We start from the raw sequence: 47654 nt of genomic DNA, 5'->3' as shown, positions 1-47654 counted from the left end.
CGCTAATCACGGAGGCGTTCGTGTTTCCAAAACGGACAAAAACACAGTGTCGCGGGGTGGAGCAGCCCGGTAGCTCGTCAGGCTCATAACCTGAAGGTCACAGGTTCAAATCCTGTCCCCGCAACCAAACACACACACGCCGCCCTTCAGGGCGGCGTTGTCGTTTGTAGGGCCTGGCCAAGGAACTGGAACGCACCAGCTCCGGCGCGGCAACCATCCTCGCTCAGCCGGCTTAGGGCCCTGTAGGCGTTCGGCGCACATGGCTAGCGTTAGGACTCGTTGATCACGGTGAGAATACAACCTTGGCCGCGACGGCAACGGCGGAAAAGAAGGCGCTCGGCCAGCGATCGTAGCGGGTCGCGACGCGGCGCCAGTCTTTGAGGCGACCGAACATGATCTCGATCCGGTTACGTCGCCGATAGCGGCGCTTATCGTATCTGACCGGGTCGTTGCGCGATCGCCGGCACGGGATGCAAGGCTGTATGCCCACCGTGCGGTGCGCCCGCAGCCAGCGCCTCCATCATTCGCGTGAACACGCCGCGCTCGCCCCATCGCTTCCAGCGGTTGAAGAGCGTGTTGTGCGAGCCTAGCGCTCGGCGCATCTCGCCAGCGCAGCTCATTCCGGTCTCGTTGCGGACCCTGAATCAGACCGCGACACTCACATCACTGGATCCTGACCCGAGGATCACTTCACTGCCGCGACTGCCGGCGGCTCTAAAAGCGACATCTATATGCGAACACTATGTGAATTGCGGGAATCGCTCTCGAATTCATACGCAACGTGCGCCTAATCGCACGTCCCTGAAGGCGCCGTCATCCGACGGAAGGCCGCTCGAAGGGGTGCATGATGAAGGTCCATTTCGTTGCCGCAACCGCCTGCCTATTGGCGCTGCCGGTGGAGGCGCAGGCGCAGTCCACGGCCAATGACAAGGCAGGGGCCGCAGCCGACACCGCTCCACCGCCCGCGATCACCGTCAGCGGCTCGGTGTCGGTCACGTCCGACTACCGCTTCCGCGGTGTATCGCAATCCGATCAGGAAATGGCCGTCCAGGGCGGCATCACCGTCGCGCACGACAGCGGTTTCTATATCGGGACCTGGGCGTCGAACCTGGCTGGCTGGGGCACGTTCGGCGGCGCCAACATGGAACTCGACCTGATCGGGGGGTACAAGGCGACGCTTGCCGACAACGTTACCCTCGACGTCGGACTGACCTGGTACATGTACCCAAGCGGCGCGGACAAGACCGACTTTGCCGAGCCCTACATCAAGCTGACCGGTACCGCCGGTGCCGCCACGCTGACGGCGGGCGTCGCCTATGCGCCAAAGCAACAGGCGCTCGGCAAATGGTACAATACGGGCACTGATGCTGCGGACGGGGTCTACAACAATCCCGGTGCAAAGGACGACAACTTCTATCTGTGGGGTGACGGTGCGCTGCCGCTGGCTGGCACGCCGATCACCGCCAAGGCGCATATCGGGCGCAGCTGGGGTCAGAGCGGCCTGGGTCCGAATGCGACGGCGGTGTCGCCTACCGGGCGGTACTGGGACTGGTCGCTGGGCGCCGATGCCACGTGGCAGAGCCTGACCTTCAACGTCAGTTACGTCGACACCGACATCTCCAACCGCGAGGCTGCCTACCTCCGCCCCAGCTTCAGCAAGGGCCAGGACGGCACCGGCAACATCGCCGACGGCACGGTCGTGGTGTCGCTGACGGCAGCCTTCTGATCATTGGAGGAAACCGATGCAGGACCTGCTCTGGATCGCGATCATCGTCGGGCTGTTCGCGCTGACCCTCGCCTACGCCCGCCTGTGCGACAACGGTTGAGGGAGTTCACGCGATGACGCTCGATCTCTGGCTGGCGGCGCTGACCGCCATTGGCCTTCTTTTCTATCTCGTGGCGGTGCTGATCCGCCCCGAGCGCTTCTGAAAGGAGCGGCTCCATGACATTCCAGGGCTGGTTCCTGATCCTCCTGTTCGTCGGCATCCTGCTGGCGCTCACCAAGCCCGTGGGGCTGTGGCTCCACGCGCTCTATGAAGGGCGGCGCACGCCGCTCCATGCCGTGCTCGGCCCGGTCGAGCGCGGCTTCTACAGACTGTCGGGCATCGATCCGAACCAGGAGCAGGGCTGGCGACGCTACGCCGTCCACATGCTGCTGTTCAACGTCGCGCTGCTGGTCCTGACCTATGCGGTGCTGCGGCTGCAGGGCGTGCTGCCGGGCAATCCGCAAGGTCTGGCCGGGCTGTCGCCGGATCTCGCGTTCAACACCGCTATCAGCTTCACCGCCAACACCAACTGGCAAAGCTATGGCGGCGAGAGCACCATGTCGAACCTCAGCCAGATGCTGGGGCTGACAATCCACAATTTCCTGTCGGCCGCGACAGGCATCTCTCTGGCCTTTGCATTGTTCCGCGGCTTCGCGCGGCGCGAGGCCAGGGCGATCGGCAACTTCTGGGCCGACGTCACGCGCATCACGCTCTACCTGCTGCTGCCGATCTGCGTCGTTTACGCGATCTTCCTGATCGCCTCGGGTGTGCCGCAGACGATGGGGGGCGCGGTCGACGTGAACACCCTGGAAGGTGTCCGCCAATCGATCCTGCTCGGTCCGGTCGCGTCACAGGAGGCGATCAAGATGCTCGGCACCAATGGTGGCGGCTTCTTCAACGCCAATTCGGCGCATCCGTTCGAAAATCCGACCGCGCTGACCAACCTCGTCCAGATGCTGTCGATCTTCCTGATCGGCTTCGGCCTCACCTGGACGTTCGGCAAGGCGGTCGGCAACACGCGCCAGGGCTGGGCGATCCTGTCGGCGATGGTGATCCTGTTCCTCGCCGGCGTCACCGTCACCTACTGGCAGGAGGCTGCCGGCAACCCGATCCTGCGCCAACTGGGTGTCGCTGGCGGCAACATGGAGGGCAAGGAGGTTCGCTTCGGCATCGCCGCCAGCGCGCTCTTCTCGGTCGTCACGACCGCCGCCTCGTGCGGTGCGGTAAACGCGATGCACGACAGCTTTACCGCGCTCGGCGGCATGATCCCGCTGTTCAACATGCAGCTTGGCGAGGTCGTGATCGGCGGCGTGGGTGCGGGCATCTACGGCTTCCTGCTCTTCGCCATCCTCGCGGTCTTTGTCGCCGGGCTGATGGTGGGCCGTACGCCGGAATATGTCGGCAAGAAGATCGAGGCGCGGGAGGTGAAGCTCGCTGTGCTGGCGATCGCGGTGCTGCCGCTCGTCATCCTTGGTCTCACCTCGCTGTCGTCGGTTCTCCCGCAAGGGCTGGCCGGTCCGCTCAACAAGGGGCCGCACGGCTTTTCGGAGATCCTCTATGCCTTCACCAGCGCCGTGGGCAACAATGGCTCCGCCTTCGCCGGTCTGACGGCCAACACGCCCTATTACAACGGGCTGCTTGGGCTCGCGATGTGGTTCGGCCGCTTCTTCGTCATCGTGCCGATGCTGGCGATCGCCGGTGGTCTCGCGGCCAAGAAGCACACGCCGGAAAGCGCGGGCTCGTTCCCGACCACCGGTGGTCTGTGGATCGGCCTGCTGGTCGGCATCGTGCTGATCCTGGGCGGTCTCACCTTCCTGCCGAGCCTCGCGCTCGGTCCCATCGCCGATCATCTCGCGATGATCCGCGGCCAGCTGTTCTGATCGGGGGCCCCATGGCAAAAGCCCAATCTCAAAAAACCTTGTCCAGGAGCCTGTTCACGGCCGATTTGGTCGTGCCGGCGATCAAGGCTTCGTTCCTGAAGCTCAATCCCAGGGAACTCGTCCGTAACCCGGTGATGTTCGTCACCGCGGTCGTCGCGCTGCTGATGACGATCCTGCTTGTCGTCGGACACGACGATCTCAGCGTCGCCTTCAAGGCGCAGCTCGCCGTCTGGCTGTGGCTGACGGTGCTGTTCGGCACCTTTGCCGAGACGCTGGCCGAAGGGCGCGGGAAGGCGCAGGCTGCCAGCTTGCGCGCGACCAAGGCGGAACTGACCGCCAAGCGGCTGAAGGGCGACGGCCGTCAATATGACGATGTCCCCGCGAGCCAGCTGAAGGTCGGCGATATCGTGCTGGTCGAGACCAATGACCTGATCCCCTCCGATGGCGAAGTCGTCGCGGGCGTCGCCAGCGTCAACGAGGCCGCGATCACGGGCGAAAGCGCGCCGGTGATCCGCGAGGCGGGCGGTGATCGGTCAGCCGTCACCGCGGGTACGCGCGTCATCTCGGACAAGATCCGCGTGAAGGTGACGGTGGAGCCCGGCAAGGGTTTCCTCGATCGGATGATCGCGCTGGTCGAGGGGGCCGAACGGCAGAAGACGCCGAACGAGATCGCGCTGACGATCCTGCTCGTCGGGCTGACGATCATCTTCCTCATCGCGGTGGCCACAATTCCCGGCTTTGCCTCATATGCCGGCGGCGGGATCCCGGTGGCGATGCTCGCCGCATTGCTCATCACGCTGATCCCGACGACGATCGCCGCGCTGCTCTCGGCGATCGGCATCGCTGGCATGGACCGGCTAGTGCGGTTCAACGTGCTCGCCAAATCGGGCCGCGCGGTGGAGGCGGCGGGGGACATTGACGTGCTGCTGCTCGACAAGACGGGCACGATCACCGTCGGCGACCGGGCGGCGAGCGAGTTTCGCGCGATCAGCGGCACCAGCGTGCAGGCGCTTGCCGAAGCCGCGCTGCTGGCGAGCCTGGCGGACGAGACGCCGGAGGGCCGCTCGATCGTGATGCTGGCGCGCGAGGCGTTCGGCGTCACCATCACGACGTTGCCCGAGGGGGCGGAGGTGATCCCGTTTAGCGCCCAGACGCGGCTTTCCGGCGTTAGGGCCGGAGCCTCGTTGATCCAGAAGGGGGCGGTTGATTCGGTGTTGCGCGCCAATTCGGGCGTGAGCGAGACGGCGGCGGCGACCGAGCTTCGCCGCATCACTGACGAGATCGCCCGGGGGGGCGGCACGCCGCTGGCGGTGGTGCAGGACGGACGCCTGCTTGGTGCGATCTTCCTCAAGGACGTGGTGAAGGCTGGCATCCGCGAACGGTTCGGGGAGCTGCGCCAGACGGGGATCCGCACGGTGATGATCACCGGCGACAATCCGCTGACCGCCGCCGCGATTGCCGCCGAGGCCGGTGTGGACGACTTCCTTGCCCAGGCAACGCCCGAGGACAAGCTGGCACTGATCCGAAAGGAGCAGACCGGCGGGCGATTGGTGGCGATGTGCGGCGACGGCACCAATGACGCGCCCGCGCTGGCGCAGGCCGATGTCGGCGTGGCGATGAACACCGGCACGCAGGCGGCGCGCGAGGCGGGCAATATGGTCGATCTCGACAGCGATCCGACCAAGCTGATCGAGGTCGTGGGGCTGGGGAAGCAATTGCTGATGACCCGCGGCGCGCTGACGACCTTCTCGGTCGCGAACGACGTGGCGAAATATTTCGCGATCATCCCCGCGATGTTCGTCGCGCTCTACCCGGAGCTGGGCGTGCTGAATGTGATGGGGCTGGAAACGCCGCAGTCCGCGATCCTCTCGGCGATCATCTTCAACGCCGTCATCATTCCGCTGCTGGTGCCGCTGGCGCTGCGCGGCGTCACGTACCGACCGATGGGCGCAGGGCCACTGCTGGCCCGAAACCTCGCCATCTACGGCCTCGGCGGCCTCGTTGCCCCGTTCGTCGGCATCAAGATCATCGATCTTGTCGTCGGCGGCCTCGGCCTCGCGTAAGGGAGCTTTCACATGGGCAAGGACTTTACCTCGGCGCTTCGCCCCGCAGTCGTCATGACGATCCTGTTTGCGGGCTTGCTGGGGCTGGCGTATCCGTTGGCGATGACGGGGATCGGGCAGCTGCTGTTCCCACACCAATCCAATGGCAGCCTGGTGCGCGATCCGGCCGGCCGGGTGATCGGGTCGACTGTGGTCGGCCAGGCGTTCGTCACGGATCGCTATTTCCAGACACGCCCGTCGGCGGCCGGCAAAGGCTATGACGGGCTGGCATCCTCGGGATCGAACCTCGGCCCCGCCGCGCAGGCGCTGGTCGATCGGGTGACGCCTGACGTCGCCAGGCGCCGTGCCGAAGGCATCGACGGGCCGCTGCCGGCGGATCTAGTGACCGCCAGCGGCTCGGGGCTCGACCCGGATCTGTCGCCGGCCGCCGCACTGGCACAGGTACCGCGCATTGCCCGGATCCGGCGTCTGCCGGAGGCGGAGGTCCGCGCGCTGGTGACCGCGCACGTCCAGGGCTCGATCCTCGGTGAGCCGCACGTCAACGTCCTCGCCCTTAACCGGGCGCTGGACGGCATGGGGCGCTGATGGCGGGATCCGGTGACGGCAGACCTGATCCGGATGCTCTGCTGCGTCAGGCGGCGCAGGAGGGACGGGGGCGGCTGAAGATATTCCTCGGTGCGGCCCCCGGCGTCGGCAAGACATATGAGATGCTGTCCGAGGGCGCGGCGCGGGAGCGCGACGGCGTCGACGTCGTGATCGGCGTGGTCGAGACGCATGGCCGGATCGAAACCGAGGCGCTGACCCGCGGCCGCGACATCATCCCCCGCCGCCGCGTCCTCTATGAGGGGCGAACGCTGCTTGAGATGGATCTCGACGCCATCCTGGCGCGTCGTCCGCGGCTGGTGCTGGTCGATGAGCTCGCACACACCAACGCGCCGGGCAGCCGCCATCCCAAGCGCTATCAGGATGTGGAGGAACTGCTCGCCGCGGGCATCGACGTCTATTCGACGGTGAATATCCAGCACGTCGAAAGCCTGAACGATATCGTCGCGAGCTTCACCCGCGTCCGCGTGCGCGAGACGGTGCCCGATCGTATCCTGGAGCAGGCGGAGGTCGAGGTCGTCGACATTCCGCCTGACGAGCTGATCGAGCGGCTGAAGGCGGGCAAGGTCTATCTGCCTGCCGAGGCGACGCGCGCACTCGGCCACTTCTTCTCCAAGTCCAACCTGTCCGCGCTGCGCGAACTGGCGTTGCGCCGCGCCGCCCAAGTGGTCGACGCGCGCATGCTCGACGATGTGCGCGCGCTCGGGCTTGGCGGAACCTGGGCGGGCAGTGAGCGGATAGTGGTGGCGATCAGCGAGCTGCCGGGCTGCGATGCGCTGGTCCGCGCCGCAAAGCGCGTCGCCGATGGTTTGCGCGGGCCGTGGACGGCGGTGTTCATCGAAACGCCGCGCGCGGCCCATTTCACTGATGAGCAGCATGCCCGCGTCGCCGCGACGATGACGCTTGCGACGCAGCTTGGCGGAGCGGTGGCGACCGTACCGGCCGAAAATGTGGTCAGCGGCATTCAGTCGGTCCTCCTCGACCTGCGCGCGACCCAGCTGGTGCTGGGCAAATCGCATCGGTCGCGCTGGTTCGAGCTGCGCCATGGATCGATCGTGGACAAGCTGGTCCGGGATACGCCGGATGTCACCGTACACGTCCTGCCGATGCCGGTATCACCGCCCTCCAACCCGCGCATCCTGAAGTGTCCGGGCCATTCGGGAACGCGATCTGGCTATGCGATCACGACGGCGATGGTGGCGGGTGTCACGGCGCTCGCCAGCGCCCTGTTCCAGATCCTCGATCTCGGCAACGTTGCGCTGCTCTACCTGTTGCCCGTCATGGCCGCCGCCAGCCTCTTCGGGTTGCGTACCGGGCTGTATGCCGGGATCGCGTCGAGCCTTGCCTATAATTTCTTCTTCCTCCCGCCCACCGGCACGCTGACGATCAGCAATCCGGAGAACCTGATCTCCGCCATCGTCCTGCTCGGCATCGCGATCGCGACCAGTCAGTTGACCGCGCGCGTGCGGGCACAGGCGGACTTGGCCACCGCCAGTTCACGCACCAACGCCATCCTGGCCGGCTTCGTGCGCCAGATCGCGGCGGTCAATGATCCCGATGTCGCCGCGCAAATGATCTGCGACGATGTCCATCGCCTGCTCGACGTGCAAGTCGTGCTGCTCGGTCGCACGACCGGCTCTGAACTCGAGATTCTGGCGGCCAGCGACCCGGCCTACCGCCTCGACATCATGGACAATGCGGCGGCCAGCTGGGCGTTCGATACTGGCAGCCCGGCGGGCAAGGGTTCGGGCACGCTCGCCGCATCGGAATGGCTGTTTCAGCCAATGAAGGCAGGCGACCGGGTGCTGGGCGTGCTGGGCGTCGCCAGCGACAGGGCAGGGAGCCCCATTCGCGCCGATCAATTGCCCTTGCTCAGCAGCCTGATCGATCAATCGGCGCTCGTGCTTGAGCGCCTGCGGCTCCAATCCGAGATGCGCGACCTCGACGTCGTTCGCACGCGCGATCGGCTGCGCGCGGCGTTGCTGTCATCGGTCAGCCACGACCTGCGCACGCCGCTCACCGCAGTCATCGCCGCTGCGGCCGAGCTGCATCATGGCGTGACGCCCGAGCTGATCGGCACGATCGAGGGCGAGGCGCAGCGGCTCAACCGCTTCGTCGCCAACCTGCTGGACATGGCGCGGGTCGAGGCCGGCGCGCTGAAACTGAACGTCGAGGCGATCGACCTCAGCGATGCCGTCACCGGCGCCGCGCATGATGCCAGGCGCGCGCTGGAGGGGCATGAGGTGCGGCTGGAGGTGCCGCCCGATCTGCCGCTTGTCCGGGCCGATCCGCAACTGCTCCATCATTGCCTGCTCAACCTGCTCGACAATGCGGGGCGCTACGGCGAACCGGGCACCGAGATCGTCATCGAAGGGCGCAACCGTTTCGGCGACTTGCGGCTGGCGGTGCTCGATCATGGCCCCGGCCTGCCGCCGGGACGCGAAGGCGAGGTGTTCGAGACCTTCACCCGTTTCGAAGGGTCCGATCGTGCGATCGGCGGAACGGGGCTGGGCCTTGCCATCGTCAAGGCGTTTGCCGACGCGATGGGCATGAGCGTGGAGGCGGCGAACCGGACGGACGGCAAAGGCGCCGTGTTCACCCTGATCTTTCCATCCAAGCTGGTCGTCCGCGATCTATCGACCGAAGGTGCTTCCTGACATGCCAGCCAAAGTGCTTGTGGTGGATGATGACGCGGCGATCCGCCGCCTGCTGCGCAACACATTGCTTCGGGCGGACTATGAAATTGTCGAGGCGGAGAATGCCAAGGTCGCGCTGCGTCAGGTCGCGGCCGAGCATCCGGCTGCGATCCTGCTCGACCTGGGCCTGCCCGATCGCGACGGCCTCAGCATCATTCCCCAGCTGCGTGCGCATGGCGACCTCGTCATCCTTGTGGTGTCCGCGCGCGATGCCGTCGACGAGAAGGTGGCCGCCCTCGATCTTGGCGCAGACGATTTCGTGACGAAGCCGTTCGACACCGAGGAACTGCTCGCCCGCCTCAGGGTCGCGCTGCGTCATCAGCAATCCTCCGGGACGATCCAGAAGATCGTCAGCCGGGGCGATCTCAGCATCGACCTCGACCGGCGGATCGTGTGCCGCCACGGCAAGGAGGTTCACCTGACCCGCAAGGAGTACGAGGTTCTGGGCGTGTTGGCGGAGCACATCGGACGGGGTCGTGACCAGGGGCCGTGTGGCCGGCGTGGGGTGGGTGGCGGGGGGGGCGCCGGGGGGCGATTCCCTCGGGATCGTCGTACGGACTCTCGGCCAGAAGCTGGGGGCGCCAGGGCCGGTCGGCGGCGTCATCGCGAATGAACTCGGCGTGGGCTATCGGCTCCGTGCCGACCCGTGAGCCGCGGTTCAGTAGGACGAAGACTCCCTCCGGCTCCTCGCATCATCACTCGGGGCCGGCACTCTCAGCGCGCTGCTATGCTCTGACGTACTCGTCCAAAGCCGCCGGCGTTCGCATCCCGGCGAGCACTTCTTCCGAGGATGTCTGGCGGTTCTTCACCGAACTGGTCCACTGGCCCCAGCCACTCGGGTCGACCGCATCGCCGTTGCGGCCAAGGGACTTGAGGCGGCGCTGATCCTCCTCGGTAAGAACCTGCTTGGGAAGCGGCTCCAGCCCGGAAACATCAGCGAGGCTCATTCCCAGCTTGTCGGCGACCCGTGCGCCGTAATCGTCATGAACCAGGAAGAAGTGCCACAGCATCCGCTCCTTCACGTCGCGTTCGCACTGCGACAGGAGGACGCCCATGTTGGTGATCAGATCGTCGCGTTCCCAATCCATCATCGTGTTGTAGCGTGCGCGCGCCTGCACATAATCATTGCGCCGTTCGATGACGCTGCGGGTGAGGCGCCCGTGGATCTCGGGCGGGTTGTTGGGCTCATCGCGGTCCGCCTCCGAAAGACCGTTGTGGATCGACGGCTCGAAATTGACGTGGGGGTTTTGGCCCTCGGCCAGATCGCGGCGATAGGACATCTGGCCACCGTTCAGGTTGGTGGCGACGGCGGCGTTCTTCGCCTGGTTGACCGGGATCTGCAGATAGTTCGTGCCGACGCGATAGCGCTGCGTATCCGAATAGGAGAAGGTGCGCCCGACCAGCATCTTGTCGTCGGAGAAGTCGAGGCCGTCGACCAGCACGCCGGTGCCCATCGCGATCTGCTCGCTTTCAGTATGCTGGTCCTCGACGTTCCGGTTCAGCGTCATCACGCCGATGTGCCGCAGCGGAAATTGATCTTCCGGCCAGGTCTTCGTGTCGTCGAGCGGATCCCAGTCGAGCTCGGGATGATCGTGATCGTCCATGATCTGAACGAACATGTCCCATTGCGGGTAATCGCCGCGCTCGATCGCTTCGAACAGGTCCTTGGAGGCCGATCCGAGATCCTGCCCCTGCACCTTGGCGGCTTCTTCCGCCGTCAGGCAGGCGACCCCGCAGCGCGGATGGAAATGATATTTGACCAGCACCGTGTCGCCGGCCGCGTTGACCATCTTGTAGGTGTTGACCCCGAAACCTTCCATGTGCCGGTAATTGGCTGGAATGCCACGCGGGCTGAACAGATGTGTCAGCATGTGCATCGACTCAGGCGTCTGGCTCATGAAGTCGAAGATGCGGTTCGGCTCCTGGCGGAACGTCACCGGATCGGGCTTCAACGAGTGGATGACGTCGGGAAACTTGATCGCATCACGGATGAAGAAGACCGCCAGATTGTTGCCGACGATGTCCCAGTTACCGTCCTCGGTATAGAGCTTGACCGCAAAGCCGCGCGGGTCGCGCGCAACCTCTGATGAGTCGCGCCCGCCGATCACCGTCGAGAAGCGTATTGCGAGCGGCGTCTCCTTGCCGGCCGACTGGAACAGCTTCGCGCGGGTGTATTTGGAGGCCGGTTCGTCGCCGATTTTGCCGGTCGCCTCGAACGTTCCGTAGCAGACGAAGCCCCGGGCATGGACCACGCGCTCCGGGATGCGCTCGCGATCGAAGTGCGTGATTTTCTCGAGGAACTGGTAATTCTCGAGCGTCGCCGGGCCGCGTGCACCGACCGTTCGCTGCGACTGGTTGTTGACGATCGGGTGACCCTGACGATTGGTCAGCACGCGCTCGCCGCTTTTGTCTTGTTCGTGATCCACGTCTCGGTCTCCATCTGGACTGCAACGGATCGAGAGCGACCCGCGCACGCCACACTGCAGAGACATGCTCTGGAGCTCGGGCAGACAACGACGTGTGATATAGGTGGGGAGGGATGGCGCAGATCTACGTAGATACCTCCATGCTGCGCGATTGGCCCGCACACGGCGGCGGCAGCTGTAGTCGATTCTAGAGGCGAAAGCCGGCTCACGATCCTAATTCGCCGCACGTCCGTGGTCACCTGTACGTCGCCATTTCCCAGTCTGCCGCCCACAAGCTTCCCATCCGCAAGCGGCCCACACATTGTCATACGGAGAGCTGAAGTCGCTCTCTGCTAAGTTGCTCGGCACGCTTCAGCGTGACCCTTCGTAAGGGCGCGTGGGGAGCCAAGGAATTGACAGCACGGCCGGTTTGGGACAATATCTCCCTACGGCCCGGGCCCCTCTGGCGAGACTGTTCTCGTGATGTCGACCGTATCGGAAAATCCGATGTGGTCAGGCCCGTTGCTGGTTCCTTGCGCCCCGGATTCTCCGATGACCCTGTTGGTCATGTGGAGGAATGTTGCGTTGAAACCCCGACGATCGCTGCCCATCGCTGCGCAGCGCCCTGAAGATGTGATCCATCCGATCCATCTGGCCCGCCCGATCGCGCGTCTCAGGCTCCGCCCGGCCCGATCCGGCGGCGTACCCCGCGCCCGCCGATCCTGTCTGCGTCACTGATACGCGGACGACGCTGACCGCGGCATGATGACCCGGCCGCGGCGGTTCGATGGATCGTGACCACCTCTGATCGAGAGATGTGATGGACTTCTTTCTCGCTGACTGGCTGGGGACGCCGGCCTGGTTCTGGCTGGCCTTCCTCGGGCTGGTCATCGCCCTTACTGCCTTCGACCTTGGCGTTCTGCACAAGGAAGACCGGGAGATGGGCATTGCCGAAAGCCTCCGGCTCTCGGCGTTCTACATTGGCGTTGCGTTGCTGTTCGGCGGCTGGATCTGGTATGCCCGCGGTGCGGAAGCCGGCATCCGATATTACACCGGTTTCTTCATCGAAAAGGCGCTGTCGATCGACAACGTCTTCGTCATCAGCCTGATCTTCTCCTATTTCGCGATCCCCGCGAAATATCAGTATCGCGCGCTGTTGTGGGGCATCATCGCCGTCATTGTCCTGCGCGGACTGATGATCGCGGGCGGCGCAGCCTTGCTGTCAGAGGCCTATTGGGTGCTCTACATCTTTGCCGCTTTCCTGGTGTTCACCGGCATCAAGATGTTCTTCAGCAACGACGATTCAATCGACGTCGGCAACAACCCGCTGGTGCGGTTCATTTCGCGCCACATCCCGGTGACGCCGCAGCTCCACGGCCAGCATTTCTTCGTCAAGGTGCCGGACACCAGGACGGGCAAGCTGGCGACCGCGGCGACGCCGCTGTTCCTGGCGCTGGTGGTCATCAACCTTGCCGACCTGGTGTTCGCGCTGGACAGCGTGCCGGCGATCTTCGCTATCACCACCGACACGTTCATCGTCTATACGTCGAACATCATGGCGATCCTGGGCCTGCGCGCGCTGTATTTCGCGCTGGCGGCCCTTGTGCATCGCTTCCACTATCTCAAATATGCGCTGGCCGCGATCCTGGTGTTCATCGGGTCGAAGATCTTCGTGGCCGACTTCCTCCTGGGAGGGGCGAAATTCCCGCCGGTCATCAGCCTTGGCGTGACGTTCGCGCTGATCGCGGCTGGGGTGGCCTATTCGCTTTGGAAGACGCGCGGCGAGACGGTGCCGGACACCGGACCCGCCGCTGTCCCACCGACGCGGGCCGACATTTCCAACCCGTCGCACTGACAACAAGAAACAGGTTCTACAGGCAAATACATAATGAGTGAGTTCAACACCCCGGCAGCCTCGCCCCGATTGAAGCCGCTGCCGTTCCTGATCTTCAGTTCGCGCTGGCTGCAGCTGCCGCTGTATGTCGGGCTGATCGTGGCGCAATGCGTCTATGTGTTCCTGTTCCTGAAGGAACTGACGCACCTGGTGCTGCACAGCTGGGAGTTCACCGAGCAGCAGATCATGCTGATGGTGCTTGGGCTGATCGACGTGGTGATGATCTCCAACCTGCTCGTGATGGTGATCGTCGGCGGGTATGAGACGTTCGTGTCGCGGCTGGGGCTCAATGGCCACCCGGATCAGCCGGAGTGGCTGAGTCACGTCAATGCCGGCGTCTTGAAGGTGAAGCTGGCGATGGCGATCATCGGCATCTCCTCGATCCACCTGCTGCGCACCTTTATCGAGGCTGGCGCGATCGGCACGCCGACGGGGCGGGTGACCGAGACCGCGGTGCTGTGGCAGACGATCATCCACATGGTGTTCATCGTCTCGGCGATCGGCATCGCCTGGGTCGACAAGCTGGCACAGCAGAAGCACTGAGCGGCTCCCCTTCCTGGAGCGGGGGGGCGCTTCTCTCCACTTATTGCCGGAACAGGATGCCCACCCGGCCGACGATCCCGTCATGTCGGCGGGTGGGCACGTTGGAATTGTTGCGCAAAGCCCACCTCTCCGAACAGGCCCAGCAGCGAGGCATTGATCCGCGTCGGTCCGCGACGTTGCTGCCCCGCGCGGCTACGCAATACTACGCATGGTGACGTGACCGGGCATAGCGCATCGGAAGATGGCGCCTGCCGGTCAGCACCTTCGCGCAGGCCCGCGGGCGAGGGGGAAAGATCCTGCTTCTACCGCGCTATGACCGGGAGCGTTGATCAGGAGCCGGCGGGTCCGTGCCCGGCGCCATTCGCCCCGAATGGCTTCCCTCACGGCGACGTGGACGAAGAGGCTGCACAGAATGTCTGATCACCATCGGCGGCCCCATCCCTTTCAGTCCGACGCCGATCTTATCAGGCATTCCGACGACCCGATCATCGTGTGGAACATCTCCAAGGGCGTGGAGACGTGGAGTGACGGCGCGACGCAGCTTTACGGCTATTCGGAGGAGGAGGCGCTGCATCGCTCGCCCGCCGAACTGCTGGGTACCGATTATCCCGTCCCGTGGGACGAGATACTGAGCGCGCTGCGCACCACGGGAAGCTGGGAAGGCGAGCTTCGCAAGCATGGCAAGGACCGGCGGGAGGTAGTGCTGTGGTCCCGGCTGCGGCTGCTGGTCGACCCCGACGGCACCGAACGCGTGCTGGAGGTCAGCCGCGATATCACCAGCCGCAAGCGGATCGAGGATGCGTTGCGCGCGGCCGAGGCCCGTTTCCGCTCGCTCTACGAGGCGCAACAGACCGCGCACCTCGTCCTCGCCACCGATTTCACCATCGAGGCAGCGTCGCCCGGCTATCTACGCGCCACCATGACGCGTGAGGAGGATTTGGTCGGCCGGAACATCTTCGATGCCTTCCCCGAAAACCCCGACGATCCGTTCGCCACCGGCGCGCGCAACCTGCGACGGTCGCTGGAGCGGGTGCTGGAAAGCCGCCGGTCGGACCGGATACCGGTGCAGAAGTTCGACATCAGGAGCCCGGACGGCGCGTTCCACCTCCGCTGGTGGGTGCTGCTCAACATCCCGGTCTTCGCCGCCGATGGGCAGGTGACCAACATCATCAACCAGGTTGAGGATGTGACTGCCGAGATGGAGGAACGGCAGAAGGCGGCCGAGGCGCAGGCGCGCGAGGAACGCTTCCGCACCGTTGTCGAGGCGATCCCCGCGCTGGCGTTCGAGACCGATGCCGCCGGCAGCTACACCTATGTCAACGCGCCCTTTTCGCTGCTCACCGGCATGCCGGGGTCGGCGCTGCTGGGCGACGGCTGGCTCCAGATCGTCCACCCTGACGATCGCGGTGCCGCCGCCGCCGCGTGGCAGGAGGCGGTCGAGCAGGCGCACTTCTACGAAACGGCCTTCCGCATCCGAACCGGCGAGGAAAGCTGGCGCTGGTTCATGGCGCGCGGCAACCCGCTGCGCGATCAGGCGGGCGCAGTCGAGAAGTGGATCGGGATCTGCAATGACATCGACGGCGCGAAGAAGCTGGAGGAGCTTCAGCAATTGATGATGGGCGAAATCAGCCATCGGGTGAAGAACAGCCTCGCGCTGGTCGCCTCGCTCTTGTCGCTGCAGGCGCGCACCGCGGGCGACGACCTGCGCGCCGCGTTGCAGGATGCCGCGGCACGGGTGCAGGCGGTGGCGATCGTGCATGACCAATTGTGGCGACAGGCTGATGCCAAGGCGGTCGATCTTGCCGTCTTCCTCCCCAGCCTCGTCCTCGCGGTCGCCAGGACCGCGCCCAGGCATGATACGGTGGTCAGGATTGACCCGGCGCTGGTCTCGGCGAAGATGGCGGTCCCGATCGGGCTGTTCGTCAACGAGCTGGTCACCAACGCGTACAAATATGCCTATGCGAAGGGCAGCGAGGGCGAGGTGCGGGTCATCGGGACGACGATCGGCGAGGAACGCTATCGCCTCGAGGTGGCCGACCAGGGCCGCGGGCTGCCCGAAGCCTTCGATCTCACCCGCGCGACGACCAGCCTCGGGATGCGCGTGATCACCAGCCTCGCGGCGCAGCTCAATGGCGAGCTTGCCGCCGCCTCCGCCGATCCGGGCGCGCAGTTCGTGCTGGAGTTTCCGCTGACGCCGCGGATGGCTGCGGGGCCGGGATGATCCGTCGCGGCCTGCGCGCCGCTATTGCCCGTCCGACCGGCGCAGGCGCTGGGTCAGTTCCTGCAGCTTCACCAGCGTCACCTCGCTGACGTGATGTTCGATCCCTTCCGAATCCGCATGGGCGACCGCATCGTCCAGCCCCAGCGCGCGGAGGAATTCAAATACGATCCGGTGCCGTTCACGCGAGGCATCGGCGAGCTCGCGCCCGCGGTCGGTGAGGAAGATCGAGCGGTAGCGCTTGTTCTCCACCAGCCCGTCGCGGCGCAGCCGGGTGATGACCTTGGAGGCGGTCGCCTGTGATACGCCGAGCCGCTCGGCGACGTCGGTCAGCCGCGCTTCGCCCTGTTCGGCGATGAGGTCGCCGATCAACTCGACGTAATCCTCGGAAACTTCGGTGAGATGCGCGGCTCGCGTCTTGCGGAAGGCAGCAGCACGATCGGCGGCGGACAGCGTCATGCCGCCCCCTTAGCCGCTCCCCCGGGAAAATCCCAATCGGAACTTGAACTCGAGCAACGTATTTAGCATTGGCTAACTCCTTTAGCGGGGGGGTGTGATGCTTGGTGTGACCTTGGCCCTGGTGTTGGGAGGCGTGGCCGCGGCAGGGGATTCGCAGGGGAGACCGGCAGACGCCCCTGCGCCGGGTGCCAGCGACGGCCAGATCGTGGTGACCGGCACACGCACCCCGCGCACCATGCGCGAGGCGCCGGTCAGGACCGATGTGATCGGGGCGGCGGTGCTGGAGCGGTCGGGCGCGCGCAACCTGGCCGACGCACTCGATTTCCTTCCCGCCGCGCGGACGGAGAGCAATTGCCAGAATTGCAACACGACCGAGATTCAGCTGCTCGGCCTGCCCGGCGCCTATAACCAGATCCTGCTCAATGGCCTGCCGCTGATGACCGGCGTCGGCGTGGTCTATGGCGTGGAGCAGATCCCGGCGGTGCTGGTCGACCGGGTCGAGGTGGTGAAGGGCGGCGCGTCGGTCCTCTACGGCCCGGGCGCGGTGGCGGGCGTCGTCAACGTCGTGCCGATGCGCCCTGAAAAGGACGGTATCCGCGCCGCGCTCGACGTGCAGCGGGTCGACCGGAAGCTCACCGCCTTCGGCTCGCTGCTGGTGGCCAAGACCTTTGCCGGCGGGTTCGTGAACCTCTTCGCGCAGGGCGATCACAGCCCGGGGATCGACCTCAACGATGATGGCTATACCGAGCTTGCCCGTCGCAAGCTGATCACCGCAGGCGCGCGCGGCGAATGGGCGGCCGGCGCGGCGACCACCGTCGCGTTCGATTACCAGTTCACGAGCGAGGACCGGCGCGGCGGCAATCTGCTCGACCGGCCGGCGCACCTCGCCAACATCGCCGAGCAGATCGACAGCGACGTGCATCGCGGCTCGCTCAGCGTCACGCAGCAGCTCGGCGCCGATACGCGGCTGGTCGGCACCTACGCCCTGTCCGTGCTCAACCGGCGCAGCTTCTATGGCGGCCTGGGCGAGGTGGAGACGAACCCCGACGCCCCCGGCTATGACCCGGTCGCGCTGGCGGAAGCGGAGGCGGCCAGCCGCACCCAATATGGCCGCACCAGCGACACCTTCCATTATGGCGAGCTGCGGCTGGAGACGCGCGCGGGCGCGCATGCCTTGCTCGGCGGGGTGCAGATCCGCAGCGAAAAGGTGGTTGACCGCGGCGAGGATGCGGATGGCCGGCGGCTCGCGACGATCGTCGACGATCGCTTCAGCACGCTCGGCGCCTTCGTGCAGGACGAATGGTCGCTCAGCGAGGGCCTGCGCCTCGTGCTGGGAGCGCGGCTCGACAAGAATTCCGAGATCGACGACGTGATCGTCTCGCCGCGCATCGGGCTATGGGCGTCGCCCAGCCCGCAACTGGTGCTGCGCGCCAATTACTCCACCGGCTACCGCGCGCCCGAGGTGTTCAGCGAGGACATTCACGTCGACGTGCTGGGCGCGGAGCCGATCCGCATCGTCAACGCGCCCGGCCTCACCACCGAACATGCGCGCAGTGTCGCGGTCGGCTTCGATTGGCGGCCGACGTGGCGCGACGGCGCCTTCACGCTCGACGGGCAGGCCTATTGGACGCAGCTGCGCGATACCTTCTTCCTCGGCGAAATCCGCGAGCGGGCGGACGGCAGCCTGTTTCGCGTCCGTTCCAACGCCGGGGGCAGCCGCGTGCTGGGCGCGGAGATGAGCGCGACCTATCGCTTCACCCCGACGCTGAACGCCAGCATCGGCGGCGCCTATATCGACGCGCGCTACGATGCGGCGCAGGTGATCTTCGATGACGACGCGACGCAGATTGCCACCCGGCGCTACCTGAAATCGCCGCGGCTGACCGGCGTCGGGCAGGTCATGTGGCGCGTCACGCCGTCCTTCGACGCCTTTCTGGCGGCGCGGTACACCGGGTCGATGCCGGTGCTGAACAACCGCCTGGCGGAGCTTCGCGACAGCGACCCGTTCCTGGTGTTCGATCTGACCGCGACGCGCCATATTCCGGTGCGCGACGACGGGTCGGAAATCGACGTGACGTTCGGCATCCGCAATCTGACCGACGCCCGCCAGCGCGACCTGGAGGTCGGCGCGGGGCGCGACAGCGACTATGTCTATGGCCCGCGCCTGTCGCGCACCTTCTTCGTGCGGATCAATGCGCGCCTCTAGGCTGCTGCTGCCGCTCTTGGCGTGGCTGGTGATCGGCGCGGGGCCTGACGACACGCTGGCGCGGACCGCCGGCAGCGCGTTCGAGCGGCTCGATCGTGGACGCGTCACCCGCGCCACCGTGCCTGCGGGCACGCGCATGCTGGCGGTCTATTATGGGGCAAGCTGGTGCGGGCCGTGCCGCGCCTTCGTCCCCGAGCTGATCGCTGCCTATCCCCGGCTGCGCGCGCGCGGCAGCGAAATGCTGTTCGTCGGCGATGACGCCAGTTGCGCCGCGACGCTGGACTATGCCCGCACCAGCCGCATGCCGTGGCTGCTGCTGCCGTGCGATCGCGCGCGCCACGCGGTACTTCGTCGGCTGGGCGGAAAGGCGCTGCCCGGCATCGTCGTGCTCGACCGCACCGGCAGTCCGGTGGCGAACAGCTGGCAGGCGGACGGCAACAGCATGCCGCGCGCGACGCTTCGCCGGCTGCTGGGATCCGCCCCCGCCGACAGGTGACTTCCTACCGCCCCCGCTTGGTGCCACACTCCCTTCGACGCTGACGCAGGAACACACCCGGATCGCGGGGAGATGGGCGCCGCGACATGGAGAGGGGATGATGATGACCGAGGACGTGCTGGAACCCGATCTGCCGATCATCGACCCGCACCACCATCTGTGGGATTTCACCCCGATCCCGCCGCGCGACAGCGACCACCCCTTCGGCGCGATCGTGAAGCAGAGCCCGCGCTACCTGTTCGAGGAGCTGCTGCGCGATTGCCGCCACAGCGGGCACAATGTCATCGGCACCGTCTTCCTCCAGTGCGGCGCCTTCTACCGCGTGGACGGCCCGGCGGAGATGAAGCCGGTGGGCGAGGTGGAATTCGTCAACGGCGTTGCAGCGCGCGCGGCGAGTGGCATCTACGGCCCGTTTCGCGCCTGTGCCGGCATCGTCGGACAGGCCGACCTGACGCTGGGCGCAGGCGTCGGCGCGGTGCTGGATGCGCAGATCGCGGCGGGCAACGGCCGGTTCCGCGGCATCCGCCACATCGGCGCGCATGATGCCGACCCGGAAGTGCTCGGCCCGCTCGGCCATGCGCCGCCTGCGCTTTATGCCGATGCCCGCTTTCGCGAGGGGTTTGCCGAACTGGGCAAACGCGGGCTGACGTTCGACGCCTGGGTGCTGGAGCCACAGATCGCCGAGGTGACGGCGCTTGCCCGCGCCTTTCCCGACCAGCCGATCGTGCTCGATCATGTCGGCACGCCGTTGGGCCTTGGCGTCTATGCCGGGCGGCACGATGACCGGTTCGCCGCGTGGAAGGGGGCGATCGAGGAACTCGCGACCTGCCCCAATGTCACGATCAAGCTCGGTGGCCTCGCCATGCCGTTCTGCAAGCTGGGCGAGCTGGGTCCCGAGACGCGGACCAGCGCGGCGCGGCTGGCCGATCTGTTCCGCCCCTATGTCGAAACCGCCATCGACGCGTTCGGCGCCCGGCGGGCGATGTTCGAAAGCAACTTCCCGGTCGACCGCTGGGGCGCCGACTACGGTACATTGTGGAACGCCTTCAAGCTGATCGCGAAGTGTGCCAGCGCGGATGAGAAGCGCGAATTGTTCGCCGGCGCTGCCGCACGCTTTTACCGCATCGAGCATCTGCTCGCCTGACAATCCCACCCAAGCGCGCCTATAGCGGCAGCCATGACCGATCGCCTCAAAGTGCTGCTGCAATATGCCCTCCCCAAACAGGGGCTGACGACGCTCGCCGGGCGGGTCGCCGGGATGAAGGGCGGCGCGGTGACGACGCGGCTGATCCGGCTGTTCGCGGCGCGCTACGGCGTCGACATGAGCGAGGCGTCGAACCCCGACGTCGCCGGCTATGCCACGTTCAACGACTTCTTCACCCGCCCGCTGCGCGCCGGCCTCCGCCCGATCGCACAGGCGGATTTTGTCTGCCCGGTCGATGGCGCGATCAGCCAGTTCGGCGCGATCGACGATCATCATATCGTCCAGGCCAAGGGGCATCGCTTCACCACGACGCAGCTCGTCGGCGGCGATGCGGCGCTGGCGGCCGAGTTCCGGCATGGCAGCTTCGCCAATCTGTATCTGTCGCCGAAGGATTATCACCGCCTCCACATGCCGTGCGACGGCCGGCTGGTGCGGATGATCCACGTCCCCGGCGCGCTCTTCTCGGTGAATCCGGTCACGGCGCGCGGGGTGCCCAACCTCTTCGCCCGTAACGAGCGCGTCGTGTGCGTGTTCGATTCGGCGCAGCACGGCCGCTTCGTCATGGTGCTGGTCGGGGCAACCATCGTCGGCAGCATGGCGACCGTCTGGCACGGGGTGGTCAATGCCAAGCGCGGGCGGGCCACCTCCGAATGGCGCTATGATGACCAGAACATCGTGCTGAAGCAGGGCGAGGAAATGGGCCGTTTCCTGCTCGGCTCGACGATCGTCATGCTGTTCCGCCCCGGTGTGATCGCCTTCAACCCCAATTGGGCGCCGGAGCGCAGCGTGCGCCTGGGCGAGCGGATGGGCGACCGCCCCGCCTGAGTACGTCTGGCCTGAGCGCGCCCGGCCTGAGGACGTCCAGGATCGCAATTTTTGCCGCCAATCCACCTTGGCTTGGGGCGTCTGATTGCGCACAGGCACCCGCCCGGGTGCCCGATCGCTGCCCCGGCAACAGAGGAACCCCGTGTTGCGACCGTCGCTGTACCTGAACGACCTTGAGATCGGCCAGCGTTGGGCCGGTGGCCCGATCACGCTCACCGAGGCGGAGATCATCCGCTTCGCCGAGGAATTCGACCCCCAGCCGATGCATGTCGACAAGGAGGCTGCGGCCGCGGGCCGGTTCGGGGGGCTGATCGCCAGCGGCTGGCATGTCGCCTCCCGCGTCATGCGCGATTTCGTCGACACGGCGCCGTTCGGCGACACGCCGATGCTGGGGCTGAAGGTCGATGACCTGCAATGGCGGACGGCCGTGCGCCCGGGCGACGTTCTGTCGATCACGCGCGAGGTGGTCGACATCGCCGTCTCGCGCAGCAAGCCCGACCGCGGCGTGCTGACGATGCGCATGACGGTGACCAATCAGGATGGCGCGGTGGCGATGACCTTCCTGAACCTCATCCAGATGCCGGTCTCGGCAGGCTAAGTCGACGTGCTCAAGCACCAAGGGGCGGTCGGTCCGTCGCTTGTCCGCAAAGGCTGCGACCCGCGACCGGCTCCTCTTGCGATAAAAAATACCACCTGGTACAGAAAGCTGCTTGACGCAGCCTGAACCGATTTCTATACCAGTCGGTATCAAAGGGGTGCCACAGGGGCATCCAAGCGAAAGGCCGCACCATGGCTGATTGTCTGACCGGAGTGGTTGGCGCGCGTTAGCAGGCGCCTGCTTCTCCCCCCATTTCACCATTTTCCGGATCGTCGCATCGCCGCTCGTTCAGCGGCGGCGCGATCATGGTCCTTCGTGCGCGCAACGTCCGACGATCGTCGGCGGCGGCGGGCGCGCGCCCATCAAAGGGGAATATCATGGCCTATATGGCGTTCGACCGGGACGGCTCGGTCGGCGAACGCGCGGTGTCGGCTGCGGCCGGTCCCGCATTCAATCCCGTCACTTATCCTGGCGCCGACCGGTCGAACCGGCTTTCCGCGCTCGAATGGTCCGTGGTGGCGCTCGCCCGGCGCGATCGCCCCTCATCGCTGCGCGAGCCGTCCCGGATGTCGCTCGCGCTCGGCAGCCTCTTCGGCCGGCAGGACAATCCTCGCCTCGCCGATCCGCGGCTCGAAGCCTTGCGGCGCACCGCGGTGCTCGCCTGGCATCGCGGCGCCAAGGCGCTGAGCGACGCGGAGAAGGAGGCCTTCACGGCTGCCGGCTTCACTCCTGGCCAATATCGCACCTTGCTCGCCAGCATCGGTGCCGCACGCCTGAACAAGGGCAGATACGCATGAACATGCACAGCAGGATCGACACGGAACAGGCGGCGCCGGTGCCGCAGGCCACGCGCCAGCGGTCACGCTGGCGGACGGGGGCGCTGATCGCGGGCCCGGTACTGGCCGCGACGATCGCCGGCGCGGCGCTCAACCGCGAGCAGCCGGCGCAGGCCGCGCCGCCGCCGCCGACCGTCACGGTCGCGAGCCCGCTCGTCCGCCCGATCAACGAATGGGACAGCTATGTCGGCCGGTTCGAGGCCAGCAAGTCGGTGGAGGTGCGCCCGCGCGTCTCGGGCGCGATCACTGCGGTCCACTTCACCGATGGCGCGATCGTGCGAAAGGGGCAATTGCTCTTCACGCTCGACCAGCGGCCGTTCGCGGCCGCACTGGCCGAGGCGCGCGCCGGGCTGATCAGCGCGCGCAGCGACGTGGAGCTGGCGCGCGCCAACCTTGATCGCGCACAGCGGCTGGTGGCGGACGAGGCGGTGTCGAAGAGCGACATCGACCAGCTGACGGCCCGTTTGCGCGCGGCCAATGCCGCGCTTGCCGGCGCGGAGGCGCGTGTCCGGGCGCGGGCGCTCGATGTGGAGTTCACGCAGGTGCGCGCGCCGATCGGCGGCCGCGTCTCTGACCGGAAGATCGATCCGGGCAACCTCGTCGCCGGCGGCGACACCAACGGCACGCTGCTGACCACGATCAACGCGCTCGACCCGATCTATTTCACCTTCGACGGTTCCGAGGCGCTGTTCCTCAAGACGAAGCGCGCGCAAGCCGCGGGCACCCCGCCGTCGGACGTGGAGATCAAGCTGCAGGACGAGGGCGATTTCCGCTGGTCCGGGCGGCTCGACTTCACCGACAATGGCCTTGATCCGCGATCGGGCACGATCCGCGGGCGGGCGGTGCTGAACAACCCCGACTTCTTCCTGACGCCGGGCATGTTCGGCAACATGCGGCTGGCGAGCGGCGGGGCAGCGCCAGCGCTGCTGGTGCCGGACGCCGCCGTGCAGACCGACCAGGCGCGCAAGACGCTGCTGACGGTGGGCGATGACGGCACGGTCGCCGTCAAGGCGGTTCAGCTGGGGCCGGTGGTGAATGGCCTACGCGTCGTGCGCAGCGGCATTGCTGCCACCGACCGGGTGGTCATCAGCGGCACGCAGATGGCGATGCCGGGCACCAGGGTTCAGGTGCGCGCCGGCCGGATCGCACCAACGCGCGAGGCGGCGTCCACTGCCGGCAGCGGCCGCGGGATCGGTGCCGGTGCAGTGCCCGGACAGGCGACCTTCGCCGCCCGTTAGCCGTCATTACCCCCGTTCGGGACGAACGGACGCCTGACCCAGCTCGGCCCCGCTCGCGGGGCCGATCCCTTCCATCCTCGTTTCCGGGGAGCCTGCCATGCGCCTGTCGCGCTTCTTCATCACCCGCCCGATCTTTGCCGGCGTCATCGCGGTGGTCATCACCATCATCGGCGCGATCGCTTATTGGCAACTGCCCGTCGCGCAATATCCCGACATCGTGCCGCCGACCGTGACGGTGACCGCTACTTATCCGGGCGCCTCGGCAGAAACCGTCGCTGAGACGGTCGCCGCGCCGATCGAGCAGGAAATCAACGGCGTCGACAACATGCTGTACCAGTCGAGCCAGTCGACCGGCGACGGCGTCGTCACCATCACCGTCACCTTCAAGATCGGCACCGACCTCGATGCCGCGCAGGTGCTGGTGCAGAACCGCGTCGCGGTCGCCGTGCCGCGCCTGCCCGAGGAGGTGCAGCGGCTGGGCGTCGTCACCCGCAAGACCTCACCCGACTTCCTGATGGTGGTGAACCTCATCTCGCCCGACGGGTCGCTCGATCGCGGCTACATCTCCAACTACGCGTTGACCCAGGTGCGGGACCGGCTGGCGCGGATCGACGGCGTCGGTGACGTGCGCCTGTTCGGCAGCCGCGATTATGCCATGCGGGTCTGGATCGATCCCGGCCGCGCCGCGGCGCTGAACCTGACGGCGGGCGACATCGTCTCGGCACTGCGCGCGCAGAACGTGCAGGTCGCCGCCGGCACGCTCGGCCAGCCACCATATGCGCAGGGCAATGCCTTCCAGCTCAACGTCGAGACGCAGGGGCGGCTCGTTGATCCGGCGCAGTTCGCCGACGTGATCGTGCGTACCGATGCCGATGGCCACCAGGTGCGCGTGCGCGATGTCGCCCGGGTCGAGCTTGGCGCGCAGGACTATAATTCGAACACCTACCTCTCGGGCCAGCCGACCGTCATCGCGGCGGTGTTCCAGCGCCCCGGCACCAATGCGCTCGCCGCCGCCGAAAAGGTGACGGCCGAGATGGAGGCGATGGCCACGTCCTTCCCCAAGGGCCTGGAATATCGCGTGATCTACAACCCAACCGAATTCATCGCGCAATCGGTGGATGCGGTGATCGATACCTTGTTCGAGGCGATGATCCTCGTCGTCCTCGTCATCCTGGTGTTCCTGCAGAAGTGGCGCGCGGCCATCATCCCGATTGTGGCTATCCCGGTGTCGCTGGTCGGCACGTTCGCGGTGCTGGCGGCGTTCGGCTATTCGCTCAACACGCTGTCGCTGTTCGGCCTGGTGCTGGCGATCGGCATCGTCGTCGATGACGCGATCGTGGTGGTCGAGAATGTCGAACGCAACCTCGCCAACGGGTTGAGCCCGCTGGAGGCGGCGCGCACGTCGATGGACGAAGTGTCCGGCGCATTGGTCGCGATCGTGCTGGTGCTGTGCGCGGTGTTCGTGCCGACGCTGTTTCTCACCGGCATGTCGGGCGCCTTCTACCAGCAGTTCGCCGTTACCATCGCCACCGCGACGATCATCTCGCTGATCGTGTCGCTGACGCTCTCGCCCGCGCTCGCCGCGATCCTGCTCAAGGGGCATCAGGCGGAAGGGCAGGGCAACCGCGTGACCCGTGCGCTCGCCCGCGCCGGCGGCTGGTTCAACCGCGGGTTCGAGCGGATGAGCGATCGCTATGCGCGGCTGACCGACCGGCTGGTGCGCCGGCCCAGGCGGATGATGCTGACCTATGCCGGCCTCATCGCCGCGACGGGCGCGGTGTTCTGGGCGACGCCGACCGGCTTCATCCCGGCGCAGGACCAGGGCTATTTCCTGACCGTCGTTCAGCTGCCCGCCGGCGCCTCGGTCGAGCGGACCGACGCGGTGGTGCAGAAGGTGGCGAAGCGCATCCTGCCGCTCGCCGGGGTGAAGGGCGTCGTCATGCTCGCCGGCTTCGACGGCCCGTCGCAGACGCTCGCGCCCAACACCGCCGCCGCCTACGTTCCCCTCAAGTCCTTCAAGGAGCGCGCCGAGCTTGGCGTCACCTTCGCCGGGCTGATGGACGAGGCGCGCCAGGCGACCGCGGACATCGACGAGGCGCGGATCCTCGTCATCCCGCCGCCGCTGATCCAGGGCATCGGCTCGGCCGGCGGCTATCGCATGATCGTGCAGGACCGCGAGGGCGCGGGCTATCAGAAGCTGGGCGAGGAAACGCAGAAGCTGATCGCAAAGGCGAATGAGACGCAAGGGCTGGCGCAGGTCTTCACCTTCTTCGACACCGCCACGCCGCGCATCTTCGCCGATATCGACCGGGCCAAGGCGGACATGCTGGGGGTGCCCCCGGAACGCGTGTTCGAGGCGCTTCAGGTCTATCTCGGCAGTGCGTTCGTCAACGACTTCAACCTCCTTGGCCGCACCTATCGCGTGACGGCGCAGGCCGACGCGCCGTTCCGCTCGACGCCTGCGGATATCGCCAATCTCAAGACGCGCTCGAACGCCGGCAGCATGGTGCCGATCGGATCGGTGGCCAATTTCGAGGATAAGACGGGGCCGTATCGCGTCACGCGCTACAACCTCTTCCCGGCGGTCGAAGTGGATGGCGACACCGCGCCCGGCTATTCCTCCGGCGCGTCGCTGGTAGCGATGGAGAAGCTCGCCGCCGAGACGCTGCCCAAGGGCTATGGCAGCGAATGGACCGGCATCGCCTTCCAGGAAAAGGCGGCGGGCAGCACGGCGGGGATCGTCTTCGCGCTGGCGGTGGTGTTCGTCTTCCTGGTGCTGGCGGCGCAATATGAGAGCCTGTTCCTGCCGCTGTCGATCATCCTGATCGTGCCGATGTGCCTGTTGGCGGCGATGATCGGCGTGAACCTGCGCGGCATGGACAATAACGTGCTGACGCAGATCGGGCTGGTGGTGCTGATCGCGCTTGCCGCCAAGAACGCGATCCTGGTGGTCGAGTTCGCCAAGCAGGCCGAGGAGCAGGAAGGCCTGTCGCCGATCGAGGCGGCGGTGCGCGCGGCGCAGGACCGGCTTCGCCCGATCCTGATGACGAGCTTCGCCTTTATCCTGGGCGCGGTGCCGCTGCTGATCGCCACTGGCGCGGGGGCGGAGCTTCGCCAGGCGCTGGGCACGGCGGTGTTCTTCGGGATGATCGGCGTCACCGGCTTCGGCCTGATCTTCACCCCCACTTTCTACGTCGTCTGCCGCGGGCTGGCGGAGCGGATCGGGCGCGGCCGTCGCCGCCCCGCGGCCGATACCGACCCCGCGCTGCAGCCGGCCGAATGAGGAGCGAAACGATGCTCATGCACTTCACCAAGTTGATGGTGGCCGCGTCCGCGCTGACGCTGGCGGCCTGCGCGACGGGGCCGGATTATGCCCGACCCGCCACGCCGGCGACGGCCGCTGCGCCATTCGTATCGACCAGCCCGGCGGTCTCGACCGCCGCGCCGGCCGAGGATTGGTGGCGGCTGTACCAGGATCCGGTGCTCGACGGTCTGATCGCCGATGCGCTGGCGGCGAACACCGACGTGCGCGTGGCGGTGGCACGGCTGGCCCGGGCGCGGGCGGCGCTGCGGGAGGTGCGCAACGATCGCCTGCCACAGGCGAACGTCGGCGCCAGCGCGACCTACAACCGCTTCTCCCAGGTGCAACGCGCGCCCGGGCTGAACAGCGAAAGCTGGCTGGTCGATGGCGGGCTGGACGTTTCCTATGAGGTGGACCTGTTCGGCCGCGTCAGCCGCAACGTGGAGGCGGCGCGCGGCGACGTCGGCGCGGCCGAGGCGGATGCCGAGGCCGTGCGCGTGTCCGTCGTCGCGGAAACGACGCGCGCCTATGCCGATGCGGCATCGGCGGCCGAGCGGCTGGCGGTGGCGGAGCGGATCGTCGCCTTGCTCGACCAATCGCTGCGCGTCACCCAGCGGCGCGTTGAGGTGGGCATGACGACGCCGCTCGACGCGACGCGCATCGCCGCGCTGCGCGACCAGCGGCGCGCCGACGTGCCGACGATCGCGGCGGAGCGGCAGGCGGCGCTGTTCCGACTGGCGACGCTGACCGGACGGACGCCGCAGGAGCTCCCGGAAATCGCGGCGCAGCGCGACCGGATGCTTCGGCTCGACCAACCGATCCCGGTCGGCGACGGGGCAGGGCTGCTCGCCCGCCGGCCGGACGTGCGCGCCGCCGAACGGCGGCTCGCGGCGGCGACCGCGCGGATCGGCGTTGCGACGGCGGATCTCTATCCGCGCATCACGCTTGGCGGATCGATCGGCCAGACCAGCACGGGGCTGGGCAATCTGTTCGGCGGCGGGCCGCTCAACTGGCTGATCGGGCCGCTGCTGAACTGGAACCTCAATCAGGGCCGCGCCCGCGCGCGGATCGCTGGGGCCGAAGCGGATACGCAAGCTGCGCTCGCCACCTTCGACGGCACGGTGCTGACCGCGCTGGAGGAGACGGAGACCGCCTTGTCCAATTACAAGCACGCGATCGAGCGGCGCGCTGCGCTGAGCCAGGCGCGCGAGGCGGCGGAGCGGGCGGCGCGGATCACGCGGGCACAGCGGCGCGAGGGGCAGATCGACAGCCTGTCGCAGCTCGATACCGAACGCACCTTTGCCGATGCGGAGGCCGCGCTGGCGCTGGCGGACGCGCAGATCGCGCGCGCGCAGATCGACGTGTTCCGCGCACTGGGCGGCGGCTGGCAGACCGGGGGGACGATAGCGCCCCCCGGCTGACCCGAATGCGGCTGATCGGCGTAGCATGATGCGATCTGCTGCGATGCGACTCGCAAAATCGCTTCTGGTGCGTTTAAGCGGTCGCCATGACGATGCCGACCGACGAGGAACTGGAAAAGCTGGGCGCCGCGTTCGACCTGTTCGCGCGCCGCTACAAGCTGGCGGAGGCGCTCGGGCCGGAAAAGCCGCTGAACGAGCTGGACAAGCAGATCCTCTCCTATGTCGCGAAGAATGACGGCTGCGGGCCGACCGATATCGCGCGCTATCTGGCGGTGGCCAACACCACCATCTCCTCCGCCACCGACCGGCTGGTGAAGCGCGATCTGCTGCGCCGGCAGCGGCCGGAGGCGGATCGGCGCGCGGTGGCGCTTCACCTCACACCGGCGGGGCAGGGCCGGGTCGCCGCGCTTCAGGCGATGTATGGCGAGCTTCATCGCCGGATGCTCGCGCCGCTCGACCCCGACGAGCGGCGGCAGATGATCGCGATGATGGCCAAGGTGGCAAATGACGACACTTGAATAGTACGAAGTTCGTGATACTTTCCTGACGGCGCGCAACGGCGTCGCCAGGAGAGGTTCATGGCAATCACGATCAACGGCACCCCGGTCGATCCGCCGGCGGATGCGCGCGTCTCCCTGCTCGATCTGATGCGCGACCGGCTGCATCTCACCGGCACCAAGATCGGCTGCAATCAGGGCGCATGCGGCGCCTGCACGGTGCTGATCGACGGCCAGCGCGCGCTGTCGTGCCTGACGCTGGCGGTGCAGGCGGATGGCCGCTCGGTTACGACGATCGAGGGGCTGGGCGCCGACGGGCTCCACCCGCTGCAACGCGCGTTCCTTGAGCATGACGGCTTCCAGTGCGGCTATTGCACGCCGGGCCAGATCTGCGCCGCCAGCGCGATGCTGGAAGAAGTCGCCGCCGGCATGCCGAGCTATGTGACGCGCGACCTCGCCGCGCCAGCGCCGCTGACGCGCGAGGAAGTGCGCGAGCGGATGAGCGGCAATTTGTGCCGCTGCGGCGCGCATAACGGCATCATCGACGCGATCATGGCGGTGGCCGGGGAGCAGGCGGCATGACGCCGGTGCAATATCGGCGCGCGGAGAGCGCGAGCGACGCGATCCGGCTGGCCGGCACCGCAGGGCACCGGCTGCTCGGCGGTGGCACCAACCTGGTCGATCTGATGCGCAAGGGCGTCGAGCGGCCGGACACGCTGGTCGACGTGACCGGCCTTCCCGGCGCGATCGAGGAAGCGGCGGACGGCAGCATCGTGATCGGTGCCGGCGCGCGCAACAGCGCGATCGCCGCTCACCCGCTGATCCGCGCCCGCTATCCGATGCTGTCGCGCGCGATCCTCGCCGGCGCGTCGGCGCAGATCCGCAACATGGCGACGGCGGGCGGCAACCTCCTGCAGCGGACGCGCTGCGTCTATTTCGCGGATGCCGCGGGTTCGCGCTGCAACAAGCGCGCGCCGGGCAGCGGCTGCGACGCGATCGGCGGCTTCACGCGCTATCACGCGATCCTCGGTACCTCGCCCGCCTGCATCGCCACGCATCCCTCGGACATGGCGGTGGCGCTCGCCGCGCTCGACGCGCGGGTGCATGTCGCCGGGGCGGAGGGCACGCGCGTCCTGCCGCTGACCGACTTCCACCGCTTGCCGGGCGACCGTCCCGATATCGAAACGCAGCTGGCGCCGGGCGAGGTGATCGTCGCGATCGAGCTGCCGCCGTCGCGCCTCGCGCCGCGATCGGATTATCGCAAGGTGCGCGATCGCGCCTCCTATGCCTTTGCGCTCGTCTCGGTCGCGGCCGGGCTCGTGATCGAGGACGGGCGCATCGCCGAGGCGCGGATCGCGCTCGGCGGCGTGGCGCTCAAGCCATGGCGGGCGTGGCGCGCGGAGGCGGCGTTGCAAGGCGAAGCGCCAAGCGAGGCGGCGTTCCTCGCGGCGGCCGAGGCGGAGCTTGCCGCGGCCGATCCGCAGCCGGGCAATATGTTCAAGGTGACGCTGGCGACGCGGACGCTCGCCGCCACTCTTTCCGCTCTTTGCGAGGATCAGGCATGAGCAGGGTACAGAATGTCCTCGTCGGCACGGTGCGCAGCGCACTCGGCTGGGTTCCCGCGCAATGGCTGCCCGGTGGCACGCCCGACCCGCTGATCGGCCGCCGCGGCGAAGTGGGACGGCAGGCGGCGCGGCTCGATGGCGATGCCAAGGTGCAGGGGCAGGCGCGCTTCGCCGCCGAAGTGCCGCTGGACAACCTCTGCTACGCCGCGCTCGTCCACAGCACGATCACGCGCGGGCGGATCACGCGGCTCGACACGGCGCGCGCCGAGGCGGCCGATGGCGTGCTGCTGGTCGTTTCGCATCATAACATGCCGCGCGTGTCCGGCCCCTCGCTGATCGCGATCACCGATCCGACCGCGGTGGGCAACAGCAGCCTGCCGATCCTTCAGGACGATCAGGTCCATTACAACGGCCAGGTCGTCGCCGCCGTCGTCGCGGAGACGCAGGAGCAGGCCGATCATGCCGCCTCGCTGATCGCGATCGACTATGCCGCCGCGCCCGCCGACACCCGCTTCGAGGAAGCAAAATCAGGCGCGCGGATCATCCCGTCGCTGCTGATGGAGCGCAATCACCTGTCGCTCGGCAAGGCGGAGCGGGAACTCGCCCGCGCGGCGCACGCGGTCGACAATGTCTATCGCACGCCCTGGCAGAACCATAATGCGATCGAGCTTCACGCGCTGACCGTCGCGTGGGAGGGCGAAAAGCTCACCGTGCACGACACGACGCAGATGATCGCGTCGGAGGCGGCGACGCTGGCCAAATTGTTCGGCCTGAAGCGCGAGGATGTGCGCGTTCTCTCGCCCTTCGTCGGCGGCGGTTTCGGCGGCAAGGGCTTCTGGGATCATCAGGTGGTCGCCGTCGCGGCGGCGCGGATGGTCGGCCGCCCGCTTCGGCTGCAGCTCAGCCGCGAGAGCGTCTATCGCATCGTCGGCGGACGAAGCGCGACCGAGCAGCGCGTGGCGCTCGGCGCCGATGCCGAGGGCCGCTTCACCGCGCTGATCCACAACGGCTATTCGGTGATGCCGCCCTATGGCGCCTGCCCGGAGGCCTATACGCTGGGCACAAGGTCAGCCTATCGCGCCAAGAGCTTTGAGATCCTGCAACGCCATATCGACATGGCGGTGGTGCCCAACACCTTCATGCGCGCGCCCGGCGAGGCGATCGGCACCTTTGCGCTGGAAAGCGCCGTCGACGAACTGGCGCACGAACTGGCGATCGATCCAATCGAGCTTCGCCTGCGCAACCTGCCCGACAAGCATCCGATCACCGGCGCGCCCTTCTCGCAACACGCCCCGGCCAAGTCATGGGCGGACGGCGCGGCACGCTTCGGCTGGGATCGCCGCTCCGCCACCCCCGGCGCGCGGCGCGAGGGGGAATGGCGCATCGGCATGGGCTGCGGCAGCGGCAGTTTCCCCTACATCCGCATGCCCGGCGCCGCCGTGCGCCTGACGATCCGGCGCGATGGCGGCGCGACGCTCGCCTGCTCGGCGCAGGAAATGGGCATGGGCACCTCGACCGTGCTGGCGCAGCAGGTCGCCGACCGGCTCGGCATCCCGCTCGACGCCGTCGTGATCGAAACCGGCGATTCCGATCTGCCGCCGGCGCCGATGGCGGGCGGATCGGGGCAAAGCGTGTCGATCGCCGGCGCGCTGCTCGCCGCGTCGGAGAAGCTGCCGGGCGAATTGCTCCCGCTGGCCGGCAATGACAGCCCGCTGGCCGGATTGCGCCCGGGGGAGATCCGATTGGGGCAGGAAGGCATGGCAAGCGCGGCCGATCCCAGCCGGCACGAAAGCTTCCGCTCGATCCTCACCCGCGCCAATCTCGACGAAGTGAGCGTCACCGCCACCGGCACCCCGCCGCTGGAAATGATGAAATTCGCCATGCACTCCACCGCGGCGATGTTCTGCGAGCTTCGCGTCAGCGACGTGACCGGGGAAATCCGCGTCGATCGCCTGCTCGGCTCGTTCGATTGCGGCACGATCGTCAACCCGCGCACCGCCGCCAGCCAGTTTCGCGGCGGCATCATCATGGGCCTTGGCCTGGCGCTCACCGAGGAGACCTTGCTCGACGAACGCAGCGGACGGATCATGAACCCGACGCTGGCCGATTATCACATCCCCGCGCACCTCGACGTCCCCGATATCGAGGTGATGTGGACCGGCATCCCCGATCCGCGATCGCCGCTCGGCGCGCGCGGGATCGGCGAGATCGGCATCACCGGCGTCGCCGCGGCTGTCGCCAATGCGGTGTTCAACGCCACCGGCAAACGCGTGCGCGACCTGCCGATCACGCTCGACAAATTGCTGTGACGTGACGAGGGCGGCACCGTCGGTGAGAGTACCGCCGGTCGCCGCCAGATACCGGCACCACCGGCCCTGAAGGGGGCAATTGCACAACCTGGATTAAAGCATCCCGGCACAGGCTTTGTTGTCCGGGAACCGGCGGCCGTTCGGTGACTTACCAACGCATCGTTGACGTCAATTGAGGAAGACAGATGTCGCGGACGGCGACCATTGCCTCGCCACTTCGGGCCATTCCCCCGGCCAGTCCCTATGTCATCGGCCTACGCGACATGCTGCGCGATCGGGCGCCCCCCATCGCCCGCTTCGATGTCGGTGATCTCACTGTCGAGGTGAAGGCATCGCGCGATTCCATCTTTGCCATCGTGCGGCGTCCGGGCGCGGGCGGCCTTGCGATCCGCGCCGCCTTCCTGCCGGTCGAATTCACCTGCCGGAAGGTGCGGGCCCAGCCCGGCGAGGCGGTGCGGCTGCGTCTCACCAGCGCGATCGGCGAGCATCTGATCGGTTTTGCCGCGAACCGTGACACGCTGGAGCAGTTGCGGGTCGTCACGCACTTCACCCCCGCGGAACCAATCGTCCTGCCCTTTGTGCCGCGCGACCTCTACCCGCTGGGCCCGCACGACGATCCGCTGCAGGCGCAGGGCACCGTCGCCGCGTCGCAGCGCGGGATCAACACCGGCCTCGTCTATTTCCGCCTGGACGAGCCGGCCTTCGGCAACGTCCTCTATGTCCAGAACCTGACCGCGCTGAACGACTATCTCCGCGCCACCGATACCAAGCCGCGCGAGATTGTCGGCGGTGTCTGGCCGGAGCTTGGCTGCAGCCTGCCGACGCCCCCGCTCAACGCTGATCCGGCGGAGGTCGCGCTGGCGGCGGGCCAGACGGTGACGCTGTCGGACGCGATCCTGATCGTCCGCCATCACGCGCCGCCACACGAACGCGCATCGGCGCGCCAGTTCGTCCAGATGCTGGGCGCCGCCTACCGGCTGCTGGACCTGCCGCCGGTCGACTATCGCGACTGGGTCGATCGCGCGGACCGCACCGCGCGCGACCTGGACGAGGCGCCGGAGGCGACGATCCGTCTTTACGGCCACCGCTACGTCCATCCCTATACCGCGGCGGAATATCCCGACATCATGGTGCAGATGTCGGTCATCACCGCGCTGCACGACTGGGGCAAGTGGCGCGGGGAGGCGCATCCGCTGGAAGCGGCGCTGAAGGCCGGCCTGCACAAATTCTATGACCCGAAGCTGCGTACGCTGCGCCGCTACCTGCCCAATGTCGGCAAGGACAAGAATGCCGACGCGGTCGACAGCTGGTACCTGTATCACCCGCTCGTCAACCTGGGCTTCCTCGCCCTCGACGGAGAGGCCGACGCGCGCGAGCTGTTCCTTGGGTCGATCGACTATGCGGTGAAGGCGGCGCAGCATTTCGACTATCAATGGCCGGTGCAATATGACGTCACCGACTTTTCGGTGATCGAGCGCGATGCCCCCGCCGACGGCCGCGGGCAGACTGACGTTGGCGGCGTCTACGCCTGGGTGATGCTGCAGGCGTTCGAACTGACCGACGACAAACGCTTTCTGGACGAGGCGCGCGCCGCGATCGACGCTGCGATGGGACTGCGCTTCAACGTCAATTACCAGGCCAATCTCACGGCCTGGGGCGCGGCGGCCTGCATGCGCCTGTGGCGGATAACCAACCAGGACGTCTATCGCGAACAAAGCTACGTCTATCTCGCGAGCTTCCTGCACAATGCGGTGATCTGGCAAAGCCGCCTCGACCATGCGGTGCATTACGAAACGTTCATGGCGGTCACGTGCCTGCAGGACGCGCCCTACATGGCCATGTACGAATGTTTCGACAGCTTCGTCGCCTTTGAACATTATCTCGACGACGGCGGCCCGGATCTGGAGCCGGAGGCGCGGATGCTGATCGCCGAATATGGCAAATATGCCCTGTCCCGCGCCTGGTATTATTACCCCGACGCGCTGCCGCCGGAGGTGATTGCCGATCAGCAGCGGGAGAGCAACGGCCATGTCGACCGCGCGCTCTCCTTCCCGCTGGAGGACCTGTACCCGGACGGCCAGCCCGCCGGGCAGGTCGGGCAGGAGGTCTATGGCGCGGGCGCGGCCTTCATCTTCTGCACGCGCGCATTCCACCATGTCGAGGGCGCGCCGTTCCTGCTGTTCTGCGACAATCTGGTCCGCGCGGTGGAACGGACCGGCGATCATTCGCTGACAATCCTCCTCGACGGTGGGGAGACGTGCGTGGCGAACCTCCGGCTGGTGCGGCTGAAACGGCGGACGCTGCCCCGGAGCAATGTCACCACCGCCGGGGGCGACGCGATCCGCCCCCACACGGTCTCCCGCGACCGGATCGACTATCACGTCCCGGCGAACGGCCGCCTCATCCTGACCTGGGAATAATCATGCTGATCGATCGTCGCGGTCTTGCCGGCAAACGCATCCTGCTGACGGGTGGGACGACGGGCATTGGCCGCGCGACGCTGGCGCTGCTCGCCGCCGATGGCGCGCGCGTGCTCACCTTCGGGCGCGCTCGCGCGGCGTTGGACGATGCGCTCGACGATGCGCGGGCAAGGGTGACGGGGGAGGGGGAGGTCAGCGGCCTCACCGCCGATGTGGCAACCCGCGCCGGCATCGACGCGGTGTTCGCGGCGGTCGACGAAAGGCTTGGCGGGCTCGACATGCTGGTGGCCTGCGCGGCGCTCGGCGCCCAGCCGATCGACGAGATGGGGGACGACGACTGGCGCTACGTCGTCGACACCAATCTGGTTGGCTATCTCGCCTGTGCCCGCGCTGCGCTCACCCGGATGAAACGCCAGGAGGGCGGGCACCTGCTGTTCGTCGGGTCGATCAGCGCCGAGGTCAAGGCGGTGGGCGAAAGCGTCTATGCCGCCACCAAGGCCGGCATCCAGGCCTTTGCCGAAACGCTGCGCAAGGAGGTCGCGCACGTTGACATCAAGGTCAGCGTGATCCAGCCCGGATCGGTCGATACCGACATGCAGGAATGCAGCGGGCAGGAGCGTGCCGCCGCGCTCACCGATCACCGGATGCTGCACGCCCGCGAGGTGGCGGAGGCGATCCACTTCATCCTGACCCGCGGCCCCGCCACCGACATCGTCAACCTGCGGATCGAACCGCGTCTTCAGAAAACCGCCTGATCGCGCGCCGACCCGGCCAGAATGGTTTGTATATTCCGGTTCGTGCCACGATGCTCTTCCGCAGCACTGCACTGGCCATGTAATGGGAGAGGATCGATGACCATGACCGACAACAGGGCTGAATCGCAGCTTCAGCCGGTCACGGCGCGCGCGGTCAGCTATTCCGGCATCGGCGGTCCTGATGTGATCTCGATCGTCGAGCGCAGCGTCCGTGCCCCCGCCGCGCGCGAGGTGCGGCTGCGGGTTCATGCCGCGGCGGTCAACCCGACCGACATCGCCTGGCGCGACCCGGGCCGTCCCGACGGCCAGTGGCCGCTGACGCCCGGGATGGATGCGGCCGGGGTGGTGGAGGCGATCGGCCCTGACGTGATGCGCCTGTCGGTCGGCGACAAGGTGATGGCGGCGGTCCTGCCGGGCGGGACGGACGGCGGCGCGCAGGCCAGCTACGTCGTCGTGCCCGAGGCGTCGGTGGTGACGATCCCCGCCGACACGTCCATCACCGAGGCGGCGACGCTGCCGATGAACGGGCTCACCGCGCTGTGTGCGCTGGACCATGCCGGGCTGTCTGCGGGCCAGGTGCTGGCGGTCAGCGGCGGGGCGGGGCTGCTCGCGCATTATGCCATCGCCATCGCCAACAGCCGCGGCATCACCGTCGTCGCCGACGCGAAGCCGGAGGAGGAGGATCTTGTGCGCGGCTATGGCGCCAGCATCGTCATCCCGCGCAGCGATGATTTCGCCGGCGCGGTCCGGCAGGTGGTGCCCGATGGCGCCGACGCGCTGCTCGACACCGCGCTGCTGGGCGAGGCGGGGTTCGGTGCGCTGCGCGATGGCGGGGTGTATCTGCCCGTGCGCGGCTGGAACAAGGGCGCCGAGCGCGGCATCGCGGTGAAGCCGGTCTGGGTCCGCACGGTGCTGGAACGGACCGACTGGCTCGAATTGCTGCGCAGCCTGGTGGAGGACGGCACGATCACGCTGCGCGTCGCCGGGGAATTCCCGTTGGAGGAGGTCGCCCGCGCGCAGCAACTGCTCGCCGCCGGCGGGATGCGCGGACGCCCGGTTCTCGTCATGTAAGCGGACGCACAGCCCGCCCGCATCACTGCTGGCCGGAATGTACCCGGCACAGCCGTAGGGCGCGGCCGATAGCGCCCGCACCCAGGCCAAACATCGCCGACAATATCACCAGATAGGCCGGCCCCGCGGCCTTCGCTGGCCCGTGCATCTGGTGGTCCGCGGTCTCGACCAGTTGGACCAGCGACAGGCCGCAAAAGGCACCCCAGCCGACAAGGTGCCAGACCGCCCCATCGCGCCGCGACCGCCACGCCGCCCACAGCAGCAGCGCGGCGACCGCCAGCTCGTCCAGCGCCATCGGAACGAACCGCACGCTGCCCCCGAACCGCGCGACTTCCCCCGCGATCAGCAACGCCGCGACGCAGCAGGCCAAGATGTTCAGCATCCTCATTGCCCGGCTGATAGGGGCGGCGAGCGGCGCTCGGCAACATCCGTTGGCGAAACCCGCTCGACGCCGCTGCCGACATGCGGCAGGTGATCTGCCATGAAGAGACTTGCTCCAGCGGTCCTCGCCGCATTGCTCCTCGCGCCGACCGCCGCCGTCGCTGCCGGTCAGACCACCCCCGCCGTCTCCCCGATCCTCACCACGCCGGACGCGCAGGACGTGCTGTCCTACGCCCGGCCAGAGATCGCGCGAGTGACCCATGTCGATCTCGATCTCGCGGCCGATTTCGCCAGCCAGACGATGAGCGGCACCGCCACGCTCGACGTGCTCGCCGCGCGCGACGCGAAGGAGATCGTGCTCGATACCGACGGGCTGCAGATCGCCTCCGTGACTGACGCGAAGGGCCGCCCGCTGGCGTGGAAGGTGGGCGCCAGCGAGACGTACAAGGGCGCGCCGCTCACCATCCAGCTGAACGGCGCCAGCCGGATCGTCATCACCTATCGCTCCGCGCCCAATGCCCGCGCGCTCCAATGGCTGCCGCCGCAGCTGACCGCCGGCAAGAAAAAGCCGTATCTGTTCAGCCAGGGCCAGTCGATCAACAACCGCAGCTGGATCCCGACGCAGGACAGCCCCGGCATCCGCCAGACCTGGACCGCCAAGATCACCGTGCCGGCGGACCTCGTCGCGGTGATGAGCGGCGAGCGCCTGACGCCTGAGGGCGAACCCGCGGCAGGCGGCAAGCGCAGCTATCGCTTCGCGATGGACAAGCCGGTGCCGCCGTACCTGATCGCGGTGGCGGTGGGCGACCTCGTCTTCAAGCCGCTGGGCAAGCGCACCGGCGTCTGGACCGAGCCGTCGATGCTTGACCGATCGGCCTATGAACTCGCCGATACCGAGAAGATGGTGGAGGCGGCGGAGGGCCTCTACGGGGCCTATCGCTGGGGCCGCTACGACCTCCTCGTCCTGCCGCCGTCCTTCCCGTTCGGGGGGATGGAGAACCCGACGCTGACCTTCCTGACGCCGACTTTCCTGACCGGCGATCGCGCCAATGTCGGCCTGGTCGCGCATGAGCTGGCGCACAGCTGGTCGGGCAATCTGGTTACCAACGCCACCTGGTCGGACAGCTGGCTGAACGAGGGCTTCACCAGCTATTTCGAGAACCGGATCATGGAGCGGCTCTACGGCAAGGAGCGCGCCGATGTGGAAGCGGACCTGACGTGGGACGAGCTGGAGACGAACTTTCGCGCCGCGGGCGGCCGCACGACGTCGGGCACGCGCCTCCACGGCGATCCCGAGGGCGGGCAGGTCGATTACACCAAGGGCGCGATCTTCCTGAAGACGATCGAGGAGACGGTCGGCCGCGATCGGTGGGACGCGTATCTGCGCTCCTATTTCGATCGCCACGCCTTCCAGCCGCAAACAACCGCGGGCTTCCTCAAGGACCTGCGTGCGAACCTGATCCACGGCGATCAGGCGCTGGAGGCGAAGCTTCAGCTTGATCGCTGGGCCTACGAGCCGGGGATGCCCGACAATGCGGTGCATGTGAAATCACCGCAGCTGGCGGCGGTGGAGCGCGCCGCGGCGGCCTTCGCGGCGGGCGGGCCTGCCTCGGCGATCGATACGAAGGGCTGGTCGACGCAATTGTGGCAGCGTTTCATCGCCCGGCTGCCGCGCACCCTGGCGGCCGAGCGGCTCGCCGATCTTGACCGCACGTTCCGCCTGTCGGAGCAGACGAACGGCTATATCCGCTCGGCCTGGCTCGAGCTGGCCATCGCCAACCGCTACGAGCCCGCGGTGCCCTCGATCGAGCAGTTCCTCACCAGCGTCGGTCGCACGTTGCTGGTCCGCCCGCTGTATCAGGGGCTGAAGGCGCAGGGTGACTGGGGGATGACGATCGCACGGCGCGTCTATGCCAAGGCGCGGGCGACCTATCATCCGGTCACCGCCGGCGCGATCGACAAGGTGTTGGGCGAGTGACGGTCTGCCGCTGCGCACCCGCTCTCATATGACGGGTGTGCAGCGGCTCAATAAGGTGGCGTGGCGCGCGCGCGCTGTTCGCGGGCGGCAGCGGCCCACCAAGCGAGATCGTCGGCGAAACGCGGGAAGGCGCGCTCCAGCGAGGCGCCGCCATCGCCGGTCGGCCGGCCATCCGCATCCAGCGCACGGCCGATCGCGCCCACTGCCAAGGTGCTCGATACCACGACCATGCCCATTTCGCTGATCGTCCCGTGCCAGGCGACGCTGGCGTGCGCGCCCGCGAGGCGGCCGGCCGAATAGCTGGCGATCGCGGCGGGGCGCCAATACCATTCCTCCAGGAAGTGATCGGTCAGGTTCTTGAGGCCCGGCTGCTGGCCCCAATTATATTCGCCCGTGACGAAGACGAAGGCATCGGCCGCGCGGATCTTGCCGGCGAGCTCTTCCATCGCCGCCGGTGCCTCGCCCGCGGGATATTCCTTGTACATGCGGTCGAGCATCGGGAGGCCGACCGCCTTGGCGTCGATCAGCTCGACGTCCGCCCCCCGCGCGGCAAAGGAGCGGACGAGATAGTCGGCCAGCCGGATGCCCTGCCGATCGGAACGGTAGGAGCCGTAGAAGATCAGAATGCGGTCAGCCAAGGCACGTCTCCCGTGAAGCGTGCGTTGAATACCAGCGCTGCCCCCCGACGTCTCGATCTTTGCTTGTGACTATTGCAGCCAGGGGGCGATCAGCGCCGGATAAGGGTCGGTCGCGGTGACGCGGCCCATCGCGATCGCCTGAGCCTGCGCGCGCGACACGTCGCTGGTGAAGTTGGGCAGAACGTAAAGGTCCCGCGCCATGACCGCGGCATAGACCTGCTCGACCAGGTCGGCGACCGGCAGGCCGCTGTCGACGCCGGCACGCATCACCGCCTCCAGCGCGGCGAGCACGGGATTGTCCTGGCGTGCCTTCAACTCGTCCTGCAGCGCGGCGTGGCCGGTCTTTTCAGGGAACATGATGTTGGACTGCACCACGCCCGGCATCACGATCGTTACCCCGATGTTGGACACACGCTGAGTCAGGAGATCAAGGTAGAGCGCCTCGGTCAACGCGACGACGGCGTGCTTGGTCATCGAATAGGTGCAGAAGCCCGGATTGACCGTGATCCCGGCCCCGGACGCGATCGTGACGACATGCGCGTCATGTCCGCCGGCGATCATCCGCGGCACGAACGCCTTGATGCCGTGGATCACCGACCGCTGATTGACGCCGATCACCCAATCATATTGCTCCAGGCTGACCTCCCATGTCAGCCCGCTGGCGAAGACGCCGGCGTTGTTGATGAGGAGATTGATCGCGCCAAAGCGATCATGCGCAGCATCGGCAAGGGCAGAGACATGCGTCCAGTCCGACACGTCGGCCGGCACCGCCAGCACCTCGCCATGGCGCGCGAGATCCGCGGCTGCCTCCGTCAATGCGTCGGCACGGATATCGGAGATGACGAGCCGCGCCCCGCGTGCCTGGGCGCCGCGGGCAAGCGCGAGGCCGATCCCACTGGCCGCGCCGGTGATGACCGCAACCTTGCCGTTCAGGTCGCGCATCATGCCGGCACGTCCGCGGCGTGGGCCATCAGCGTCTGGTGGATCGGCAGTAACGCCTCCGAGTCCCAGCTGATCCGCTGCCCCACGGTGATGCCGCCATCGACCAGCTGATGCGTGCCGGTGACGAAGGCCGCATCGTCACTCGCGAAATAGAGCGCGGCACCGGCGATATCCTCCGGCCGGCCGGGCCGGCGCAAAGGCTGCATCCGTTCCGCCGCGTCGGCCAGTTCGCCCGTCATCTGGTCGGCGGCGGCGCGGCTGAGGCCGACCGACATGCCAAAGATCGGCGTGACGATGACGCCGGGGCAGATCGCATTGATGCGGATGTTGGCAGCGGCAAGTTGCGGTGCGCTGAGCTTGGTAAGGTGGATCACGCCGGCCTTGGCGACGCCATAAGCCAGCCCCCAGCCAGCCTCGAGCCCCGCAATCGAGGCGATGTTGATCACCGATCCCCCGCCGCGCGCCTGCATCAGCGGGGCGGCATGTTTCGTGCCGAGCATGGGCGCGCGCAGCAGCAGCGCCATGGTGGAATCCCATCCCTCCACCGTCATGTCCATCGGGCCGAGCGGCGTGCCGCCGGCGCCGGCATTGTTGACCAATATGTCGAGCCCGCCGAACGCGGTGGCGGTGGCCGTCACCGCAGCGGCAATGTCCTCCTCTCGCGTGACGTCGCAATGCTGGTAGGCCACGGCGTCGGGAAAGCGCCGGCCGAGCATAGCGCCCTTTTCATCCTGGACGTCGGCGACGAGGACGCGTGCGCCCTCCGCGATGAACCGCTCGACGATCCCCAGGCCGATGCCAGAACAGCCGCCGGTTACCAGCGCGACCTTTCCGGCGAGCCGCGCGGTGCCTGTGGCAACGCTCATCGGGCGGCGACCTCGGACAAGAGGGGACAGGCGATCCCACCGCACAGCTCGAGCAGCGTCCTCATGGCATCCTCCCCTGCACGGCCCGGCCGGCAATTAAGTCATTCGACCTATTTTGCCGAGGGGTATGTCACGGCGCGGAGCCAAGTCAATGGCGCGCCGTGGCGAGCCATGCAGTGCCTGATCCAGTTTGGCGTCGGGAACGCGGCGGCGCCTGATGTATTCGAAAACCATGGCAGCAGCGCAAGGAAGCAGCAGCGCGGCGTTCCGGACGCGCGTCGACGATCGGGAAACAGGCGCGGGCGCGGCGGGCGATCGGCCGCTTCGGGTGGTAATCCTGGGCGGCGGGTTCGGCGGGCTGGAGGCGGCCAAGGCACTGGCAAGGGCGCCGGTGGAGATCGTGCTGATCGACCGGCAGAACCATCATTGCTTCCAGCCGCTGCTGTACCAGGTGGCGACCGCCACGCTGAGCCCGTCCGATATCGCCTGGCCGATCCGCGCGATCCTGTCGGGGCAGCGCAACCTGACGGTGCTGATGGCGGAGGTGGAGAATGTGGATCCCGACCACCGCTTCGTGCGCACCAGCGGGGGCGATTTTGCCTATGACCGGCTGATCGTCGCGACCGGTGCAACGCATGGCTATTTCGGCAACGAACATTGGGCGCCGCACGCCCCGGGGCTGAAGCGGATCGAGGATGCGACGGAGATCCGACGCCGCATCCTGCTGGCGTTCGAACGCGCCGAACTGACGGGCGGGCGGACGGCAACGGCGGGAACCTGCACCTTCGTGGTGGTGGGTGGCGGCCCAACCGGCGTGGAGATGGCGGGAGCGATCGCCGACATGGCGCGCGAGGCCCTGCCGCGCGATTTCCGCCATGTCGACCCTGCCTTGTCGCGGGTCATCCTGGTCGAGGCGGGCGAGCGGCCGCTGGCGAGCCTGCCCGAGGAATTGAGCGAATATGCGCGCTGCGAGCTGGAGCGCCGCGGGGTCGAGATGCTGACCGGCGAGCCCGTCAGTGACATCGGGCCGGATCAGGTGACCGTGGGCGATCGGCGGATTGCGGTGGACGCGGTGATCTGGGCCGCAGGCGTGGCGGCGTCGGACGCGGCGGACTGGCTGGGAGCGGACAAGGACAAGGCGGGCCGGGTGAAGGTGGAAGCCGACCTGACCGTGCCGGGCCGGCCGGAGATCTTCGTCGTCGGCGATACCGCCGCAGCGACCACGCCGGATGGCGAGCCGGTGCCAGGGATCGCGCCCGCGGCCAAGCAGATGGGCCGCTATGCCGGCGAGGCGATCGCTGCTGAGGCGGCGGGGCGGCGCGCGCCTGCGCCATTCGCGTACCGGCATCAGGGCGACCTGGCCACGATAGGGCGCAAGGCGGCAGTGGTGCATTTCCCGCGGCTGACGCTGAAGGGCTTTCCTGCCTGGGCCGTATGGGGCGTGGCGCACGTCTATTTCCTGATCGGGATGCGCAATCGGCTGGCCGTCGGGTTCAACTGGCTGTGGGATTACCTGACCTTTGGCCGGCGCGCACGGCTGATCACCGAACCCGCCGAAAGCGCGCGGCACTGGAAGGCCGAGGATCTGGATGGCGCAAGCGCGTCATCGCGCGCAGCCGTGGCGAGCCGTTAGTCGATCCAAAGCGTGTGCGCGTCGATGCGCAGCTTCAGGATCAGGCGGGCGGCAGCGGCGCGGGCAGTGAGTTCCTGCGCGCGTGCCTCGTTGGCCTGACGCTCCGCATAGAGCCGGTCGGCGAGGTCGATCGCGCCGAGCTGCTGCCCGCGCGCGGCGAGCGCGGCGCTGCGTTCGGCACGCTCCACCGCCGCGCCGGCCGCAAGCCAGGCGGTCTGCCGCGCGCGGAATTCGGCCACGTCGGCGGCGGCATTGCCGCTGACTTCGCGTTCCACCACCACGCGCTCGGCCTGCGCGGCGCCAGCCTCTGCTGCGGCCTGATCCGACAGCGCGCGGCGGTAGCCGCCGCCCAGCGGGAGCGAGGCGAAGAGGCCGGCCCCCTGTTCCTCGCCGCCGCGCTCGCTGAACAGGCGCACGCCGAGCGAGGGATCGGCAACGCGGTCGGCGCGGGCGCGGCGCGCCAAGATCGACTGGCGTTCGGCGGTGCCGGCGGCGGCGGCGATTTCGTGACTGCGCGCGACGATCAGCCGTTGCAGCTCCAGCAGCCCCTCCGGCGGGATGGTGGGGGCAGCCAAAGACGGGGCCTCGGTGGGCAGCGGCAGGTCGGGGAACCGCGTTTCGAGCAACGCGCGGGCGCGATCGCGGACAGCGGCGGCCTCCGCCACTTGCGCTTCGGCCAGCGCGAGCGCGGCACTGGCCTGTTGCAGGTCAAGTTCGGCCGCGTCGCGCACCTGAACCCGGCGCTCGGTCGCGGCGACCAGCGCGCGCTGGTTCTCGACCAGTTTCGCCGCGTTGCGATGAAGGTCGGCGGCGAGCAGCCAGTCGTACCACAGCGTCGCGAGCGAAAGCGCGGCCTGATGCCGGGCATCCTCCATCCGGTTCTGCGCCACGTCGATGCCGAGCGCTCCGGCGCGGCGATCGAGCGCGGCCTTGCCGGGCAAGCGGAAGGCGCGGCTGATCGTCGCATCATATTCGACGAAATTGCCCTCGCGATCGACGCGGCGGCGCGACAGCGTGCCCTGCGCGGTGATTTCGTGCGGGCCGCGGCGAAGCGCCTCGGCCTCCGCCTCCGCCCCGCTGATCCGCGCGGTCGCCGCCTCTACGCCAGGTGCATTGTCGAGCACGCGGATGACGAGATCGGAGGGCGGCAGATCGGTGGTTTGTGCGGTCGCAGGCAGCGCGGCGCCCGCGAGCAGCAGCAATGCCCATTTCATGCGACGCGCCCCCCGTCCAGAATGGCGACAGTGTGCCAGCGGAACGGCAGGCGGCGGCGAGTGGTGGTGGCGATGTCCAGCGCCCGAGCCATCTGGTCTGCCGGGATATCGAGCGTGATGGCGATGCGGGCGAGCGCGCCGGCGACCCGCTCCACCGTGCCAGCGTCATCGAAGTCACGGCCGAGCACCGTTTCCGCGCGCTGGTGCACCGGCACATGAAGCGTATCGCGCAGGCCGGCGGCGATCGCCTCGGCATCCACGACACCACAGGTCAGGGTAAGCAGCACCCGGCTCATGCGGACAGCTCCTGTTGGCGTTCGCCAAATCGTTCAAAGAGAATGGGAAGAAGGACGAGCGTCAGCAACGTCGAGGTGACGAGGCCGCCGATCACGACGATCGCCAGCGGGCGCTGGATCTCCGAGCCCGGCCCGGTCGCGAAGAGCAGGGGCACGAGGCCGAAGCCGGTGATGCTGGCGGTCATCATCACCGGGCGCAGCCGGCGTTCGGCGCCGGTCCGAACCGCCTGCGCCATCGGCATGCCCTCTTCGCGCAGCTGGCGGAAATAGGCGACCAGCACGAGGCCGTTCAGCACCGCGATACCGAGCAGCGCGATAAACCCGATCGAGGCGGGGACGGACAGATACTCGCCCGTCAGCCACAAGGCGACGATCCCGCCGACCGCGGCAAAGGGAATGTTGGCGAGGATCAGCAGCGAGCCGCGCACCGATTTCAGCGTCACGAACAGGACGAGGAAGATCAGCAGCAGCGCGATCGGGATCACCGTCGCCAGCCGGGCGGAGGCACGCTGCTGGTTTTCGAACTGCCCGCCCCATTCGAGGCGATAGCCCTGCGGCAGCGGAACCTCCGCGGCGACGCGGGCGCGGGCATCATCGACATAGCCGACGAGATCGCGGCCCGAGACGAACGCCTGCACCAGCGCGTAGCGCGAGCCGCTTTCGTGATCGATTCGGATCGGCCCCTCGGTCTTCTCCACGCGCGCCAGATCGCTGAGCCGCGCAAGCTCGCCGCTGGGCGTCGTCACCTGGAGGTCGGCAAACCGAGTAGCGTCGTCGCGCGTGCCATCGTTGCTGCGGATCATCACCGGAACGCGCTTCTGCCCCTCGGCGACGACGCCTGCGGGCAGCCCCTCGAGCTGAGCGCGCAGCGTGTCCTGCAACTGGTCGATCGGCATGCCGGCGCGCCCCGCGGCGGTGCGATCGATATCGAGCTGGAGATAGTCGATATTCTCGTTGGCAACGGTCAGCACCTCGGCCGCGCCGGGGGTGGATTGCAGGACGTGCTGGATCCGCCCGGCGAGCCCGGCCAGCGTCTTCAGGTCGGGGCCGAAAATCTTGACCGCGAGGTCACCGCGCGCGCCGGTCAGCATTTCGGCGACTCGCATCTCGATCGGCTGGGTAAAGCTGGGATCGAACCCCGGCATCCCTTCCAGCGCGCGGCGCATTTCGGCGACGACGAACTCGCGATCGCCGCGCCATTCGCTGGCGGGCTTCAACGTGACGAACAGGTCGGTTTCGTTGAGCCCCATCGGATCAAGGCCGATCTCGTCGGTGCCGGTGCGCGAGATGACGCCGGTGACTTCGGGCACCTTGCTGATCAGCTCCCGCTCCACGCGCGAGGTGAGGTCGAGCGAACGGTCGAGCCCGACGGTCGGCAGCTTGGTGATCTGGATCACCACCGAGCCTTCGTCCATCGTCGGCATGAACGTCTTGCCGACCGCACCATAGGCAAGTCCCGCGATGACCAGCCCGACGCCCGCCAGGGCATAGACCAGCTTCTTGCGCGCGAACGCGCCCGTCAGCAGGCGATGGTAGCGCGGGGCGAGCATCCGCATCACCCAAGGCTCGCCATGATGGCCGCTCTTGAGGCCATAGGAAGCGAGCACCGGCACCAGCGTCAGCGCGAGCAGCAGCGAGCCGGCGAGCGCAAACATGATGGTGAGCGCGACGGGGGCGAAGAGCTTGCCCTCCAGCCCCTGAAGCGAAAGCAACGGGAGGAAGACGAGCGCGATGATGACGAGGCCGGCGGTCACCGGCACGACAACCTCCGCCGTCGCGCGATAGACGATGTTGAGCCGGGGGGCGTTTTCCTCGCCCGGACGGTTCAGTCGCTCGACGATATTCTCGACCACCACCACCGCGCCATCGACCAGCAGGCCGATTGCGATGGCGAGGCCGCCGAGGCTCATCAGATTGGCCGATAGCCCCATGCCGCGCATGAACAGGAAGGTGGTGAGCGCCGCCATCGGCAGCGTCGTCGCGACGATCGCCGCCGCGCGCCAGTCGCCGAGGAACAGGATGAGGAGGACGATGACCAGGATCGTCGCCTCGATCAGCGCCTTTTGCACGGTCTGCACCGCGCGGCCGACGAGGTCGGAGCGATCGTAGAAGATCGTGATCTTCGTACCCTTGGGGAAGCTGCGTTCCAGCTCCGCCAGCCGTTCGCGCACGCCATCGACGACCTTGCGCGAATCCGCGCCGCGCAGCGCCATGACGAGGCCCTGCACGGCCTCGCCCTTGCCGTGCGCGGTGACGCCGCCATAGCGGGTCAGCGATCCGGTGCCGACAGTGGCGACGTCGCCGATCCGCACCACGCGGCCGTCACGGGCGACGACCGCCATCTGCTCGACATCGCTGACGCTCTGGATCGCGCCGACCGCGCGGACGATCAGTGCCTCCTCCCCCGCCGCGATCCGGCCGGCGCCGTCATTGCGGT

At 67.6% G+C, this 47654-nt stretch carries 37 protein-coding genes, 1 tRNA gene and 1 pseudogene (1 of these 39 cut by a window edge); 29 read left to right on the top strand and 10 right to left on the bottom strand.

Annotated features, from left to right (window positions below; genetic code table 11):
• The first annotated feature begins 50 nt into the window (after positions 1-50).
• Positions 51-127 (top strand) — tRNA-Met (locus CA236_RS14190).
• Between the two features lie 156 nt (positions 128-283).
• On the opposite strand, the pseudogene CA236_RS14185 reads toward CA236_RS14190, so the two are convergent.
• A pseudogene (locus tag CA236_RS14185) lies at positions 284-487 on the bottom strand (transposase); the annotation flags it as partial.
• Between the two features lie 360 nt (positions 488-847).
• Between CA236_RS14185 and CA236_RS14180 the strand changes: the two are divergent.
• The 7 genes from CA236_RS14180 (at position 848) to CA236_RS14150 (ending at position 9621) form a co-directional block, all read left to right on the top strand.
• Positions 848-1726, top strand: coding sequence for a TorF family putative porin (locus CA236_RS14180; RefSeq protein WP_125946076.1), 879 nt, complete (start codon positions 848-850; stop codon positions 1724-1726).
• A 113-nt stretch (positions 1727-1839) separates the two neighbouring features.
• The gene (gene kdpF / locus CA236_RS14175; protein ID WP_125946075.1) at positions 1840-1929 is read left to right on the top strand and encodes a K(+)-transporting ATPase subunit F; all 90 of its coding nucleotides are present in this window, start codon (positions 1840-1842) and stop codon (positions 1927-1929) included.
• Between the two features lie 13 nt (positions 1930-1942).
• The gene (gene kdpA / locus CA236_RS14170) at positions 1943-3646 is read left to right on the top strand and encodes a potassium-transporting ATPase subunit KdpA (protein WP_125946074.1); all 1704 of its coding nucleotides are present in this window, start codon (positions 1943-1945) and stop codon (positions 3644-3646) included.
• Between the two features lie 11 nt (positions 3647-3657).
• Entirely contained in the window at positions 3658-5709 is a 2052-nt protein-coding gene (gene kdpB, locus CA236_RS14165) for a potassium-transporting ATPase subunit KdpB (protein WP_125946073.1), read from the top strand.
• A 12-nt stretch (positions 5710-5721) separates the two neighbouring features.
• Positions 5722-6294: a potassium-transporting ATPase subunit KdpC gene (gene kdpC / locus CA236_RS14160; RefSeq protein WP_125946072.1), complete on the top strand. Its 573-nt coding sequence runs from the start codon at positions 5722-5724 to the stop codon at positions 6292-6294.
• The gene (locus CA236_RS14155) at positions 6294-8969 is read left to right on the top strand and encodes a sensor histidine kinase KdpD (RefSeq protein WP_125946071.1); all 2676 of its coding nucleotides are present in this window, start codon (positions 6294-6296) and stop codon (positions 8967-8969) included. Before kdpC ends, CA236_RS14155 begins: the two co-directional genes overlap by 1 nt.
• Before the next feature lies 1 nt (position 8970).
• Positions 8971-9621 (top strand): response regulator transcription factor, encoded by a 651-nt coding sequence (locus CA236_RS14150; RefSeq protein WP_241212668.1) that lies wholly within the window; start codon positions 8971-8973, stop codon positions 9619-9621.
• A 112-nt stretch (positions 9622-9733) separates the two neighbouring features.
• Here the strand turns inward: CA236_RS14150 and CA236_RS14145 are convergent, their stop codons facing one another.
• The gene (locus CA236_RS14145; RefSeq protein ID WP_277600069.1) at positions 9734-11434 is read right to left on the bottom strand and encodes a catalase; all 1701 of its coding nucleotides are present in this window, start codon (positions 11432-11434) and stop codon (positions 9734-9736) included.
• A 799-nt stretch (positions 11435-12233) separates the two neighbouring features.
• Here CA236_RS14145 and CA236_RS14140 point away from each other — a divergent pair.
• The 3 genes from CA236_RS14140 (at position 12234) to CA236_RS14130 (ending at position 16071) form a co-directional block, all read left to right on the top strand.
• Positions 12234-13268 carry a TerC family protein gene (locus CA236_RS14140; RefSeq protein WP_125946069.1) on the top strand — a complete coding sequence of 345 codons (1035 nt, stop codon included), beginning with the start codon at positions 12234-12236 and terminating at the stop codon, positions 13266-13268.
• A 33-nt stretch (positions 13269-13301) separates the two neighbouring features.
• A complete protein-coding gene (locus CA236_RS14135; protein ID WP_046406588.1) occupies positions 13302-13850 on the top strand; it encodes a TIGR00645 family protein in 549 nt (182 codons plus the stop codon).
• 412 nt (positions 13851-14262) lie between these two features.
• The gene (locus tag CA236_RS14130; RefSeq protein ID WP_164518950.1) at positions 14263-16071 is read left to right on the top strand and encodes a PAS domain S-box protein; all 1809 of its coding nucleotides are present in this window, start codon (positions 14263-14265) and stop codon (positions 16069-16071) included.
• A gap of 21 nt (positions 16072-16092) precedes the next feature.
• Here CA236_RS14130 and mntR read toward each other — a convergent pair whose 3' ends face one another.
• Positions 16093-16527 carry a manganese-binding transcriptional regulator MntR gene (gene mntR / locus CA236_RS14125; protein ID WP_125946067.1) on the bottom strand — a complete coding sequence of 145 codons (435 nt, stop codon included), beginning with the start codon at positions 16525-16527 and terminating at the stop codon, positions 16093-16095.
• Between the two features lie 106 nt (positions 16528-16633).
• On the opposite strand from mntR, the gene CA236_RS14120 reads away from it, so the two are divergent.
• From CA236_RS14120 to CA236_RS14045, 16 genes are all read left to right on the top strand, one after another.
• On the top strand, positions 16634-18733 hold the full coding sequence (locus tag CA236_RS14120) for a TonB-dependent receptor (protein ID WP_164518949.1): 2100 nt from the start codon (positions 16634-16636) through the stop codon (positions 18731-18733).
• Positions 18720-19229, top strand: a complete 510-nt coding sequence (locus CA236_RS14115; protein WP_164518948.1) for a thioredoxin-like domain-containing protein — start codon at positions 18720-18722, stop codon at positions 19227-19229. Before CA236_RS14120 ends, CA236_RS14115 begins: the two co-directional genes overlap by 14 nt.
• A 103-nt stretch (positions 19230-19332) precedes the next feature.
• Complete coding sequence (locus CA236_RS14110) at positions 19333-20373, top strand: amidohydrolase family protein (protein WP_125946084.1); 1041 nt, start codon at positions 19333-19335, stop codon at positions 20371-20373.
• A 33-nt stretch (positions 20374-20406) separates the two neighbouring features.
• The gene (asd, locus tag CA236_RS14105) at positions 20407-21258 is read left to right on the top strand and encodes an archaetidylserine decarboxylase (protein WP_125946064.1); all 852 of its coding nucleotides are present in this window, start codon (positions 20407-20409) and stop codon (positions 21256-21258) included.
• 142 nt (positions 21259-21400) lie between these two features.
• Positions 21401-21856 (top strand): MaoC family dehydratase, encoded by a 456-nt coding sequence (locus CA236_RS14100; RefSeq protein ID WP_197075251.1) that lies wholly within the window; start codon positions 21401-21403, stop codon positions 21854-21856.
• 377 nt (positions 21857-22233) lie between these two features.
• On the top strand, positions 22234-22653 hold the full coding sequence (locus tag CA236_RS14095; protein ID WP_125946063.1) for a hypothetical protein: 420 nt from the start codon (positions 22234-22236) through the stop codon (positions 22651-22653).
• Positions 22650-23930, top strand: a complete 1281-nt coding sequence (locus CA236_RS14090) for an efflux RND transporter periplasmic adaptor subunit (protein WP_125946062.1) — start codon at positions 22650-22652, stop codon at positions 23928-23930. The genes CA236_RS14095 and CA236_RS14090 overlap by 4 nt, the downstream gene beginning before the upstream one ends.
• Before the next feature lie 97 nt (positions 23931-24027).
• A complete protein-coding gene (locus tag CA236_RS14085) occupies positions 24028-27213 on the top strand; it encodes a multidrug efflux RND transporter permease subunit (RefSeq protein WP_125946061.1) in 3186 nt (1061 codons plus the stop codon).
• Positions 27214-27230: 17 nt separating this feature from the next.
• Positions 27231-28652, top strand: coding sequence for a TolC family protein (locus CA236_RS14080; protein WP_125946083.1), 1422 nt, complete (start codon positions 27231-27233; stop codon positions 28650-28652).
• A gap of 86 nt (positions 28653-28738) precedes the next feature.
• Positions 28739-29170, top strand: coding sequence for a MarR family transcriptional regulator (locus tag CA236_RS14075; RefSeq protein WP_125946060.1), 432 nt, complete (start codon positions 28739-28741; stop codon positions 29168-29170).
• Between the two features lie 60 nt (positions 29171-29230).
• Positions 29231-29731, top strand: a complete 501-nt coding sequence (locus tag CA236_RS14070) for a 2Fe-2S iron-sulfur cluster-binding protein (protein WP_125946059.1) — start codon at positions 29231-29233, stop codon at positions 29729-29731.
• Entirely contained in the window at positions 29728-30714 is a 987-nt protein-coding gene (locus CA236_RS14065; RefSeq protein WP_125946058.1) for a xanthine dehydrogenase family protein subunit M, read from the top strand. Before CA236_RS14070 ends, CA236_RS14065 begins: the two co-directional genes overlap by 4 nt.
• The gene (locus CA236_RS14060; protein WP_125946057.1) at positions 30711-33023 is read left to right on the top strand and encodes a xanthine dehydrogenase family protein molybdopterin-binding subunit; all 2313 of its coding nucleotides are present in this window, start codon (positions 30711-30713) and stop codon (positions 33021-33023) included. Before CA236_RS14065 ends, CA236_RS14060 begins: the two co-directional genes overlap by 4 nt.
• A 185-nt stretch (positions 33024-33208) precedes the next feature.
• On the top strand, positions 33209-35443 hold the full coding sequence (locus tag CA236_RS14055) for a hypothetical protein (RefSeq protein ID WP_125946056.1): 2235 nt from the start codon (positions 33209-33211) through the stop codon (positions 35441-35443).
• A gap of 2 nt (positions 35444-35445) precedes the next feature.
• Positions 35446-36198, top strand: coding sequence for an SDR family oxidoreductase (locus tag CA236_RS14050; RefSeq protein WP_125946055.1), 753 nt, complete (start codon positions 35446-35448; stop codon positions 36196-36198).
• A gap of 96 nt (positions 36199-36294) precedes the next feature.
• Complete coding sequence (locus CA236_RS14045; protein ID WP_164518947.1) at positions 36295-37269, top strand: NADP-dependent oxidoreductase; 975 nt, start codon at positions 36295-36297, stop codon at positions 37267-37269.
• Positions 37270-37291: 22 nt separating this feature from the next.
• Here the strand turns inward: CA236_RS14045 and CA236_RS14040 are convergent, their stop codons facing one another.
• Positions 37292-37651, bottom strand: coding sequence for a hypothetical protein (locus CA236_RS14040; protein ID WP_125946053.1), 360 nt, complete (start codon positions 37649-37651; stop codon positions 37292-37294).
• A gap of 99 nt (positions 37652-37750) precedes the next feature.
• On the opposite strand from CA236_RS14040, the gene CA236_RS14035 reads away from it, so the two are divergent.
• Entirely contained in the window at positions 37751-39628 is a 1878-nt protein-coding gene (locus CA236_RS14035; RefSeq protein WP_125946052.1) for a M1 family metallopeptidase, read from the top strand.
• A 47-nt stretch (positions 39629-39675) separates the two neighbouring features.
• Here the strand turns inward: CA236_RS14035 and CA236_RS14030 are convergent, their stop codons facing one another.
• The 3 genes from CA236_RS14030 to CA236_RS14020 all read right to left on the bottom strand — a co-directional run bounded on the left by CA236_RS14030 (position 39676) and on the right by CA236_RS14020 (position 42074).
• Positions 39676-40266, bottom strand: coding sequence for an NAD(P)H-dependent oxidoreductase (locus CA236_RS14030; protein WP_125946051.1), 591 nt, complete (start codon positions 40264-40266; stop codon positions 39676-39678).
• Positions 40267-40335: 69 nt separating this feature from the next.
• Positions 40336-41211 carry an SDR family NAD(P)-dependent oxidoreductase gene (locus CA236_RS14025; protein WP_052742406.1) on the bottom strand — a complete coding sequence of 292 codons (876 nt, stop codon included), beginning with the start codon at positions 41209-41211 and terminating at the stop codon, positions 40336-40338.
• Complete coding sequence (locus CA236_RS14020) at positions 41208-42074, bottom strand: glucose 1-dehydrogenase (protein ID WP_046407462.1); 867 nt, start codon at positions 42072-42074, stop codon at positions 41208-41210. Before CA236_RS14020 ends, CA236_RS14025 begins: the two co-directional genes overlap by 4 nt.
• Positions 42075-42291: 217 nt before the next feature.
• Between CA236_RS14020 and CA236_RS14015 the strand changes: the two genes are divergently transcribed.
• Positions 42292-43707 carry an NAD(P)/FAD-dependent oxidoreductase gene (locus CA236_RS14015; RefSeq protein WP_231621842.1) on the top strand — a complete coding sequence of 472 codons (1416 nt, stop codon included), beginning with the start codon at positions 42292-42294 and terminating at the stop codon, positions 43705-43707.
• Here the strand turns inward: CA236_RS14015 and CA236_RS14010 are convergent.
• The 3 genes in view from CA236_RS14010 to CA236_RS14000 are tightly spaced (each overlapping or abutting the next) and all read right to left on the bottom strand, a layout consistent with a single transcriptional unit that may run on beyond the window.
• Complete coding sequence (locus CA236_RS14010; RefSeq protein ID WP_125946050.1) at positions 43704-44921, bottom strand: TolC family protein; 1218 nt, start codon at positions 44919-44921, stop codon at positions 43704-43706. The two genes, CA236_RS14015 and CA236_RS14010, sit on opposite strands and share 4 nt — an antisense overlap.
• Complete coding sequence (locus CA236_RS14005) at positions 44918-45217, bottom strand: DUF3240 domain-containing protein (RefSeq protein ID WP_125946049.1); 300 nt, start codon at positions 45215-45217, stop codon at positions 44918-44920. Before CA236_RS14005 ends, CA236_RS14010 begins: the two co-directional genes overlap by 4 nt.
• On the bottom strand, positions 45214-47654 hold the 3' portion of the coding sequence (locus CA236_RS14000; RefSeq protein ID WP_125946048.1) for a CusA/CzcA family heavy metal efflux RND transporter. It continues 631 nt past the right edge of the window; the window shows 2441 of its 3072 coding nt (coding positions 632-3072); its start codon lies off the right edge, out of view; its stop codon occupies positions 45214-45216. The genes CA236_RS14005 and CA236_RS14000 overlap by 4 nt, the downstream gene beginning before the upstream one ends.

This window comes from Sphingomonas sp. ABOLG (assembly GCF_003950435.1).
In the GTDB taxonomy this organism is placed as follows: Bacteria; Pseudomonadota; Alphaproteobacteria; order Sphingomonadales; family Sphingomonadaceae; genus Sphingomonas; species Sphingomonas panaciterrae.
This window is presented reverse-complemented; position numbering and strand designations above follow the sequence as displayed.

Coding starts and splice junctions, on each gene's coding strand:
- CA236_RS14180 (WP_125946076.1), top strand. CDS start 848: ATGAAGGTCCATTTCGTTGCCGCAACCGCCTGCCTATTGGCGCTGCCG.
- kdpF (WP_125946075.1), top strand. CDS start 1,840: ATGACGCTCGATCTCTGGCTGGCGGCGCTGACCGCCATTGGCCTTCTT.
- kdpA (WP_125946074.1), top strand. CDS start 1,943: ATGACATTCCAGGGCTGGTTCCTGATCCTCCTGTTCGTCGGCATCCTG.
- kdpB (WP_125946073.1), top strand. CDS start 3,658: ATGGCAAAAGCCCAATCTCAAAAAACCTTGTCCAGGAGCCTGTTCACG.
- kdpC (WP_125946072.1), top strand. CDS start 5,722: ATGGGCAAGGACTTTACCTCGGCGCTTCGCCCCGCAGTCGTCATGACG.
- CA236_RS14155 (WP_125946071.1), top strand. CDS start 6,294: ATGGCGGGATCCGGTGACGGCAGACCTGATCCGGATGCTCTGCTGCGT.
- CA236_RS14150 (WP_241212668.1), top strand. CDS start 8,971: ATGCCAGCCAAAGTGCTTGTGGTGGATGATGACGCGGCGATCCGCCGC.
- CA236_RS14140 (WP_125946069.1), top strand. CDS start 12,234: ATGGACTTCTTTCTCGCTGACTGGCTGGGGACGCCGGCCTGGTTCTGG.
- CA236_RS14135 (WP_046406588.1), top strand. CDS start 13,302: ATGAGTGAGTTCAACACCCCGGCAGCCTCGCCCCGATTGAAGCCGCTG.
- CA236_RS14130 (WP_164518950.1), top strand. CDS start 14,263: ATGTCTGATCACCATCGGCGGCCCCATCCCTTTCAGTCCGACGCCGAT.
- mntR (WP_125946067.1), bottom strand. CDS start 16,527: ATGACGCTGTCCGCCGCCGATCGTGCTGCTGCCTTCCGCAAGACGCGA.
- CA236_RS14115 (WP_164518948.1), top strand. CDS start 18,720: ATGCGCGCCTCTAGGCTGCTGCTGCCGCTCTTGGCGTGGCTGGTGATC.
- CA236_RS14110 (WP_125946084.1), top strand. CDS start 19,333: ATGACCGAGGACGTGCTGGAACCCGATCTGCCGATCATCGACCCGCAC.
- asd (WP_125946064.1), top strand. CDS start 20,407: ATGACCGATCGCCTCAAAGTGCTGCTGCAATATGCCCTCCCCAAACAG.
- CA236_RS14095 (WP_125946063.1), top strand. CDS start 22,234: ATGGCCTATATGGCGTTCGACCGGGACGGCTCGGTCGGCGAACGCGCG.
- CA236_RS14090 (WP_125946062.1), top strand. CDS start 22,650: ATGAACATGCACAGCAGGATCGACACGGAACAGGCGGCGCCGGTGCCG.
- CA236_RS14085 (WP_125946061.1), top strand. CDS start 24,028: ATGCGCCTGTCGCGCTTCTTCATCACCCGCCCGATCTTTGCCGGCGTC.
- CA236_RS14080 (WP_125946083.1), top strand. CDS start 27,231: ATGCACTTCACCAAGTTGATGGTGGCCGCGTCCGCGCTGACGCTGGCG.
- CA236_RS14075 (WP_125946060.1), top strand. CDS start 28,739: ATGACGATGCCGACCGACGAGGAACTGGAAAAGCTGGGCGCCGCGTTC.
- CA236_RS14070 (WP_125946059.1), top strand. CDS start 29,231: ATGGCAATCACGATCAACGGCACCCCGGTCGATCCGCCGGCGGATGCG.
- CA236_RS14065 (WP_125946058.1), top strand. CDS start 29,728: ATGACGCCGGTGCAATATCGGCGCGCGGAGAGCGCGAGCGACGCGATC.
- CA236_RS14060 (WP_125946057.1), top strand. CDS start 30,711: ATGAGCAGGGTACAGAATGTCCTCGTCGGCACGGTGCGCAGCGCACTC.
- CA236_RS14055 (WP_125946056.1), top strand. CDS start 33,209: ATGTCGCGGACGGCGACCATTGCCTCGCCACTTCGGGCCATTCCCCCG.
- CA236_RS14050 (WP_125946055.1), top strand. CDS start 35,446: ATGCTGATCGATCGTCGCGGTCTTGCCGGCAAACGCATCCTGCTGACG.
- CA236_RS14045 (WP_164518947.1), top strand. CDS start 36,295: ATGACCATGACCGACAACAGGGCTGAATCGCAGCTTCAGCCGGTCACG.
- CA236_RS14040 (WP_125946053.1), bottom strand. CDS start 37,651: ATGCTGAACATCTTGGCCTGCTGCGTCGCGGCGTTGCTGATCGCGGGG.
- CA236_RS14035 (WP_125946052.1), top strand. CDS start 37,751: ATGAAGAGACTTGCTCCAGCGGTCCTCGCCGCATTGCTCCTCGCGCCG.
- CA236_RS14025 (WP_052742406.1), bottom strand. CDS start 41,211: ATGATGCGCGACCTGAACGGCAAGGTTGCGGTCATCACCGGCGCGGCC.
- CA236_RS14020 (WP_046407462.1), bottom strand. CDS start 42,074: ATGAGCGTTGCCACAGGCACCGCGCGGCTCGCCGGAAAGGTCGCGCTG.
- CA236_RS14015 (WP_231621842.1), top strand. CDS start 42,292: ATGTATTCGAAAACCATGGCAGCAGCGCAAGGAAGCAGCAGCGCGGCG.
- CA236_RS14010 (WP_125946050.1), bottom strand. CDS start 44,921: ATGAAATGGGCATTGCTGCTGCTCGCGGGCGCCGCGCTGCCTGCGACC.
- CA236_RS14005 (WP_125946049.1), bottom strand. CDS start 45,217: ATGAGCCGGGTGCTGCTTACCCTGACCTGTGGTGTCGTGGATGCCGAG.